At 71.8% G+C, this 57671-nt stretch carries 50 protein-coding genes and 1 riboswitch (2 of these 51 only partly in view); of the genes, 18 read left to right on the top strand and 32 right to left on the bottom strand.

What is annotated here, in order from left to right; translation table 11 throughout:
* Positions 1–450: the 5' portion of a phosphatase PAP2 family protein gene (locus tag BG418_RS25320; RefSeq protein ID WP_188276273.1), read on the bottom strand. The gene continues 66 nt to the left of window position 1, outside the view; the window shows 450 of its 516 coding nt (coding positions 1–450); the start codon lies at positions 448–450; its stop codon lies beyond the left edge, outside the window.
* 198 nt (positions 451–648) lie between these two features.
* On the opposite strand from BG418_RS25320, the gene BG418_RS25325 reads away from it, so the two are divergent.
* Complete coding sequence (locus tag BG418_RS25325) at positions 649–2001, top strand: FAD-binding oxidoreductase (RefSeq protein WP_188276274.1); 1353 nt, start codon at positions 649–651, stop codon at positions 1999–2001.
* Between the two features lie 34 nt (positions 2002–2035).
* Positions 2036–2791: a decaprenylphospho-beta-D-erythro-pentofuranosid-2-ulose 2-reductase gene (locus BG418_RS25330; protein WP_188276275.1), complete on the top strand. Its 756-nt coding sequence runs from the start codon at positions 2036–2038 to the stop codon at positions 2789–2791.
* An 11-nt stretch (positions 2792–2802) separates the two neighbouring features.
* On the opposite strand, the gene BG418_RS25335 is transcribed toward BG418_RS25330, so the two are convergent.
* From BG418_RS25335 to glyA, 3 genes are all read right to left on the bottom strand, one after another.
* Positions 2803–3378: a 2'-5' RNA ligase family protein gene (locus tag BG418_RS25335; RefSeq protein ID WP_188276276.1), complete on the bottom strand. Its 576-nt coding sequence runs from the start codon at positions 3376–3378 to the stop codon at positions 2803–2805.
* Positions 3379–3473: 95 nt separating this feature from the next.
* Complete coding sequence (gene trpS / locus BG418_RS25340) at positions 3474–4487, bottom strand: tryptophan--tRNA ligase (protein WP_188276277.1); 1014 nt, start codon at positions 4485–4487, stop codon at positions 3474–3476.
* 165 nt (positions 4488–4652) lie between these two features.
* Positions 4653–5924: a serine hydroxymethyltransferase gene (gene glyA / locus BG418_RS25345; protein ID WP_188276278.1), complete on the bottom strand. Its 1272-nt coding sequence runs from the start codon at positions 5922–5924 to the stop codon at positions 4653–4655.
* Between the two features lie 26 nt (positions 5925–5950).
* Positions 5951–6040: riboswitch (ZMP/ZTP riboswitch) on the bottom strand.
* Positions 6041–6181: 141 nt separating this feature from the next.
* Between glyA and rocD the strand changes: the two genes are divergently transcribed.
* Positions 6182–7390 (top strand): ornithine--oxo-acid transaminase, encoded by a 1209-nt coding sequence (gene rocD / locus BG418_RS25350; RefSeq protein WP_188276279.1) that lies wholly within the window; start codon positions 6182–6184, stop codon positions 7388–7390.
* 380 nt (positions 7391–7770) lie between these two features.
* Positions 7771–8466, top strand: coding sequence for a polysaccharide deacetylase family protein (locus BG418_RS25355; RefSeq protein ID WP_188276280.1), 696 nt, complete (start codon positions 7771–7773; stop codon positions 8464–8466).
* 8 nt (positions 8467–8474) lie between these two features.
* Here BG418_RS25355 and BG418_RS25360 read toward each other — a convergent pair whose 3' ends face one another.
* Positions 8475–9662: a glutathionylspermidine synthase family protein gene (locus BG418_RS25360; protein ID WP_188276281.1), complete on the bottom strand. Its 1188-nt coding sequence runs from the start codon at positions 9660–9662 to the stop codon at positions 8475–8477.
* A 3-nt stretch (positions 9663–9665) separates the two neighbouring features.
* Positions 9666–9956 (bottom strand): hypothetical protein, encoded by a 291-nt coding sequence (locus BG418_RS25365; protein WP_188276282.1) that lies wholly within the window; start codon positions 9954–9956, stop codon positions 9666–9668.
* A gap of 129 nt (positions 9957–10085) precedes the next feature.
* Between BG418_RS25365 and BG418_RS25370 the strand changes: the two genes are divergently transcribed.
* Positions 10086–10928: a hypothetical protein gene (locus tag BG418_RS25370; RefSeq protein ID WP_188276581.1), complete on the top strand. Its 843-nt coding sequence runs from the start codon at positions 10086–10088 to the stop codon at positions 10926–10928.
* Between the two features lie 221 nt (positions 10929–11149).
* Here the strand turns inward: BG418_RS25370 and BG418_RS25375 are convergent, their stop codons facing one another.
* Positions 11150–12580 (bottom strand): PLP-dependent aminotransferase family protein, encoded by a 1431-nt coding sequence (locus BG418_RS25375; RefSeq protein WP_188276283.1) that lies wholly within the window; start codon positions 12578–12580, stop codon positions 11150–11152.
* 80 nt (positions 12581–12660) lie between these two features.
* Here BG418_RS25375 and BG418_RS25380 point away from each other — a divergent pair, with 80 nt between their 5' ends.
* Genes BG418_RS25380 through BG418_RS25390 form a run of 3 tightly spaced genes read left to right on the top strand, consistent with a single transcriptional unit; the run spans position 12661 to position 14332 of the window.
* Positions 12661–13167 (top strand): carboxymuconolactone decarboxylase family protein, encoded by a 507-nt coding sequence (locus BG418_RS25380; protein WP_317453754.1) that lies wholly within the window; start codon positions 12661–12663, stop codon positions 13165–13167.
* Complete coding sequence (locus BG418_RS25385) at positions 13164–13613, top strand: carboxymuconolactone decarboxylase family protein (RefSeq protein ID WP_188276285.1); 450 nt, start codon at positions 13164–13166, stop codon at positions 13611–13613. The genes BG418_RS25380 and BG418_RS25385 overlap by 4 nt, the downstream gene beginning before the upstream one ends.
* On the top strand, positions 13601–14332 hold the full coding sequence (locus tag BG418_RS25390) for an isocitrate lyase/phosphoenolpyruvate mutase family protein (RefSeq protein WP_188276286.1): 732 nt from the start codon (positions 13601–13603) through the stop codon (positions 14330–14332). The genes BG418_RS25385 and BG418_RS25390 overlap by 13 nt, the downstream gene beginning before the upstream one ends.
* Positions 14333–14350: 18 nt before the next feature.
* On the opposite strand, the gene BG418_RS25395 is transcribed toward BG418_RS25390, so the two are convergent.
* From BG418_RS25395 to BG418_RS25425, 7 genes are all read right to left on the bottom strand, one after another.
* Positions 14351–15364, bottom strand: coding sequence for a hypothetical protein (locus tag BG418_RS25395; protein WP_188276287.1), 1014 nt, complete (start codon positions 15362–15364; stop codon positions 14351–14353).
* A gap of 3 nt (positions 15365–15367) precedes the next feature.
* Complete coding sequence (locus BG418_RS25400; protein ID WP_188276288.1) at positions 15368–15748, bottom strand: hypothetical protein; 381 nt, start codon at positions 15746–15748, stop codon at positions 15368–15370.
* A complete protein-coding gene (locus BG418_RS25405) occupies positions 15735–17432 on the bottom strand; it encodes a hypothetical protein (RefSeq protein WP_223185362.1) in 1698 nt (565 codons plus the stop codon). The genes BG418_RS25400 and BG418_RS25405 overlap by 14 nt, the downstream gene beginning before the upstream one ends.
* Positions 17433–17627: 195 nt before the next feature.
* Positions 17628–18617, bottom strand: a complete 990-nt coding sequence (locus tag BG418_RS25410) for a malate dehydrogenase (RefSeq protein ID WP_188276289.1) — start codon at positions 18615–18617, stop codon at positions 17628–17630.
* Positions 18618–18832: 215 nt separating this feature from the next.
* Positions 18833–19867, bottom strand: coding sequence for an XRE family transcriptional regulator (locus BG418_RS25415; protein WP_188276290.1), 1035 nt, complete (start codon positions 19865–19867; stop codon positions 18833–18835).
* A 341-nt stretch (positions 19868–20208) separates the two neighbouring features.
* Complete coding sequence (locus tag BG418_RS25420) at positions 20209–20919, bottom strand: DUF3017 domain-containing protein (RefSeq protein ID WP_188276291.1); 711 nt, start codon at positions 20917–20919, stop codon at positions 20209–20211.
* 34 nt (positions 20920–20953) lie between these two features.
* A complete protein-coding gene (locus BG418_RS25425; protein ID WP_188276292.1) occupies positions 20954–21814 on the bottom strand; it encodes a bifunctional methylenetetrahydrofolate dehydrogenase/methenyltetrahydrofolate cyclohydrolase in 861 nt (286 codons plus the stop codon).
* Between the two features lie 205 nt (positions 21815–22019).
* Between BG418_RS25425 and BG418_RS25430 the strand changes: the two genes are divergently transcribed.
* Positions 22020–22640, top strand: coding sequence for a hypothetical protein (locus BG418_RS25430; RefSeq protein WP_188276293.1), 621 nt, complete (start codon positions 22020–22022; stop codon positions 22638–22640).
* A 144-nt stretch (positions 22641–22784) separates the two neighbouring features.
* Here the strand turns inward: BG418_RS25430 and purH are convergent, their stop codons facing one another.
* Positions 22785–24341: a bifunctional phosphoribosylaminoimidazolecarboxamide formyltransferase/IMP cyclohydrolase gene (gene purH / locus BG418_RS25435; RefSeq protein ID WP_188276294.1), complete on the bottom strand. Its 1557-nt coding sequence runs from the start codon at positions 24339–24341 to the stop codon at positions 22785–22787.
* Positions 24338–24973 carry a phosphoribosylglycinamide formyltransferase gene (gene purN / locus BG418_RS25440; protein ID WP_188276295.1) on the bottom strand — a complete coding sequence of 212 codons (636 nt, stop codon included), beginning with the start codon at positions 24971–24973 and terminating at the stop codon, positions 24338–24340. Before purN ends, purH begins: the two co-directional genes overlap by 4 nt.
* Positions 24974–25331: 358 nt before the next feature.
* On the opposite strand from purN, the gene BG418_RS25445 reads away from it, so the two are divergent.
* On the top strand, positions 25332–26144 hold the full coding sequence (locus BG418_RS25445) for a hypothetical protein (RefSeq protein ID WP_188276296.1): 813 nt from the start codon (positions 25332–25334) through the stop codon (positions 26142–26144).
* Positions 26145–26256: 112 nt separating this feature from the next.
* Here the strand turns inward: BG418_RS25445 and BG418_RS25450 are convergent, their stop codons facing one another.
* A complete protein-coding gene (locus tag BG418_RS25450) occupies positions 26257–27936 on the bottom strand; it encodes a DUF6350 family protein (RefSeq protein WP_223185363.1) in 1680 nt (559 codons plus the stop codon).
* 149 nt (positions 27937–28085) lie between these two features.
* Here BG418_RS25450 and BG418_RS25455 point away from each other — a divergent pair, with 149 nt between their 5' ends.
* Positions 28086–29018: a DNA-directed RNA polymerase sigma-70 factor gene (locus BG418_RS25455; protein ID WP_188276297.1), complete on the top strand. Its 933-nt coding sequence runs from the start codon at positions 28086–28088 to the stop codon at positions 29016–29018.
* 90 nt (positions 29019–29108) lie between these two features.
* Here BG418_RS25455 and sucD read toward each other — a convergent pair whose 3' ends face one another.
* From sucD to BG418_RS25480, 5 genes are all read right to left on the bottom strand, one after another.
* Positions 29109–29993, bottom strand: coding sequence for a succinate--CoA ligase subunit alpha (gene sucD / locus BG418_RS25460; protein ID WP_188276298.1), 885 nt, complete (start codon positions 29991–29993; stop codon positions 29109–29111).
* A 21-nt stretch (positions 29994–30014) separates the two neighbouring features.
* Positions 30015–31193 carry an ADP-forming succinate--CoA ligase subunit beta gene (gene sucC, locus BG418_RS25465; protein WP_188276299.1) on the bottom strand — a complete coding sequence of 393 codons (1179 nt, stop codon included), beginning with the start codon at positions 31191–31193 and terminating at the stop codon, positions 30015–30017.
* Between the two features lie 205 nt (positions 31194–31398).
* Entirely contained in the window at positions 31399–32511 is a 1113-nt protein-coding gene (locus BG418_RS25470) for a VWA domain-containing protein (RefSeq protein ID WP_188276584.1), read from the bottom strand.
* Between the two features lie 56 nt (positions 32512–32567).
* Positions 32568–34958 carry a DUF5682 family protein gene (locus BG418_RS25475; protein ID WP_188276300.1) on the bottom strand — a complete coding sequence of 797 codons (2391 nt, stop codon included), beginning with the start codon at positions 34956–34958 and terminating at the stop codon, positions 32568–32570.
* Positions 34955–36058 carry an AAA family ATPase gene (locus BG418_RS25480; protein ID WP_188276301.1) on the bottom strand — a complete coding sequence of 368 codons (1104 nt, stop codon included), beginning with the start codon at positions 36056–36058 and terminating at the stop codon, positions 34955–34957. The genes BG418_RS25475 and BG418_RS25480 overlap by 4 nt, the downstream gene beginning before the upstream one ends.
* A gap of 128 nt (positions 36059–36186) precedes the next feature.
* Here BG418_RS25480 and BG418_RS25485 point away from each other — a divergent pair, with 128 nt between their 5' ends.
* Positions 36187–37560: an SWIM zinc finger family protein gene (locus tag BG418_RS25485; RefSeq protein ID WP_188276302.1), complete on the top strand. Its 1374-nt coding sequence runs from the start codon at positions 36187–36189 to the stop codon at positions 37558–37560.
* Positions 37561–37620: 60 nt separating this feature from the next.
* Positions 37621–39264, top strand: a complete 1644-nt coding sequence (locus BG418_RS25490; protein ID WP_399000418.1) for a DUF5691 domain-containing protein — start codon at positions 37621–37623, stop codon at positions 39262–39264.
* Between the two features lie 281 nt (positions 39265–39545).
* Here BG418_RS25490 and BG418_RS25495 read toward each other — a convergent pair whose 3' ends face one another.
* Entirely contained in the window at positions 39546–39959 is a 414-nt protein-coding gene (locus BG418_RS25495; protein WP_188276303.1) for a cobalamin B12-binding domain-containing protein, read from the bottom strand.
* Positions 39960–40309: 350 nt separating this feature from the next.
* Between BG418_RS25495 and BG418_RS25500 the strand changes: the two genes are divergently transcribed.
* Together BG418_RS25500 and BG418_RS25505 are read left to right on the top strand one after the other, a co-directional pair.
* A complete protein-coding gene (locus BG418_RS25500) occupies positions 40310–41131 on the top strand; it encodes an alpha/beta fold hydrolase (protein ID WP_317453755.1) in 822 nt (273 codons plus the stop codon).
* A gap of 264 nt (positions 41132–41395) precedes the next feature.
* Entirely contained in the window at positions 41396–42805 is a 1410-nt protein-coding gene (locus BG418_RS25505; RefSeq protein ID WP_188276304.1) for a M23 family metallopeptidase, read from the top strand.
* Between the two features lie 71 nt (positions 42806–42876).
* Here the strand turns inward: BG418_RS25505 and pcrA are convergent, their stop codons facing one another.
* The gene (gene pcrA, locus BG418_RS25510) at positions 42877–45351 is read right to left on the bottom strand and encodes a DNA helicase PcrA (RefSeq protein WP_188276305.1); all 2475 of its coding nucleotides are present in this window, start codon (positions 45349–45351) and stop codon (positions 42877–42879) included.
* Positions 45352–45552: 201 nt separating this feature from the next.
* On the opposite strand from pcrA, the gene BG418_RS25515 reads away from it, so the two are divergent.
* A complete protein-coding gene (locus BG418_RS25515) occupies positions 45553–46704 on the top strand; it encodes a C40 family peptidase (RefSeq protein ID WP_188276306.1) in 1152 nt (383 codons plus the stop codon).
* Positions 46705–46741: 37 nt separating this feature from the next.
* On the opposite strand, the gene BG418_RS25520 is transcribed toward BG418_RS25515, so the two are convergent.
* Positions 46742–47095 carry a hypothetical protein gene (locus BG418_RS25520; RefSeq protein ID WP_188276307.1) on the bottom strand — a complete coding sequence of 118 codons (354 nt, stop codon included), beginning with the start codon at positions 47093–47095 and terminating at the stop codon, positions 46742–46744.
* A 329-nt stretch (positions 47096–47424) separates the two neighbouring features.
* Here BG418_RS25520 and BG418_RS25525 point away from each other — a divergent pair, with 329 nt between their 5' ends.
* Positions 47425–48507 (top strand): NlpC/P60 family protein, encoded by a 1083-nt coding sequence (locus BG418_RS25525; RefSeq protein ID WP_188276308.1) that lies wholly within the window; start codon positions 47425–47427, stop codon positions 48505–48507.
* Positions 48508–48528: 21 nt separating this feature from the next.
* Here BG418_RS25525 and BG418_RS25530 read toward each other — a convergent pair whose 3' ends face one another.
* From BG418_RS25530 to BG418_RS25560, 7 genes are all read right to left on the bottom strand, one after another.
* Entirely contained in the window at positions 48529–49665 is a 1137-nt protein-coding gene (locus BG418_RS25530; RefSeq protein WP_188276309.1) for an esterase family protein, read from the bottom strand.
* Positions 49666–49712: 47 nt separating this feature from the next.
* Positions 49713–50987: an esterase family protein gene (locus BG418_RS25535; protein WP_188276310.1), complete on the bottom strand. Its 1275-nt coding sequence runs from the start codon at positions 50985–50987 to the stop codon at positions 49713–49715.
* A 102-nt stretch (positions 50988–51089) separates the two neighbouring features.
* A complete protein-coding gene (locus tag BG418_RS25540; protein ID WP_188276311.1) occupies positions 51090–52142 on the bottom strand; it encodes a hypothetical protein in 1053 nt (350 codons plus the stop codon).
* Between the two features lie 26 nt (positions 52143–52168).
* Positions 52169–54430: a hypothetical protein gene (locus BG418_RS25545; RefSeq protein WP_188276312.1), complete on the bottom strand. Its 2262-nt coding sequence runs from the start codon at positions 54428–54430 to the stop codon at positions 52169–52171.
* 9 nt (positions 54431–54439) lie between these two features.
* Positions 54440–54901: a hypothetical protein gene (locus BG418_RS25550; protein ID WP_188276313.1), complete on the bottom strand. Its 462-nt coding sequence runs from the start codon at positions 54899–54901 to the stop codon at positions 54440–54442.
* 120 nt (positions 54902–55021) lie between these two features.
* Positions 55022–55723 carry a response regulator transcription factor gene (locus BG418_RS25555; protein ID WP_188276314.1) on the bottom strand — a complete coding sequence of 234 codons (702 nt, stop codon included), beginning with the start codon at positions 55721–55723 and terminating at the stop codon, positions 55022–55024.
* Entirely contained in the window at positions 55720–57000 is a 1281-nt protein-coding gene (locus tag BG418_RS25560) for a PspC domain-containing protein (protein ID WP_188276315.1), read from the bottom strand. Before BG418_RS25560 ends, BG418_RS25555 begins: the two co-directional genes overlap by 4 nt.
* Before the next feature lie 196 nt (positions 57001–57196).
* Between BG418_RS25560 and BG418_RS25565 the strand changes: the two genes are divergently transcribed.
* Positions 57197–57671, top strand: the start of a protein-coding gene (locus BG418_RS25565; protein ID WP_188276316.1) for a PspC domain-containing protein. The gene runs 863 nt beyond the window's last position; the window shows 475 of its 1338 coding nt (coding positions 1–475); it begins with the start codon at positions 57197–57199; the stop codon falls past the right edge of the window.

Consider the following 57671-nt stretch of genomic DNA (forward strand, 5'->3'; position numbering starts at 1 on the left):
CAGCACGTCCGAGGGGTAGTGGACGCCGACGACCAGGCGGGACACGCACATCGCGGCCGCGAGCGGCGGCGCGAGCCGGGCCCCGGCGGGCCGCAGTCCGCCGTACGCCACCGCCGCCGCGGCCGCCGAGGTGGCGTGCGAGCTGGGGAACGAGTGCCGCCCGGCCGTGCGCACCAGCGGGTCCCGGGCGGGCAGCCTCGGCCGGGGCCGCCGCACCACCCGCTTGACCCCCATGCTGGCCAGATGCGCGGCCGCGACCAGCGCCGTGCCGCGCAGCCAGTCGCCGCGCCGGTCCCGGTCGACGGCGGCGGCCACGGCCCCGGCCACCAGCCACACCGCGCCGTGCTCCCCGGCCAGCGAGAGCACGCGGGCGACGGCGGCCACGCGTGGGTCCGTCCCGCAGTCGCGCAGCGCCGACAGGAGCCGGCGGTCCGCGTCGGTGTACCGCATCTGCCACCCCGCTTCCGTAAGACAGCCCGCCGACCGGCCGTAGGGCACCGCGTCGGCCGTACGCGACTCTCCCGGGCCACGGCGCCGGATCCGCGTCAATGCGGCTTGACACTCACTCAATCACCCATTTCGGTGAGTATCTGAATGAATAGGACATAACACCAAGGAAAACAACCAACCGGCGCTACGGTCGGCCCCATGCCTGCCACCCCCCTGACCCCCGTGACCGGCTGGGGCCGCACCGCGCCGACGGCCGCGCGGCTGCTCGCGCCGCGTACGTACGAGGAAGCGGTGGCGGCGGTCCGCGCCTGCGGGCCGCGCGGGGGCATCGCGCGGGGGCTGGGCCGGGCGTACGGCGACGCGGCGCAGAACGCGGGCGGCGCCGTCCTGGACATGACCGGCCTCGACCGCGTCCGCACCATCGACGCCGAGGCGGGCGTGCTGGTCTGCGAGGCGGGGGTGAGCCTGCACCGCCTGATGGAAGTCCTGCTGCCGCTGGGCTGGTTCGTGCCGGTGACCCCCGGGACCCGGTACGTGACCGTCGGCGGCGCGATCGGCGCGGACATCCACGGCAAGAACCACCACGGCTCGGGCTCCTTCACCCGCCATGTCCGCGCGCTCGACCTGCTGACGGCGGACGGCACGGTACGCACCCTCACGCCCGGCGACGAACTGTTCGACGCGACAGCGGGAGGGATGGGCCTGACGGGCGTGATCCTGTCGGCGACGATCCAACTCCACCGCGTCGAGACCTCGTTGATGTCGGTCGACACCGAGCGGGCTGCGGATCTCGACGACTTGATGGCCCGCCTCACCGCGACGGACCACCGCTACCGCTACTCGGTCGCCTGGATCGACCTGCTCGCGCGCGGCGCCCGCACCGGTCGCGCGGTGCTGACGAGGGGCGACCACGCCCCCCTGGACACCCTGCCCGCCCGCACCCGCCGCACCCCGCTCCACTTCCGCCCCGGCCAACTCCCGCCCGCACCAAGGTATTTCCCCTCCGGGTTGCTGAACCGCGCCTCGGTGACGGCGTTCAACGAGCTCTGGTACCGCCGCGCACCCAAGCACCGCACCGGCGAACTCCAGCGCATCCCCACCTTCTTCCACCCCCTCGACGGCGTCCCGCACTGGAACCGCGTCTACGGCCGGGGCGGCTTCGTCCAGTACCAGTTCGTGGTCGGATACGGGCAGGAGGAGGCGCTGCGCCGGATCGTGCGCCGCATCTCCGGGCGCGGCTGCCCGTCCTTCCTCGCCGTCCTCAAGCGCTTCGGCGAGGCCGACCCCGGCTGGCTCTCCTTCCCGCTCCCCGGCTGGACCCTGGCCCTGGACATCCCGACGGGCCTGCCGGGCCTCGCCGACTTCCTGGACGAGCTGGACGAGGAGGTCGCGGGCGCGGGCGGCCGGGTGTACCTGGCGAAGGACGCGCGGGTGCGACCCCAGACGCTGGCGGCGATGTACCCGCGACTGGCGGAGTTCCGGGAACTGCGGGCGCGACTCGACCCGGACGCGGTCTTCACCTCGGACCTGTCCAGACGCCTGGACCTGTGAGCAACCAAGGCCCCACACAACGGAGTTGGCAGCCATGAAGGACGCTTTCGGCACCCCGCAGTCCCTGCTCGTCCTCGGCGGTACGTCCGAGATCGCCCTGGCCACGGCCCGCCGTCTGGTGGCCCGGCGCACCCGGAAGGTGTGGCTCGCCGGGCGCCCGTCCCCGGCCCTGGACGCGGCGGCGGCCGAGCTGCGGGAGCGGGGCGCGGATGTGCGCACGGTCGCGTTCGACGCTCTGGACGCGGCCTCGCACGAGTCGGCCCTGTCCAAGGTCTTCGCCGAGGGAGACATCGACATGGTGCTGCTGGCGTTCGGGATTCTGGGCGACCAGGTCCGCGACGAGAGCGCGCCGCTGGCGGCCGTGCGGGTCGCCCAGACGAATTACACGGGTGCGGTCTCCTCGGCCCTGATCTGCGCGAAAGCCGTACAGTCCCAGGGGCACGGCTCGCTGGTGATCCTGTCCTCGGTGGCCGGTGAACGCGCCCGCCGGGCCAACTTCATCTACGGCTCCAGCAAGGCGGGCCTCGACGCCTTCGCGCAGGGCCTGGGGGACGCGCTGCACGGCTCGGGGGTGCACGTGATGGTCGTGCGTCCGGGCTTCGTCCGGACGAAGATGACGGCGGGGCTGCCGGAGGCTCCGCTGGCGACGACGCCGGAGGCGGTCGCGCAGGCCATCGAGTCGGGGCTGCGCCGCCGCGCGGAGGTGGTGTGGGTGCCGGGGACGCTACGGGTGGTGATGTCGGCGCTACGACACGTACCGCGCCCGATTTTCCGGCGGCTGCCGGTCTAGACCCTGAAAGCTCAGGCGCGAACCGACGGCTCGTCCCGTGAGGTGCCCTGGGCGGGGACCCCGCTGAGGCCGAACCCGTACTCGTACAGCTTGCGCCACACGCCGTCCGCGCCCTGCTCGTACAGGGCGAAGCCGCCGCAGGTCCACTCCGCCTCGAAGGCGGCCAGCTCCTCGTACGCCCGGTCCATCCCCTCCTCGGGGATGCCGTGCGCCACGGTCACATGCGGGTGGTACGGGAAGTGCAGCTCGCGCACGAGCGGGCCCGCCTCGTCGCGGACCCGCTGCTGAAGGCGGGCGCAGTCCGGCCCGCCCTCGACGACCTGCACGAACACGACCGGCGAGAGCGGCCGGAACGTCCCCGTCCCCGAGAGCCGCATCGGGAAGGCGCGCCCGGCCGCCGCGACCTCGGCGAGATGCGCCCGGATCCCGGGCAGCCGGGCCGCGTCGACCTCGGTGGGCGGGAGGAGGGTGACATGGGTGGGGATCCCGTACGCGGCGGGATCCCCGAAGCCCGCGCGCCGCTCCTGGAGCAGGCTGCCGTACGGCTCCGGGACCGCGATCGAAACGCCGAGCGTTACGGTCCCCACGTCGTTCTCCTCCGTCGTTGTCCGGGTACGTCTGTGTGCGTCAGTGTGCAGTGTGGCGGTCGCGCCGCCGTTCTGCCAGAGCCGTCAGGGCGTCTTCAGTGCTTCGCGGGCAGGAACCCGACCCTGTCGTACGCCGTCGCCAGCGTCTCGGCGGCCACCGCACGCGCCTTCTCGGCGCCCTTGGCCAGGACAGCGTCCAGCGTCTCCGGGTCGTCCAGATATTCCTGCGTACGGGTCTTGAACGGGGTGACGAAGTCCACCATCACCTCGGCGAGGTCCGTCTTCAGCGCCCCGTACATCTTGCCCTCGTACTCCGTCTCCAGCTCGGCGATCGCCTTGCCGGTGAGGGTGGAGTAGATCGTGAGCAGGTTGGAGACGCCCGGCTTGTTCACGGCGTCGTACTTGATCACGGTGTCGGTGTCCGTGACGGCGCTCTTGACCTTCTTGGCGGTCGCCTTCGGCTCGTCGAGCAGGTTGATGAGGCCCTTCGGCGTCGACGCCGACTTGCTCATCTTGATCGACGGGTCCTGGAGGTCGTAGATCTTCGCCGTCTCCTTGAGGATGTACGGCGCCGGGATCTTGAACGTGTCACCGAACCGGCCGTTGAAGCGCTCGGCGAGGTCACGGGTGAGCTCGACGTGCTGGCGCTGGTCCTCGCCGACCGGGACCTCGTTGGCCTGGTAGAGCAGGATGTCCGCGACCTGGAGGATCGGGTAGGTGAAGAGGCCGACGGTGGCGCGGTCGGCGCCCTGCTTCGCCGACTTGTCCTTGAACTGCGTCATCCGGGACGCCTCGCCGAAGCCCGCCAGACAGTTCATGACCCAGGCGAGCTGGGCGTGCTCGGGCACATGGCTCTGCACGAAGAGCGTGCACCGGTCCGGGTCGAGCCCGGCGGCGAGCAGCTGGGCGGCGGCGAGCCGGGTGTTGGCGCGCAGCTCCTTCGGGTCCTGCGGAACCGTGATCGCGTGCAGGTCCACGACCATGTAGAAGGCGTCGTGGGACTCCTGGAGAGCCACCCACTGACGGACCGCACCGAGGTAGTTGCCGAGGTGGAACGAGCCTGCGGTGGGCTGGATTCCGGAGAGCACACGAGGACGATCAATGGCCATGTTCATCATTCTCTCAGGTGGCGCCGACAGCTCGGAAACCGTTGCCGGTACGAACCCCGGCGCGCGGGCCGGTAGGAATCCACGACCAGCCCGGACGCGCCCGATGAGATGAGGAACACAGTGGTGAGGTGCCGTCGCGGACGACGGCACCTCGGGGTGGTCCGGCTAGTCCGTGGGCAGGCCCGGCGCCGGGAACTCGGCCATCAGCCCGGCGACCTCCGCGCGGATCGCGGCGAGCGCGTCCTCGTCGCCGGCGCGGGCCGCGGTGACGCCCCGGTCGATCCACTCGGCCACGGCCGCCATGTGCTCGGTGCCCAGGCCACGGGAGGTCAGCGAGGGGGTGCCGATGCGGATGCCCGAGGGGTCGAACGGCTTCCTCGGGTCGTACGGGACGGTGTTGTAGTTGACCACGATCCCGGCCCGGTCCAGGGCCTTCGCGGCCACCTTGCCCGGGACGTCCTTGGGGGTGAGGTCCATCAGGATCAGGTGGTTGTCGGTGCCGCCGGAGACCAGGTCGAAGCCGCGCGCGAGCAGCTGCTCGGCGAGCTCCCTGGCGTTGGCGACGACGGCCGCCGCGTAGTCGCGGAACGAGGGCTGGGCCGCCTCGTGCAGGGCGACGGCGATCGCGGCGGTGGTCTGGTTGTGCGGACCGCCCTGGAGGCCCGGGAAGACCGCCTTGTCGATGGCCTTGGCGTGCTGCTCGCGGGACATCAGCATGGCGCCGCGCGGGCCGCGCAGGGTCTTGTGGGTGGTCGTGGAGATCACGTCGGCGTGCGGCACCGGGGACGGGTGCGCGCCGCCCGCGATCAGGCCCGCGATGTGCGCGACATCGGCGACCAGGACGGCGCCGGACTCGCGGGCGATCTCGGCGAAGGCCGCGAAGTCGATGGTGCGCGGCAGGGCGGTGCCACCACAGAAGATGATCTTCGGGCGCTCCTTGAGGGCGAGCTCGCGCACCTCGTCGAAGTCGATGAGCCCGCTGTCGTGCCGTACGCCGTACTGGACGCCCCGGAACCACTTGCCGGTGGCCGAGACGCCCCAGCCGTGGGTGAGGTGGCCGCCCATCGGCAGGGCCATGCCCATCACGGTGTCGCCGGGCTCGGCGAAGGCGAGGTAGACGGCGAGGTTGGCCGGGGAGCCGGAGTACGGCTGCACGTTGGCGTGCTCGACCCCGAACAGCGCCTTGGCCCGCTCCACGGCCAGCGTCTCGACCAGGTCGATGTTCTGCTGGCCCTCGTAGTAACGGCGGCCCGAGTAGCCCTCGCTGTACTTGTTCTGCAGCACCGTGCCCGAGGCTTCGAGCACCGCCTGCGAGACGTAGTTCTCGCTGGGGATCAGCCGCAGCGTGTCCGACTGCAACCGCTCCTCGGCGCCGACGAGCGCGGCGAGTTCGGGGTCGGTGGCCGAAAGGGCCGGGTGGGAAAGGGGCAGGCTCATGGCGTCCTCCGGGGTCCGTACGTGGTCCCGGGTGCCCAGGCGGGCGGCACCTCGTGCGCTGGCGACGCACGGCTCCCCCGGGGTTGAATCCCCGCTCGCCAGTCGCCGTACGCACCTTCCACCCTAGCGTCCACGTCACGATTGGAGGTTTCTTCGTCCAGCATCCGAGCGACGATAGAAAACGACGATAGAAAAGGGGACCACCTCAGAAAAGGTGCCCACCCCTGTCCCACGCCGCACGATGAAACGGAGACCCCGTGTCTACTACATCGGACGCCATCCGCTCTGCCGAGGCTCACAGTGCGCACAACTACCATCCGTTGCCTGTCGTCGTCGCCTCGGCCGAAGGGGCGTGGATGACCGATGTCGAGGGCCGGCGGTTTCTCGACATGCTCGCCGGGTACTCGGCGCTGAACTTCGGCCACGGCAACCGGCGTCTCATCGACGCCGCCAAGGCCCAGCTCGACAGAGTCACGCTGACCTCGCGGGCGTTCCACCACGACCGGTTCGCCGAGTTCTGCGCGGAGCTCGCCGCGCTGTGCGGCAAGGACATGGTGCTGCCCATGAACACGGGCGCCGAGGCCGTGGAGACGGCCGTCAAGACCGCCCGCAAGTGGGGCTACCGCGTCAAGGGCGTACCCGACGGGATGGCGAAGATCGTGGTCGCCGCCAACAACTTCCACGGCCGTACGACGACGATCGTCAGCTTCTCGACGGACCCCGAGGCGCGCGCGGACTACGGCCCGTACACCCCCGGCTTCGAGATCGTTCCGTACGGCGACCTGACCGCGCTGTCGGCGGCGGTCACCGAGAACACGGTGGCGGTGCTCCTCGAACCGATCCAGGGCGAGGCGGGCGTGCTGGTGCCGCCGCCCGGATACCTGCCGGGCGTACGGGAGTTGACCCGCGAGCGGAACGTCCTGTTCATCGCGGACGAGATCCAGTCGGGCCTCGGCCGGACCGGGAAGACGTTCGCGTGCGAGCACGAGGACGTGGTGCCCGACCTGTACGTCCTGGGCAAGGCACTCGGCGGCGGGGTCGTGCCTGTGTCGGCCGTGGTGGGCTCCTCGGACGTGCTCGGGGTGTTCCACCCCGGCGAGCACGGGTCCACGTTCGGGGGGAACCCGCTGGCGTGCGCGGTGGCCCTGGAGGTCATCGCGATGTTGCGTACGGGCGAGTACCAGCAGCGGGCGACCGAACTCGGCGAGCATCTGCACCACGAACTCGGCCTGTTGGCGCACACCGGTGCGGTGGAGGCGGTGCGGGGGCGTGGACTGTGGGCCGGTGTGGACATCAACCCCGCGTACGGGACCGGGCGGCAGATCTCTGAGCGGCTCATGGACCGGGGTGTCCTGGTCAAGGACACCCACGGGTCCACGATCCGGATCGCGCCGCCGTTGGTGATCTCGAAGGAGGACCTGGACTGGGGGTTGGACCAGTTGCGGGGGGTGCTGGCGGAAGCCTAGGCGGGGTTGGCCCCACCCCGCCCCTTCCCGAAAGCCCTGGGCGGGCGGCCGGTTCCTTTGGCTGCGGCCCGGTGGGGGCTGAGCGCGCAGTTCCCCGCGCCCCTAAATACCTAGGGGCGCGGGGAACTGCGCGAGCAACCCAGCACGGTCCGCACACAAACGGGGTGCAGGGGCCGCAGGCCCCGCCGGGGGTCAGGGGCGGAGCCCCCGAGGGGTGCAGGGGCGCAGCCCCGCTCGGGGTCCGGGGGCGTAGCCCCCCGGGAAACCCTCCCCCACCCACCCCCGGAGGGTTTAGGGAAGGGGCGGGGTGGGGTGACCCCCAACGGACTTCTTCCGCGCGGGCGTTGACAATCAACATGGTCCAGACCAATGATGCCGCCATGCCGAGACCCCGCACCGCGCGCCCCGCCCCGTCGCCCCGCGCAGCGTTCGCCCTGCTCGTATCCCTCCTAGCCATCATCGGGATCGGCGGGCCCGCCCAGGCCACGGACTGGCCCGAGCCCGTGCCCGTCGTGTCGCACGTCGACACCGCCGACCCGGTCGTCTTCATCACGATCGACGACGGCTGGACCCACGACCCCGCCGCCCAGAAGCTCCTGCTCGACCGGCAGGTACCCGCCTCGCTGTTCATCCTGCCGGGGGCGTACGCGTACGATCCCGGCTACTTCCGCACCCTGCTCGACCACACGCCCGCGCGGATGGAGAACCACACCGTCGACCACCCCGATCTGACCACGCTCGACGCGGCGGGCCAGCGCGCGCAGCTGTGCGGGGCCCGGGACCGGACGCTGACGCAGTTCGGGGCCGAGCCGAGGCTGGCGCGGCCGCCGTACGGCACGTACAACGACACCACCCGGACGACGGCCCGCGCCTGCGGCGCGAAGGCGCTGGTGACCTGGACGTACGACTTCACGACCTGGGGTCAATGGACGCCGCCCACACCGAAGTTGAAGGCGGGTGACATCGTGCTGCTGCACTTCAACGACACCGTCGACGCCGACCTGACGCGGGCGCTCGCCGCCGCCGACGCGGCCGGGCTGCGGCCCGCGCAACTGCGGGACTACATCCCGGAGTAGGCCCCCGGCTACCGGATCACGTGCGGGAGGAAGCGCGCGTATCCGTCCGTGACCAGCCCCGACGACTCGCGGATGCCCAGCCCCGCCGCCTCACCGTCGACGACCCACGCGCCCAGCACCACCCGGTTCCCCGCGAAGTCCGGGAGCGGGGACAGGGCCTGGTAGCAGTGGGGTTCCTCCGGCGGCGGGGCGGCGGGCGGGGTGCCGGGGGCGTGGACGGTCACCCCGGCGCCCTCCCGGCCGAGAAGCGGCTTGGCGACGTATCCGGAGGTGTGCGCCAGTTCGCGCGGGCCGTCGAGGTACGCAGGGAGCAGGTTCGGGTGGCCCGGGAACAGCTCCCACAGCACCGCGAGCAGCGCCTTGTTGGAGAGCAGCATCTTCCAAGCGGGCTCGATCCAGCAGGTGGTGCCGGTGCCGCCGCCGTTGTCGAGGGTGGCGAGGACGTGCGGGCCGAACCGGTCCGCGGCCAGCCACTCCCACGGGTAGAGCTTGAAGCAGCTGCGGATGAACCGGAGGCGGTCGTCCACGAACCGGCCGGTCAGGCCGTCCCAGCCGATCCGCTCCACCGAGAGCGCCGCCGTCTCGATGCCCGCCTGCTCGGCCGTCTCGCGCAGATACGCGACGGTCATCAGGTCCTCGCCGAGCTCGTCGTCGTCCGAGTGGGCGAAGTGGAGCGGGCCGGGCGGGAGCAGCGGGGCCTGCCGCTTCCAGGCGGCGACGAGGCGTTCGTGGAGCGAGTTCCACTGGTCGGCGCCGGGGAAGCGGTCCTCCATCCAGAACCACTGCGGGCTCGCCGCCTCGACCAGCGAGGTGGGGGTGTCGGCGTTGTACTCCAGCATCTTGGCCGGGCCCGTACCGTCGTAGCGCAGGTCGAACCGGCCGTATATGGAGGGGATTTCGGCCCGGCGATGCCAGGATTCGGTCACCCGTGCCACCAGCACCGGGTCGGTGATCCCGAGATCGGCGAAGCGGTCCTTCTCCACCATGTGCGCGGCCGCCGCCAGACACATCCCGTGCAGCTCCTCGACGACCTCCTCCAGCGCCTCGACCTCGGGGAGCGTGAAGGAGTAGTACGCGCTCTCGTCCCAGTACGGGCGCAGCGAGTCGTCCGGGTAGCGGGTCAGGGGGTAGATCAGGCCCTGCGCCTCGACGATCTGCTGCCAGCCGGGGCGCGGGTCTATGCGGTGCCGCTGCATCGGTCAGCCGCCGCCGGAGCCGGAGTGGCCGCCGATGCCGCCGCGCTCGACACCGCCGGAGCCGGCCTTGGAGCCCGACTTGCCGAACGAGCCGCCGCTGAACACACCGTTGCGGCTGGAACCGCCGTAGTAGTACGAGCCGTGGCCGCCGCTCCTGCACTCGTACGACGGGAGTTCCTTGTGCGTGACGGGGTCGACGCACCGGCGGTCGGGCTCCGAGGAGCAGGCGGCGAGGGTGGCGGCGAGCATGCCCATACCGCCGAGCACCACGGTGGTGGACGCGAATCTACGCATAGGTCTCTCCCCGTCGATTTACGTACGCACACGCTTCCTGGACGTGATCCGGCCACACCTTAGTTGCTGGTTCCCGGCCACGGACGGGCGGTATCCGGCGTCCACTACAGTCCGTCCGTGCTCCTTGGGATGATCTGCGCGCTCGGTTCGGCGGTCTGCTACGGCACCGCGACGGTTCTTCAGGCGGTGGCGGCGCGGTCCGCGTCCGCGCCCGGGGCGGACTCCGGGGGGTCCGGGGTCGACGCCGCGTTGCTGCTGCGGGCGGTGCGCCAGTGGCGCTACATCGTCGGGCTCGGGCTCGACGGGCTCGGCTTCGTCCTCCAGATCGTCGCCCTGCGGTCAGTGCCGATCTACGCGGTCGGGGCGGCGCTCGCCTCCTCGCTCGCGGTGACGGCGGTGGTCGCGGCGCGGGTCCTCGCGGTACGGCTGTCCGGTACGGAGTGGGCGGCCGTCGCCGTCGTCTGCGCGGGCCTCGGCATGCTCGGCCTCGCGTCCGGCTCCGAGGGCCACCAGGACGGGCCCGCCGCGCTCCCGTGGGCGCTGCTCGCGGTCGCCGCGGCGATCCTGGTGGCGGGGGCGGTCGGGGGCCGACTGCCCGATCGGGCACGGGCGTTGGTGCTCGGCCTGGGCGCGGGGTGCGGATTCGGAGTGGTGGAGGTGGCGGTCCGCCTGATCGACTCCCTCGACTTCACCAACCCGGCGTTGTACGCGCTGCTGTTGGGCGGGGGTGCGGCGTTCTTGTTGCTGACGTCGGCGCTCCAGCGCGGCTCGGTCACCACGGCGACGGCCGGGATGGTCCTGGGCGAGACGATCGGTCCTGCGCTGGTGGGGGTGGTGTGGCTGGGCGACCACACCCGGTCCGGCCTGGGCTGGCTGGCGGTGACGGGGTTCGCGGTGGCGGTCGCGGGGGCGCTGGCCCTGGCCCGCTTCGGCGAGGCCCCGGAGTCGACCCCCACCCCGCCCCTTCCCTAGACCCTCCGGGGGTGGGAGGACCCCGATTCGTCTGCGGATCGTGCTGGGTTGCTCGCGCAGTTCCCCGCGCCCCTTGATGGGCCCTTCGGGCCCTCCTGGGGGCGCGGGCGGCACGGTCCTTGATGGGCCCGAAGGGCCCTTTTAGGGGCGCGGGGAACTGCGCGACAAGCCCCCACCGGCCCGCAGGCAAAGCTCGACGCGCTCCGAAATCGCGACCCGCGCTAAGGCAACACCCGACACAACGCATCCAGCGTCCCCGTCCAAGAGCTGTCCGTCGGTGCCGCGTACCCCACCACCAACGCGTCGCGGCCCGGTGGGAGTTCGGGGTGGCGGAAGTGGGAGAGGCCCTGGAGGGCCAGGCCCTGCCAGGCCGCGGCCTGGATCACCGCTCGCTCCGTGCCGGGTGGGAGTTCCAGGACCGCGTGCAGGCCCGCCGCGATCCCGCTCACCCGTACCTCCGGCGCACGCGCCGCCAACGCCGAGACCAGTTGGTCACGACGGCGGCGGTACCGCAGGCGCATCCCACGTACATGCCGGTCGTACGCCCCCGACGCGATGAACTCCGCCAGCGTCAGCTGGTCCAGCGCGCCGCACGACCAGTCGACCTGGCCCTTCGCCTCGGCCACCTCGCCCGCGAGCCGTTCCGGCAGCACCATCCACGCGAGGCGCAGCCCGGGGGCGAGGGACTTGCTGGCGGTGCCGAGGTAGACGACGTGCTCGGGGTCCAGGCCCTGGAGCGCCCCGACGGGCTGGCGGTCGTAGCGGAACTCGCCGTCGTAGTCGTCCTCCAGGATCAGCCCGCCCGTCGACCGCGCCCAGTCGACCGCCGCCGAACGCCGGTCGGGTGGCAGCGCGACCCCGGCCGGGAACTGGTGCGCGGGGGTCAGCAGCACCGCCCCCAGACCTTTGTACGCCGCCGCCGACGCCAACTCCTCCGTCCGCGTGCCCACGTCGTCGAAGCCCAGCGCCGGCGTGCGCAGCCCCGCCCCGGACACCAGGTCGCGGTGCACGTCCAGGCCGTACGCCTCGACCCCGACCTCCCGTACCCGGCGCGTCCGCAGCACCCGGCCGAGCAGCATCAGGCCGTGCACGAAACCCGCGCACACCACGATCCGCTCGGGGGCCGCGTACACCCCGCGCGCCCGCGCCAGATAGTCGGCCAGGACCGTGCGCAGCTCGATGCGGCCGCGCGGGTCGCCGTAGCCGAAGGCCTCGTGCGGCGCGGCCGTCAGCGCCCGCCGGGACGCCTTCAGCCACTCCGCGCGCGGGAAGGACGACAGGTCGGGGGTGCCCGCGACCAGGCTGTATGTGGGTTTGCGGCGGGTGGCGGAGCGGGGCCCGGCCGGTTTGGGGGACCGGGGCGCGGCCCGCTGGGCGACCCGGGTCCCGGAGCCCTGGCGGGCGGTGAGCCAGCCCTCGGCGACGAGCTCCGCGTACGCGTCGGCCACCGTGTTGCGGGCGACGCCCAGGTCGGCGGCGAGCGAGCGCGAGGACGGCAGGCGGGTGCCGGGCGTGAGCCGTCCGGTGCGTACGGCCTCGCGCAGCGCGTCCATCAGACCGGCGCGCAGCCGGCCGCCGCCGACCTCCACATGCAGATCGACACCGAAGACTTCGGCCAGTGTTCCGGAAGAAGTGGCCCAGGATTCCACCATGAAAATGGACCATACCCGTGTGACATGTGGCGCGTAGCGTCGGCTCCGTACGGGATGGGACGACGGAAATGGGACATACCGTGAGCGACGCGAACGACAGCGGGTCCGGCTCCTACGCGGCCGAGCACAGCCCCCGGCTGCACTGGGCCAAGGCCGCCCCCGAGGTCTACAAGGCCATGGTCAAGCTGGACGCGGCGGCCGGGCGCGGGGTCGACCCGGTGATCCACGAGCTGGTCAAGATCCGCGCATCCCAGCTCAACCACTGCGCCTTCTGCCTGGACATGCACACCAAGGACGCGCTGGCGGCGGGCGAGTCGGTCGAGCGGATCGTGCAGCTCAACGCGTGGGAGGAGTCGCAGCACTTCTACACCGCCAAGGAGCTCGCGGCGATCGAGCTGACCGAGGCGATCACCGTACTCACCGACGGCTTCGTCCCCGACGACGTGTACGCGCGCGCCGCCCGCCACTTCGACGAGACCGAGCTCGGCCACCTCATCGCCGCGATCACCGTGATCAACGCCTGGAACCGCTTCGGCGTCACCACGCGTATGGTCCCGGGCCACTACACCCCGGGGATGTACAAGTGACCGCGCGCGGCTGGCAGGTTCCGCAGGAGGTCTATGTGGCACTCGCGGGAGTCAGCGCGGCCGCCAAGAAGGAGCTGGACCCCACGCTCGCGGAGCTGGTCATGGTCCGCGCCTCCCAGCTCAACCACTGCGCCTTCTGCCTGGACATGCACCTCGACCTCGCCCGCAGGCACGGCGAGACCGAGGGACGGCTCGATCTCGTCGCGGCCTGGCAGGAGGCCGGGGACCGCTTCAGCGAGCGTGAGCGCGCGGCCCTCGCCCTCACCGAGGGCATAACGATCCTGACCGAGGGATACGTTCCCGACGATCTGTACCAGCAGGCCGCCAAGTACTTCGACGCGTCCGAACTCGCCCATCTCATCGCCGCGATCATCGCCATCAACAGCTGGAACCGGCTGATGGTGGCCCGCCGCACCGCACCCGGAGAGACCGAATGGCACAGCTGACCCCCGTCGCCGCCTTCCGCGCCCTGCACCACGGGCGCGCCCCGGGCGATCCGCTGATCCTGCCCGGGCCGTGGGACGCCGCCAGCGCCCGCGTCTTCGAGGAGGCGGGCTTCCCCGCACTCGCCACGCCGAGCGCGGGCGTTGCCGCCTCGCTCGGGTACGCGGACGGCGAGACGCCCGGCGACGAGATGTTCGCGGCGGTCACCCGGATCGTGCGGGCCGTGTCCGTACCGGTCTCGGCGGACGTCGAGCGCGGCTACGGCCTGTCCCCCAAGGAGCTCGTGGCCCGGATCCTGGAGACCGGCGCGGTGGGCTGCAACCTGGAGGACTCCGAGTTCGGCGCGCTGGTCGACCCGGCGCGCCACGCCGACTGGCTGGCGGAGGTGCGCGCGGAGGCCGGGGACCGGCTCTTCATCAACGCGCGCGTGGACACGTACATCATGGGCGTCCAGGACCTCGACGCGACCATCGCGCGGGCGCGCGCGTATGTGACGGCGGGCGCGGACGGCGTCTACCCGTACGGGGCGCCCGCCGAGCATCTGCCGAAGATCGCGGCCGCCGTGCCGGCCCCGGTCAACCAGGTCGCCAAGACCGACGGCCCGACCCCGCGCCGCCTGGGCGAACTGGGCGCGGCCCGCGTCACGTTCGGCCCCGGACTCCAGGGCCGGGCGATGAACGCGGTACGGGACATCGCCCAGCAGCTGCGCACCGGCGGCTGACCACACCCGGCCCGGCGCTCAGCGCGGTGTGAACGCGTCGAGCGCCGCGTTCAGGACCGCCGTCAGCGCGGACCCGTCGGCGGTGGGCCCGGAGACCAGGACCGTGTACGGGACCCCGTTCGCGGCGACGAAGGCACGGGCGACGCCCTGGACGCGTACGCCCGTACTGGTCCGGTCGTACGCGTAGACCAGCTCGGCCTCGTCCGCTCTGGTCACCTCGGTCATCCGGCGCAGGCTGATCTGCTGGTACCCGGGGTTCGCGGCAAGGTCGCCCGAGGTGATGCTGAGCGCGTTGTACGGGGTGATGCCCGGTTCCGTCAGGCGGTAGATCTGGAGCAGATCCGCCTGGTCGGGCGAGCGGTACAGCGCGCTGCCGCGCTCCTGCATGCGGGTCCAGCCGTCGTGTACGGCGACGCTCCAGCCGAGGGTGTCGTTCACCAGGTGGTAGCCGCCCGGCACGGGGACGGTGGCCGGGGAGGCGGACGGGCTCTGGGTCGGTTCGCTGGTGGAGCCGTAGGTGCCGGTGTCGGTGGGTTCGGCCGTCGAGCCGTACGTGGGGCCGACCGTGGGCGTATCGCTCGGGGTGCCCGTCGGCGTGTCCGTCGTACCGTCCTGCGGCGCGGACTGCGACGCCGAGGCCGACGAGACCGCGCCGGATCCCGAACCGCCGTCCCTGCCCCACAACATCCAGCCGCCGACCGCGCCGCCCGCGAGCACCACGGCCGCCACGGCCGCGACCACCAGCCGCTGCCGCTGCCTTTGCCGCTGCCGCCAGGCCGGGTCGGCGGGGGCGTAGGGCGAGTACACCGGCTCCCTCGGCAGCTCGTACCCGGCCTGCGTCTCGCCCTCGTACGCATACGAAGGCGACTCGTACGACGGTGTCTCGTGCGGCGGGACCGGCGGGCCGAACGCAGGTGGTGCCGGGGGCGGCGGGGGTACCGGCGCGCCATAGCGGCGGGGCGGGGGTTCGCCCTGCTCCCAGCTCTGTGTCTCGTCGTTCCAGTGGGCGCCGCCACCACCTCGTGCGCTCATGGCTCAGCCGCCCAGGAGCTCGGCGAGCGCGCGGCCGACCGTCGCCGCCGAGGTGAGCAGGCCCGTCAGGCCCTCCGCCTCGGTGAGCGCGCGGCGCAGCCGGGCCAGTCTGCCCGGGCCCGCCGCGCCCGTCGACGCGATCTCCTCCTCGGTGTCGGCCGCCGCCGCGTCCAGCTCCCGGGTGCGGTCGGTGGCGACCGCGCGGGCGAGGTCGGCTCTCAACTCCCGCACCGCGTCCAGCAGTTCGGCCTGTGCCGGATCGGCGGCCGGTACGCCGTGGTGGCTGGTCACCGTGTTGTGGTCGCCGATGGCCATCGCGCCCACCACGCTGCCGATGCTGATGCCCTGCTTGCCGTCCCGCTTGTGCCCGTCATCCCTCGCCACGGCCGCCGCCTCCCGTTCCCGTTCTGGACGTTCTGTTGACCACGGTGTTGCGGTCGCCGATGGCGATGGCGCCCTTCGCGGTCTCAATGAACGTGGCCCCCTCGGCGACGTTCACGATCTTCTGCACGAACTCGTCCGTCTCCCAGCCCGCCTCCTGGAGCGCGAGCCGTACGCCGTTGGCCACCCGGTCCTGAATGGACTTCAGATAGCGGCTGACGTCCATCTCCTGGAAGAGGGAGGCGTCGTTGTCGGAGCCCAGCTCGCGCACCGACCTGACGGGCCCTTCCGGCAGCGCCCGGCCGTAGCCGCCGGTGGCCAGGCGCCACAGCGAGACCGCGCTCCGCCACAGCGCGAGCACCGCGTGCCCGGCGGCGGCCGGGGTGTTCCCCACCGCCCAGGCGGCCTTGCCGAAGCTGTTGTTGTGCCGGTGGCGGTGGGCGGCGAGGTCGGCGTCCTGGAAGAGCCGCTTCACCGGGCGCAGCACATGCGGGGCGACCTCCAGCATCAGCATCCCGCCCTGGGTGTGGACCCGTACGAAGACCGTCGTGACGATCTCCTCGCCCCAGCCGCCGACCCGGATCCGCAGGAAGTGCCGCCGGGTCTCGCCGCCCTCCTCGATGGCGCGCGAGCGGTGCTCCTCGAACTGCCGTGTGGTGTACGGCGCGTCGGCGCGCGACGGCAGGCCGGTCACCGGCAGGAAGACGATCTCGTCGAGCTCCAGGTCGCGCAGCCGGTCGCGGACGGCTGCCGCCAGCTCCGGCGAGCCGTGCGGGGACGGGACGCGCAGCGCCTCCAGGAGCGGGACGACGCGGCGCAGGATCGCGCTGTTGTCGAGCGGTTCGGGCTCGCGGTCGCGGTTCGGGCGCAGTTCGACGGAGAGGGACCACGGCTCGTACGGCTGTCCGGCGCCGCAGAACGGCTGGGTCACGTGGTAGAGCACCAGCGGCGCGTGCTGCTCGGCCCGGATGCGCGCGGCCAGGCGCTGGAAGCGGTGACCGTCCGCCGCCTCGGCCGGGTCGGCCGCGACCTCGGGGAAGCGGGGTCTGGAGAGCTCCTCGGTGAGCGATCTGGCGAACTGGCCACGCTGCATGGCGACGGCCCAGGCGAGCAGGAGCGGCAGCACCAGCGCACACCACGACTGGAGGCGGTCGTCGCCCCCCGGTCCGCTGCCGAACGAGCCGGCCACTCCGGAGAGGTCCACCGAACCGCCTGTCAGCGCGGGCCGGAGCAGCGAGAACAGCGCCCACAGGTAGAGCACCCACCCGATCAGGCGCACGTACCAGCCAGCGATCCTGCGGTACCAGACGGGCCGCTCCTGCGGACCCCGGATCCAGCCCGCCACGGTGAACAGCGCGAACGCCGGCAGATAGAGCAGGATCAGCCACTGGGTGAGCGGCACCGCCACGATCCACAGCAGCACGATCGCGGCCGACCAGCCGAGCTCGATACGCCGGGCGCGCAGCGCGTGGGCGAGCACGCGCGCCGCGTCGATGCCGAGCGAGGGGGCGGCGATGCGCTCCTCGTGGACGTACAGCTCGTCGATGACCGCGTCCCGGAACACCGCGTCCTGATAGGCACCCGCGCACAGCAGCCGGGTGGCCTCGCTGGACCCCGGCGCCTTCGGGTCGATGTCCCCGCGACGGCCGGACGGACCGGGCTGCCGGGGAATGTAGGTCTGCGTCAACGGTCCCCCCGATGAGCGAACTGACCGCGCCCGCAGGCGAGTTGCCTGTGACGAAGGCCACAGCGTAGAGGAGGGTTGACCTCCGTGTCGTACGCCAAAAAGACCACCCCCGGCGGCCTGGTGAGGCTGCCGGGGGTGGTGTTACCGCTGGGGGTGCGGGACTCAAATAAAGCCAAGCTGACGGACCGCGTCGACTCAGATGAGGCCGAGCTCGCGCACCGCGTCGCGCTCTTCCTTGAGCTCCTGCACGGACGCGTCGATGCGGGCGCGCGAGAAGTCGTTGATCTCAAGGCCCTGGACGATCTCGTACTGGCCGTCCTTGACGGTGACCGGGAAGGACGAGATGAGGCCCTCGGGGACGCCGTAGGAGCCGTCCGACGGGATGCCCATCGAGGTCCAGTTGCCCTCGGCGGTGCCGTTGACCCACGTGTGGACGTGGTCGATGGCCGCGTTGGCGGCGGAGGCGGCCGAGGACGCGCCACGGGCCTCGATGATCGCGGCGCCGCGCTTGGCGACGGTCGGGATGAAGTCGTCGGCGAGCCACTGCTCGTCGTTGACCAGCTCGGCCGCGTTCTTGCCGCCGACCGTGGCGTGGAAGATGTCCGGGTACTGGGTGGCCGAGTGGTTGCCCCAGATCGTCAGACGCTGGATGTCCGAGACGGCGGCGCCCGTCTTCTTCGCCAGCTGCGAGATCGCGCGGTTGTGGTCCAGACGGGTCATCGCGGTGAACCGCTCGGCCGGTACGTCCGGGGCCGCGGCCTGCGCGATGAGCGCGTTGGTGTTGGCCGGGTTGCCGACGACGAGGACCTTGATGTCGTCCGCGGCGTTGTCGTTGATCGCCTTGCCCTGCGGCTTGAAGATGCCGCCGTTGGCGGAGAGCAGGTCGCCGCGCTCCATGCCCTTGGTGCGCGGGCGGGCGCCCACGAGGAGGGCCACGTTGGCGCCGTCGAACGCGACGTTCGGGTCGTCGGTGATGTCGATGCCGCGCAGCAGCGGGAAGGCGCAGTCGTCGAGCTCCATGGCGGTGCCCTCGGCGGCCTTCAGGCCCTGCGGGATCTCCAGGAGACGGAGCTTGACCGGCACGTCCGCGCCGAGCAGGTGACCGGAGGCGATACGGAAGAGCAGCGCGTAGCCGATCTGTCCGGCCGCGCCGGTGACGGTGACATTCACGGGAGTGCGGGTCATGGCGATCTCCGTTGAGAACAGCAGGTGGTGGGGGTTGTGCCCCTGGTTCCGGCTATCTCTTCACGTCAAGGTCCCGCTCGGGCCCCGACATGATCCCGAACTGAATCTTGACGTGAAGAGATATCCAGCGGTCAGGCTATCCGACACCGGCCGCCGCCAACCCCCACCCCCCTGTGGGACGCCTCACCCCGTGTTGCGCACGTGTCCCGTACGGCTCACTGGTGAACCGTGCAGCCCTTCTTGCCGGAGACGAGCGTGGCGCACGCCTTGGCCGCCGTCGGGCCGTCGACCGCGAGCATCTTGGTGTACGCCTCCTTGTCGGCGCCCACCGTCCCGCTGCCGCCCGCCGTGGTGGCCGTGCTGATCTGCACCTTGTCGCCGGGCGCGCCCTGCTGGATACGGGCCCAGGCGGCCCCGCAGGTCTGGCTGTAGCGGACCTGGACGAGGGTGGCGCCGACCTTCGCGGACGACACCGTCTTGGCGAACGCACCGCCGCAGCCCATCAGTTCGGGATCCTGGCCGGTGCAGCTGCCCTGGGTGCACTTCACGCCCGCCGGGAGCGACGGCGTGACGGAGGCGCTGGGCGTCGCCGTGGGGGTCGCCGCCGCCTTGTCGTCGCCGGAGCCACCCAGATCGGTGAGCAGGAAGGCCGCCGCGATGACGAGCAGGGCGCCGACGACGCCCGCCGCGAACATGAGCAGCCTGCGCCGCCCGCCCGTGCCGCCGGATCCGCCGGGCCCCTGGTCGGGGCGGCGCAGCGGTATGCCCTTGCCGCGGATCTTGCCCGGGTCGATCAGGGGCGGCGCTCCGAGACCGGCCGACGGGGACGCCGTCGGCAGCGACTCGGCGGGGCGCCGGTCGGGAGCCGCCGGGGCGACCGGGGACGTCTGCGGACCGCCGGGAACCGGGCCGAACTCGCCGAGCGCCGCGCGCGCCTGGGAGATCCGGATCTGCTCCATCGTCATGTCGTGCCGCATCTCGGAGCGGCTCCAGGCGCGCTCCGCGAGCTCCCACATGGTGGTCAGATGGAGGGGGTTGGTGCCGGTCACCTCGGCGAGCGCGACGATCGCCCCCTTGGGCGCGAGCAGCCGCCCGCCCAGATACCGCTCCCACGAGGTCTTGCTGTAGCCGGTGCGGTCGGCGACCGCGGCGAGGCTGAGACCGCTGCGGTCCACGAGTCTGCGCAGCTGACTCGCGAACTCCCGCACCTGCGGGTCCAGTTCCTCCGGCAACGCCTTCCAACGCGGCATGTGCTCCCCCTGTCCCCCCATACGTACCCGATGTACCGCCGAGGCCCGATGCCGCCCCCGCCGCGCCCTTGGCCCCTGTTCCGCCCCCATCCTCCCATCGGCGGGAGATGCCGTCACCTACGCCCTTGTCGCACGTGGGACGGCTGTTGCGGGACGTACACACAGTTGCGGAACGGTCACCTCCGCGCCACAGCCCACCGGCTTCCCTTGTAGTGGGTTGGCGCGTGCATGACGCTTACACCACGGGGACGGACGGCGCCCGTCCTCCCACGGGGGAGAGGACGGGCGCCGTTCTGTTTCACGTCTTTACGCGGGGCACGTACGGGATGTTCAGCGGCGCGTCAGCGCACGGTGAAGCGGACCGCGTCCTCCAGGAACGGGATGTCCAGCCAGGGCCTCGGCTGCGCCACCAGGGCGAGCAGCACGATCAGCGTGCCCAGCACTCCGTATGTGGTGATGTCGGTGAACCGGGACCGGACCGCGAGCATGCCCACCGACGGCAGGATCCAGCGCAGCACCCCGCCCGCGAGCAGCGCAAGGCCGATGATGATCAGGCCGACGCGGAACAGGTCCACCGAGACGAGCAGCAGCCCGAGCCCGACCGACCCGAGCACGGCGAGCAGCGGCCACTGCCGCGCGGGCGCGGGCGAGTCCCCGGACGCCGCCCGCCCACCCCCCTCGGGCCGCGCGGTGTCCCGGGTGATGGAAGGGAACCGCCGGGACGCCTTACGGGGCGGGGGCGCGGCGACGGCGGTGCCGTTCGGCGACGGCTTGGCGCCGTTGAGGGACGGCGTGGTGCCGTTCACCGAGGTCTTGGCGCCGTTGACGGACGGCTTGGCACCGTTCGCGGACGGCGCGGCCCCGTTCGCCGACGCCTTGACCCCGTTCACGGACGGCTCCGTCCCGTTCACCGACGGCTCGGCGCCGTTCGGCGACGGCTCGGGGCCGCTCGTGGTGCTGCTCTTCGGGGGCGGCTGGGCGCCGTTCACCGGCGGGTGGGCGCGGTCGTCCGCGCCGGCGCCGCCGTCCCCCGTACTCGTCTCGGCGTCCATGCCTCGTGCTTCCTTCCGTCCGGCTCGCGGCGGCTCAGCTCGCGGCGGCGTTGCGCTCCGCCGCCTCGACGACGTTGACCAGCAGCTGGGCGCGGGTCATCGGGCCGACGCCCCCCGGGTTCGGGGAGATCCAGCCGGCCACCTCGGTCACGCCGGGGTGCACATCGCCGAGGATCTTGCCGTTCTCGTCGCGGCTGACGCCGACGTCGAGCACGGCCGCACCGGGCTTGACGTCCTCGGGCTTCACGAGGTGCGGCACACCGGCGGCGGCCACGATGATGTCGGCCCGGCGCAGGTGCCACGCCAGGTCGCGGGTACCGGTGTGGCACTGCGTCACCGTCGCGTTCTCCGAGCGGCGGGTCAGCAGCAGCGGCATCGGGCGCCCGATGGTGACGCCACGGCCGATCACCACGACCTCGGCCCCGTTGATCTCCACACCGTGCTTGCGCAGCAGCTGGATGATCCCGTACGGGGTGCACGGCAGCGGGCCCGGCTCGTTGAGCACCAGACGGCCGAGGTTGGTCGGGTGCAGCCCGTCCGCGTCCTTGGCCGGGTCCATCAGCGTCAGGATCCGGTTCTCGTCGATGCCCTTGGGCAGCGGGAGTTGGACGATGTAGCCGGTGCACTCCGGGTCCTCGTTGAGCTCCCGTACGACCGCCTCGATCTCCTCCTGCGTGGCGGTGGCGGGCAGTTCGCGCTGGATGGAGGCGATGCCGACCTCGGCGCAGTCGCGGTGCTTGCCCGCCACGTACTTCTGGCTGGCGGCGTCCTCACCGACCAGCACGGTGCCGAGACCGGGGTGGAACCCCCGCTCCTTGAGGGCCGCCACGCGGACGGCCAGATCGGACTTGATCGCTGCGGCGGTGGCCTTGCCATCGAGAATCTGGGCGGTCATGTTTCCCATTCTTCCAGGGCGACTGATGATCGCCCAAGTTGCACTCGCACAACACATCCAGCATCCGGCTGGACAAACTTATGTCTTGTTTAGAACGATGATCCGAGCAGTACCGCGGGCAGTGCCGGGGGGCGAACCGCTCACGGACCAGCTTTCCTCCGCTCGGGCCGCGACGTCCCCGCACCATCAACGGAGGAACTCCGCCATGAGCTTCGGCGACCCGAACAACCCGTACGGCCAGGCGCCGCCGCCCCCGCAGGCGCCCCCGGCCGGCTACGGCTACCCGGCGGCCCCGCCGCAGCAGCCGTACGGCTACCCGCCGCAGCCCGCGTACCCGGGTTACCCGGGCGGCGCCATGATGCCGCAGCCGCAGATGCCGGGCCTGATGCAGACCGCGCGGGTGTTCCTGTTCATCGTGGCGGCCGTCCAGGCGCTCGCCGGCATCGGCATCCTGTTCGTCGCGGCCGCGGCCAACGACGTGTCCAACAAGTCGGACAGCACCTTCGGCAGCACGCCCTTCGGGGACATAGGGCACGCCGCCGCCGGCATCCTCTTCGTGTTCGCCATCTTCTTCCTCGGCCTGACCGCCCTGTCGATCACGCTCGGCGTACGGCTCTCCAAGGGCGCCCAGGGCGTCCGTATCACGACGATGATCTACGGCATCCTGGGCGCCGTCGTCGGCCTGCTCGCCCTGATCGGCGCCGCGAACAGCCACTCCTCGGGTGCCCTGGTCTGGGCGATCCTGTGGATCACCTTCGGCGGCATCATGGCGGCCGCGATGATGACCCGGGACGGCGCGGCCTGGTTCAACCGCCCGCGTTACTGACCCACTTCGCCCCGGCGAACGAAGGCCGCACCCCGCACAGGGGGTGCGGCCTTCGTTCTGCCCGATGGGTGGTGCCTTTTAGGGGCGCGGGGAACTGCGCGACAAGCCACGCACGGTCCGCACCGGAAAGACGCCACACCCCACTCAGTGGAAGAAGTGCCGCGTACCCGTGAAGTACATCGTCACGCCCGCCTTGGCCGCAGCCTCGACGACCAGCTCGTCCCGCACGGACCCACCCGGCTGAACAACGGCCCGAACGCCCGCGGCGGTCAGAATCTCCAGCCCGTCAGGGAACGGGAAGAACGCGTCCGAGGCAGCGTACGAGCCTCGCGCCCGCTCCTCACCAGCCCGCTCCACCGCAAGCTTCGCGGAGTCGACCCGGTTGACCTGCCCCATCCCGACACCGACGGACGCACCACCCTTCGCGAGCAGAATCGCGTTGGACTTCACAGCCCGGCACGCCTTCCAGGCAAACGCGAGCTCGGCCAACTCCGAAGCGGACAGCGCCGATCCCGTGGCCAGCGTCCAGTTCGAAGGGTCGTCACCGTCGGCCTGGAACATGTCCGTCTGCTGGAGCACGGCGCCGCCGGAGACCGGCTTGAGGTCGCCGGGCTGGTGCGGGGTGCCGTCGACCTTCAGTACGCGGATGTTCTTCTTGCGCGCCAGGACCTCGACCGCGCCGTCCTCGTACGAAGGCGCCGCGATCACCTCGGTGAAGATCTCCGCGACCTGCTCGGCCAGCTCGACCGTCACCGGGCGGTTGACGGCGATGACGCCGCCGAACGCGGAGAGCGGGTCGCAGGCGTGCGCCTTGCGGTGCGCCTCGGCGAGGTCCGTGCCGATCGCGATGCCGCACGGGTTGGCGTGCTTGATGATCGCGACACAGGGCTCGTCGTGGTCGTAGGCGGCGCGACGGGCGGCCTCGGTGTCCACGTAGTTGTTGAAGGACATCTCCTTGCCGTGCAGCTGCTCGGCGTTGGCGATGCCGCCGGGCTGACCGTCGGTGTAGAGGGCCGCAGCCTGGTGCGGGTTCTCGCCGTAGCGCAGGGTCGACTTGCGCTCCCAGGTCCCGCCGAGGAACTGCGGCAGTACGGCGCCGTCCTCGGGCGCGTACACATTGGTCATCCAGGAGGCGACGGCCACGTCGTACGCGGCCGTGTGCTGAAACGCTTCGGCGGCCAGGTGCTTACGGGCGTCGAGGTCGAACCCGCCGTTCTTGACCGCCGCGAGCACGTCCGCGTACCGCTCGGGGCTGGTGACGACGGCCACCGACGGGTGGTTCTTGGCGGCGGCGCGGACCATCGAGGGCCCGCCGATGTCGATCTGCTCGACGCACTCGTCCGGGGAGGCGCCCGAGGCGACGGTCTCCTTGAACGGGTACAGGTTGACCACGACGAGCTGGAACGGCTCGACGCCGAGCTCCGCCAGCTGCTCGCGGTGCGAGTCCAGGCGCAGATCGGCGAGGATCCCGGCGTGCACGCGCGGGTGCAGCGTCTTGACCCGGCCGTCCAGGCACTCGGGGAAGCCGGTCAGCTCCTCGACCTTGGTGACGGGCACCCCGGCGGCCGCGATGCGCCCGGCCGTCGACCCGGTGGAGACGAGCTCGACACCGGCCTCGTGCAGCCCGCGTGCCAGGTCCTCCAGCCCGCTCTTGTCGTAGACGCTGATCAGCGCGCGACGGATCTCCCGCTTGCTACTCACGGCAACAGAACCTTTCGTCCCTCAATGCGATAGCCGTCGCGGGCCAGCCGCCCCACGACGTCGACGAGCAGCGTTCGCTCGACTTCCTTGATGCGCTCGTGGAGCGCGTCCTCCGTGTCGTCCGGCCGGACCTCGACCACGCCCTGGGCGATGATCGGGCCGGTGTCGACGCCGTCGTCGACGAAGTGGACGGTGCATCCGGTCACCTTGGCGCCGTACGCGAGCGCGTCACGGACGCCGTGGGCGCCGGGAAAACTGGGCAGCAGGGCGGGGTGCGTGTTGACCACCCGCCCGCCGAACCGGGCGAGGAACTCCTTGCCCACGATCTTCATGAACCCCGCCGAGACGACGAGGTCGGGCTCGTACGCGGCGGTGGCCTCGGTGAGCGCGCGGTCCCAGGCGTAGCGGGTGGGATGGTCCTTCACCCGGCAGACGAAGGTGGCGAGCCCGGCGCGCTCGGCCCGCTCCAGACCGGCGATGTTGTCGCGGTCGGCGCCCACGGCCACGATCCGCGCGCCGTAGCCGTCCGGATCGGCCTCGATGGCGTCGAGGAGGGCCTGCAGATTCGTACCGGACCCGGAGACCAGCACGACAAGGCGGGCCGGAGCGGCGGAAGGGGGCGGGGAGGCCACGGCTGGGCCCTTTCTCGCGGTGCGGGGTGCAGCGTGCTGATGCGTGGGTGGAGCTCGGTGGTGCGGGGTGGGGTGGGCGGTGCGGGTGCGCGGCCCACCTTTGTATGGTCGTACGAACGAGTCGCACCCCTCGATACGGGGAACCCTACGAATGCGCCGACCGTCAGCAACGATACCGGCACACCGAACCGCCCCCACGGGACGGGGGCAGGCCCGGCAGGTAGCGTCTGGGGAGGCGCCGTCCCAGGACGGCACCGCGACGACGACAAGAGCAGTACGTGACGAGCAGAACGTGCTCGGCGAATGCTCGACGAATGCGACCCCCTGGCCCGGGGTCCGAGGGGAAGACGTTCACCAGATGCCGGACCGACGCGACCAGCCGTTCGCAGAACGCCAGTCCCCCGCGACGACGGATTCGACGGACCCGAGCCAGTCGGGAGACGAGAAGCCGCGCGGCGGGACATCCGGGGACGCGCCCGCCGACGACAATCCGTTCGCGCCGCCGCCGGAGGGGCGCCCGGACCAGCCCTGGCGCCCGCGCCACCCGTCGGGATCGTCGCCGCAGGGCGACTCGCCGTGGGGGCCCGGGACGCCGCCGCAGGGCTCCTCGCAGTGGGGCAGCCAGTGGAGCAGCCGTCAGCCGGGCCCCGGCAAGGGCGGCTTCGGCAACCGTCCCGACGACCCGGAGCGCGGCCCCGGCCAGAAGCCCCCGCAGGGGCAGGTCCCGCGCTGGGACCCGACCGACGTGTACCAGCGGCGGGCGCGTTACGCGCTGCTCGCGGGCATGTGGGCGTTCTTCTTCGCCCTGTTCGACATGATGGAGATCTCGCTGCTGCTCGGCTCGCTGGCGCTGTACTGGGCGATCAGCTCGCTGCGGGCGAAGCCCAAGGCGCCGGAGAACGCGGCGACGGCTGCCCGGGCGGGGTCGGCCGCGACCCCGCCGCCCCCGGCGCCCCCTGGGCCGCCTGCCAAGCCGCAGACGACTGCCGCCGTGACGGGGCTGGTGACTGCGGTTCTGTCGCTGTCCATCGTGGCGGCGACGTTCACGATGCAGATCGTGTACCGGGACTACTACACGTGCGTGGACGACGCCCTGACCAAGACCGGGTCGCTGTCCTGCAATGACCTGCTGCCCAAGCCGTTGCGGCCGGTGTTCGGGGTGAAGGAGTAGCCCCGAGCCGGGTGGGGTGTGGTGTTTTCGGCTGCGGACCGTGGGGGCTGGTCGCGCAGTTCCCCGCGCCCCTAAACGTGCGGGGGAACGTAGCTCACTGCCACTAAGCCGCTTAGCCGGAGGCCGGGGGTTCGCCCTCGGCCTCCGGCTCTGTTTCAGCCTCGGGCTCTGTTTCGGGCTCCGGCTCTGTTTCGGGCTCCGGCTCGATCTCAGGCTCGGCCTCTGACGCCACCTCCACCTCAGCCTCGGGCTCGGGCTCAGCCTCGGGCTCAGAAACCGGTTCCGGCACCACCGGCGCCGCCGCGATCTCCGGCATCAAGCCCCCCGAGGCCTCCCTCAGTGCCGCCCAGCGGGCCTCCCGCGCGCCCGTGTCGTGCCACGTGCCCACCGGTAGGAAGTCGTACGGCACTACGTCCTCGTCGACCACAGCCTCCGCCTCCGGCTTGCGGCGACGCCAGGTGAGGCGCGAACGCCAATCCCGTACCGGCGACGCGTCCGGCACCACCCCCCGCAGCCACCACCACCGCAGCATCAGCGCCAACGGCACGCCCACCGCCGTCCCCCACAGCAGTGCCGCCCCGCCCGTGCGCCACCACACCGGGCCCAGGGCCGCCAGGCGCTGGGTGCCCAGGGGGCCGCCCGACAGCGCGGCCAGTACCGCCATCGCGGCCCCGCACACCGCCGCCCCGTACACCGTCACCAGCGCCGTCCGCCGCTTTCCCCACGCCTCCTCGCCCGTCGCCGCCCGGGCCGTCCACCAGCCGACCACCGCCCCGGCCAGCACGGGAAGCGCCAGCACCGACCAGGTCAGCCAGTTCCCCCGGGCCTCCTGGGGCACCGCGCTCAGCAGCGGGAAGTGCGGCACCGCCGGTGTCCCGGCGATCCCGAGCGGCGTCGCCACCGCGCCCGTGCCGAGCAGGAACCCGGGCCCGAGCCCGTACGCCGCCCCCCACACCGCCGCGTTCGGCAGCAGCGCCAGCGCGACGAGCAGCACCGCGAGCCGCCCCGACCAGTCCCCCGCCAGCCGTACGAACGTGTCCTGGGCCGCGCCCACATGCCACGCGAGCGCCGTCCCGGCGAGCAGCGCCCCGCCCGCGAGCAGCACCCCGGCCCCCGCGCCCCCGGCCCGTACGGCCGTACTCGTACGACGGTCCGCGGCCACCTCGCGTACGACATCGGGCACCCACGTGGGCAGCGGGCCGCGCGGGCGGCCGCACGCCGTCCAGAATCCGGCGGCCGCCGCGCCCGTGGCCACGAGCAGGAGGTGCAGTACGGCGCTGAGGGGCGCGGCGGGCAGCGGGCCGCCGGACGCGTATACGGCCGCAGCCCCGCCCACCAGCAGATATCCGCAGGTCACCGCCGCGAACGCACCCCACGCGTGGGCCGCGCCCGGTCGGTGGTCGACGGCCTCGTCGTCGTCCTCGTACGCGAACTCCTCCTCGTACGACAGCGCGTCCCGCGCCGCCCGGTGCACCAGGCACACCGGAAGCCACATCAGCAGCAGCGGCACCACGCCTACCGGAGCGGGCACGCCGCTGAGGGTGTCGGGGCGGACCAGGAGGGTTCCATGGGCGAGCAGCCACAGCCCGGCGGCCGCGCGCAGCGCGCCACCCGGGCCGCTGTCGGGGTACGGCGAGCTGATCCACACCACCGTCACCAGCACGGCGAGCGCGCCGAGTCCGAGCCCGGCCGCCATCGCCCCGCGTACGAGGCAGGTGGCGAACACGGACGAGCGGCCCCGGGCCGCCGGCAACGTCAGGCCGCGATCGGTCACTTGTGTCACGGCCGCCATGCTCCCAACGACACGCGCTTTCTTCGCGTAACGGGAAAATGCCGCCGTGTCGCTCAATATACGTTTATGCGCTTTTCTGCCCGGGCAAGGCTGCGGGCGATACGTACGGCCGCCCCGGCGGCCTTCGCGGGGAGTCCTGGGAGCCCTTCATGACAGAGGAACAGTCCGCCGAGGCGAAGCCTGTCGAGGCGCAGGCCGTTGAGGCTCAGGCTGTCGACGTCCAGGCCGTCGAGGTGCCGCCTGCCGAGGCGCCGCGCGTCACTCCCGTCGAAGCCTTCGACGCCCTGTACGCCGCCGCCGCGACCCCTCTCGTCCAGCAGGCGTATCTGCTCACCGGGCGGACGCGGCTGGCGCGCGCGTCGGTGGAGCACGCCTTCCGCCTCGCCTGGCAGCGCTGGCCCGAGGTCGCCACCGACGCCGACCCGGTGGGGTGGGTGCGCGCGGCGGCGCACGAGCACGCGATCTCCCCCTGGCACCGGTTCCGCCGCGCGTACAAGCACCCCGACCATCCTCCGGCCGACCCCGAGCAGCGCGTGCTGCTCACCGCGCTGCTCGCCCTGCCGCCCTCGTACCGCCGGACGATCCTGCTCTACGACGGCCTGGGCCTGGATCTGCCGGAGACCGCCGCCGAGACCGAGGCGAGCACCCCGGCCGCCGCGAGCCGGGTGATCAACGCCCGGGAGGCGGTCGCGTTTCGGGTGCCGGAGCTGGCCGCGGCCATGAGCGAGGAGGCGCGATCGGCGCTGCTGCGCGAGCGCATCGGCGAGCTCGCCCTCACCGGGCCGCGCGCGGCGCCCCGGCTGCCCGGCCCCGGACGCCTGCGCACCAAGGGCGAGCGCGGCAACCGCCTGCGCACCCGCGCCGCCTTCACCCTCACCGCCGTCGTGGTCGGCGCGACCGCCTTCACCCTGAGCACCGCGCCGACCCGCTACATCGCGCCGGTCTCCCCGAGCCAGCGCGTCGGCGGCGTACCGCTCTACAGCGGTCCGCAGCGGCTCAGCGCGGAGAACACCGAGCTCCACCACAAGCTCCTCGACGAGCCCGCCCACGGCCCGGAACGCCTCGTTCCGGACTTCCGCTGAGGCGTTCCCGGCGTACAGCAAAGCGCGTGGGCCCGCGCCCCCTGTTCAGGGGCGCGGGCCCACGCGCTTACAGCTCTACGTACCCGAAGGTCAGCCCGCGAGGATCTCGCGCGCCAGCTTGGCCGTCTCGGTCGGCGTCTTGCCGACCTTGACGCCCGCGGCCTCCAGGGCCTCCTTCTTGGCCTGGGCCGTGCCGGAGGAGCCGGAGACGATGGCGCCGGCGTGGCCCATGGTCTTGCCCTCGGGCGCGGTGAAGCCCGCCACGTAGCCGACGACCGGCTTCGTCACGTTGGCCTTGATGAAGTCGGCCGCGCGCTCCTCGGCGTCGCCGCCGATCTCACCGATCATGACGATCAGGTCGGTGTCGGGGTCGGCCTCGAACGCGGCGAGCGCGTCGATGTGCGTGGTGCCGATGACCGGGTCGCCACCGATGCCGACGGCGGACGAGAAGCCGATGTCACGGAGCTCGTACATCATCTGGTACGTCAGCGTGCCGGACTTCGAGACCAAGCCGATACGGCCCGGCTTGGTGATGTCGCCCGGGATGATGCCGGCGTTGGACTGGCCCGGCGTGATCAGACCGGGGCAGTTCGGGCCGATGATGCGGGTCTTGTTGCCCTTGGCCTTCGCGTACGCCCAGAAGGCGGCGGAGTCGTGCACCGCGATGCCCTCGGTGATGACGACGGCGAGCGGGATCTCGGCGTCGATCGCCTCGACCACGGCGGCCTTGGCGAACGCCGGCGGCACGAAGAGGACGGACACGTTGGCGCCGGTCTTCTCCATCGCCTCGGCGACCGAGCCGAAGACCGGGATCTCGTGACCGTCGATGTCGACGGACGTGCCGGCCTTGCGCGGGTTGACACCGCCGACGATGTTGCTGCCGTCGGCGAGCATGAGCTTGGTGTGCTTCATGCCCGTGGCACCGGTCATGCCCTGGACGATGACCTTGCTGTCCTTGTTGAGGAAGATAGCCATGGCTCTGGTTTCCCTCGTCCCTTACTTCGCAGCCGCGAGCTCGGCGGCCTTGTCGGCCGCGCCGTCCATGGTGTCCACGCGCTGGACCAGCGGGTGGTTCGCGTCCGACAGGATCTTGCGACCCAGCTCCGCGTTGTTGCCGTCGAGACGCACGACCAGCGGCTTGGTGACCTCTTCGCCCTTGTCGGCGAGGAGCTGCAGCGCCTGGACGATGCCGTTGGCGACCTCGTCGCAGGCGGTGATGCCACCGAAGACGTTGACGAACACGGACTTGACGTCCGCGTCGCCGAGGATGATCTCCAGGCCGTTCGCCATCACCTGGGCGGACGCGCCGCCACCGATGTCGAGGAAGTTGGCCGGCTTCACGCCGCCGTGGTTCTCACCGGCGTACGCGACGACGTCCAGGGTGCTCATGACGAGACCCGCGCCGTTGCCGATGATGCCGACCTCGCCGTCGAGCTTGACGTAGTTGAGGCCCTTGGCCTTGGCGGCGGCCTCAAGGGGGTTGGCCGCGGCCTTGTCCTCGAGCGCCTCGTGCTCCGGCTGACGGAACTCGGCGTTCTCGTCGAGCGAGACCTTGCCGTCCAGGGCCAGGATGCGGCCGTCCTTGGTCTTCACCAGCGGGTTGACCTCGACGAGGAGCGCGTCCTCGGCGACGAAGGTCTTCCACAGCGTGACCATCGCCTCGGCGACGCCCTCGGCCACCTCGGCCGGGAACTTCGCCTGGGCCACGATCTCGCGGGCCTTCTCGATGTTCACGCCTTCGACGGCGTTGACCGGGACCTTCGCGAGGGCCTCGGGGGTCTTCTCCGCGACCTCCTCGATGTCCATGCCGCCCTGCACCGAGGCCATGGCCAGGAAGGTGCGGTTGGTGCGGTCGAGGAGGTACGAGACGTAGTACTCCGCCTCGATCTCCGGGGACAGCTCGGCGATCATCACCTTGTGGACCGTGTGGCCCTTGATGTCCATGCCGAGGATGTCCGTCGCACGGGCGACGGCCTCGTCGGGGTTCGCCGCCAGCTTCACGCCGCCGGCCTTGCCTCGGCCACCGACCTTCACCTGTGCCTTGACGACCGACTTGCCGCCCAGTCGCTCGGTGGCCTCGCGCGCCGCCTCAGGCGTGTCGATGACTTCACCGGCCAGCACCGGTACACCGTGCTTGGCGAAGAGGTCCCTCGCCTGGTACTCGAACAGGTCCACGCGCGTCCGTCCCTTTTCAGTGGTCTCGCGGTTCGTTTTCTGCGTGGGCGTGCCGCGAAGGGCAACGTGACGGCGCTGTCACTGAGGGAGGCGTACACGGTGACCGGGTACGCGGCATGTCCGTCTCGCAGGTTATCCCCGCAGGACCGACCTCCCTAAATCGCAGATCACACCTGAGCGGTGATACCTGTCACAGATCACCTGCTCACAGCGTGTCAGGTATCGGCAGCGGGCGCTTCTCGACAGCCGCCGCCATGATCGTCGGGAACAAGTCGGGGGTGCAGGCGAAGGCGGGGGCGCCGAGCGCCGACAGGGCCGCCGCGTGCTCGTGGTCGTACGCCGGAGTTCCCTCGTCGGACAGGGCGAGCAGCGCCACGAACTGCACTCCGGACGCCTTCATCGCCGCCACCCGCTTCAGCATCTCGTCCCGGATCCCGCCCTCGTAAAGATCACTGATCAGTACGACGACGGTGTCGGCAGGACGGGTGATCTGCGACTGGCAGTAGGCGAGGGCGCGGTTGATGTCGGTGCCGCCGCCGAGCTGGGTGCCGAACAGGACGTCCACCGGGTCGTCGAGCTGGTCGGTGAGGTCGACGACGGCCGTGTCGAAGACGACGAGCCGGGTGGCGATCGAGCGCATGGAGGCGAGGACCGCGCCGAAGACCGAGGCGTAGACGACCGAGGCGGCCATCGAGCCGGACTGGTCGATGCAGAGCACCACGTCCTTCTTCACTGACTGCGCGGCCCGCCCGTAGCCGATGAGCCGGTCGGGGACGACCGTGTCGTACTCCGGGAGGTAGTTCTTGAGGTTCGCCCGGATCGTGCGGTCCCAGTCGATGTCCCGGTGGCGGGGCCGGCTGATCCTCGCCGAACGGTCCAGCGCCCCCGTGAGCGTCGCCTTCGTGCGGGTCGCGAGGCGCTTCTCCAGGTCCTCGACGACCTTGCGGACGACCGCGCGGGCGGTCTCCTTGGTGGTCTCCGGCATCGCCTTGTTGAGCGAGAGCAGCGTCCCGACGAGGTGCACGTCCGCCTCGACGGCCTCCAGCATCTCCGGCTCCAGGAGCAGCGCGGACAGCCCGAGCCGGTCGATGGCGTCGCGCTGCATGACCTGGACGACCGAGGTGGGGAAGTACGTACGGATGTCGCCGAGCCAGCGGGCGACGCTCGGCGCGGAGGCGCCCAGGCCCGCGCCCCGGTCCCGCGCCTTGTTCCCCGGCGCGCTGCCGTAGAGCGCGGAGAGGGCGCCGTCCATGGCGGCGTCGCGTCCGGCGAGCGCGCAGCCGGTGCCGTCGGCGCCCTGCTCGCCGCCGAGGACCATCCGCCAGCGGCGGAGCCGTTCGTCGGGCTGTGCTGCGGCATCTGTCGCGTTCGCGTTCAATTCCCCACCCCCGCAAGGTTGTTGCCGTCCTGCCGGTCGAGCAGCAGTCGCAGCAGTGGCTCCATCGCGTCGGCCCGCTCCTCGTCGAGCGCGGCGCCGAAGCCGGGCGCGCCGCTTCCGGACGGAGCCGGACCGCCGGTGCCCGGACCGCGCCGGACGAGCTCGCCCAGCGTGCGGCGCACACCCGGTTCGTACGCCGAGAACGTGCGCCGCAGCAGCGGCAGTACGTCGGTGAACGCGTCGGCCGGGACCCCCGTCAGCCAGGTGTCGACCAGGGCGAGCAGCCGCTCGTCGTGGACCAGGAGCATGCCGCCGCCGGACGCGCCGCCGACGAACCCCTCTATCCAGGCCGCCGCGTCGCCGGGCGGTGTGCCCACCGACAGGGCGAGGCCCATGTATCGCTCGGCCTCACTCGCGTCGAGCCGCCCGTCGTCGAGGAGCAGCCGGACGGCCCGGCCCCGGATCTCGCCAGGGACGGAGTCCCGCCCGGCGAGCTTGGCGAGGACCCCGGCCCAGCGGTCGCGCAGGGTCGTGGAGCCCTCGGGCGCGTCCGGGAGCAGGGACATCGCCGCGTGGACGCCGTCGACACGGCGGCGCATCGCGGTGGCCCCGTCGGCGTCCAGGCCCGTGCACGCGGGCGGCAGGCCGACGCAGATCCGCTCGGCGAGCCCGGTCGCGACCTCCGCGAGCGCCGCCGTCCGCGTCCCCCGCACATCCCCGTACCGCAGGGTGCGGGCCAGGGCGGGCAGGGCCTCGGCGAGATGGGCGACGTCCGTGTCGAGCGCGGCCCGGTCGGCGAGCGCGCGCATCAACACCGGGAGCGCGTCGGAGAGTTCGGCCAGCAGGCACCGCTCGGCGAGCGCGGTGATCTCACCGAGGACGGTCGCCTCGGCGGCGTCCGCCTCGGCCCGTGCGGTGGCGGCGGCCTCGACGGTCGTGCCCCACACCCCCGCCTCGGCGACCCGTACCGAGAGCTCCGGCTCCCAGCGCAGCCGCCAGCCCTCGCGGAAGGTGCCGGTGCTGCCCCGGCCGTCGGCCCGCTCGCCCCAGTCGACGCCGAGCAGCCGCAGCCGGTGCAGCAGACGGCTGCGCGCAGCGTCCGTCTCCTTGCGCAGATCGAGGTCCAACTCCCGTTCCAGCGCCTCCGGTTTGAGCCGCAGGGTGCGCTGGGCGCGGGTGAGGTCGCGCTGGAGCGGCACGGCCGGGGCCGCGTCCGGGACCTCGCCGAGCACATCGCCGACGACGAGCCGGTCCTGGATCAGGGCGAGCGGGACGTCGGAGCCCTCGCACATCACCGCCCGCACCGCGTCGGTCGTCTCGGCGAGACCCGGCAGCGGGCGCCCGCGCATCGCGGCGAGCGTCCCGGCGAGCCGGACCGCCTCGATGACGTGCGCGGACGACACCTGCCGGTCCTCCTCGCGGAGCAGCCCGGCGACCTTGGTCATCCACCGCTCGACGGGCCGGTCCCGGGCCGCGAACAGATGCCCGTACCAACCGGGCGAGTCGATGCCCGCGCCGTAACCGCTGCGCCGGGCGAGACGCCGGTGCGTCCAGGGCACCCAGGTCAGCTCGGTCTTCGCCTTCGGGAGCCCCTTGAGCAGGGCCCGGTCGGCGCCGACCGCGACCTTGGCGGCGAGTGCGGGCACATGCCAGGCACCGCAGACCACGGCGACCTCGTCCCCGAACTCCCGCCGGGCAGCGCGCAGTTGCTGCCGCATGTACGCCTCGCGGACCAGGTCGCGCGCGTGCCCGCCGTCGCCGTACGCCTCGCGCAGCGCGGTCATCGCCTCACCGAGGACGACGAAGGGGCTGTACGGGTCGTACGAGTCGGATGTGCCAGGCAGGTCGGGTGAGTTGTGCGGGTCGGGGGTGTGCTGCCGGGTGCCGTCGGGGTGGCGGTGCTCGACGACGTCCTCCCACCAGCGCTCCGGGTCGTCGTATCCGGCGGTCTCGGCGAGCAGGCCGATGGGGTCGATCCGCAGCCCGTCCCCTTCCTTGTCTCCGTCCGGCCGCTCCCCCTCCGACTCCGGCTCCGGTTCCGCCGCCAGCGAATGGGCCGCCGGAAGGTCGATGAAGCGGACCTCGGCGCCCGCGTCCAGGGCCCAGCGCAGCGCCACCCACTCCGGCGAGAACTCGGCCATCGGCCAGAACGACGCCCGGCGCGGGTCGTCCACCACATGGGCGAGCAGCGCGACCGGGGGCCGCATGTCCGGGTCGGCGGCGAGCGCAAGCAGGGCGTCGGCCTCGGGCGGACCCTCGATCAGTACGGCCCGGGGCCGCGCGGTGTCCAGCACGGCCCGCACCGCCCGCGCCGACCCGGGACCGTGGTGCCGCACCCCGAGCAGCCAAGGCCCTGCGGGCGCATCCGGCCCGGTGGAGGTCGTCACGCCGACACCTCGCGGCAGGCCCGGTAGAAGTCCTTCCAGCCGTCGCGCTCGCGGACCACCGTCTCCAGGTACTCCTGCCAGATGACGCGGTCCGCCGCCGGGTCGCGGACGACCGCGCCCAGGATGCCCGCCGCCACGTCGCCGGAGCGCAGCACGCCGTCGCCGAAGTGCGCGGCAAGGGCCAGGCCGCCCGTCACCACCGAGATCGCCTCGGCTGTGGAGAGCGTCCCCGAAGGGGACTTGACCTTGGTGCGGCCGTCTCCGGTGACCCCGTCCCGCAGCTCCCGGAAGACCGTGACGACCCGGCGGATCTCGTCCATGCCCTCGGGCGCGGCGGGCAGGTCGAGGGAGCGGCCGAGCTGGTCGACGCGACGCGAGACGATGTCGACCTCCTCGTCGGTGGTCGCGGGCAGCGGCAGCACCACCGTGTTGAACCGCCGCCGCAGCGCGCTGGACAGCTCGTTCACCCCCCGGTCGCGGTCGTTGGCGGTCGCGATGAGGTTGAAGCCGCGTACGGCCTGGGTCTCCTCGCCCAACTCCGGGATGGGCAGGGTCTTTTCCGACAGGATCGTGATCAGCGTGTCCTGTACGTCGGCGGGGATACGGGTCAGCTCCTCGACCCGGGCCGTCATCCCCTCGGCCATGGCCCGCATGACCGGGCTGGGCACCAGCGCGTCGCGGCTCGGGCCGTGCGCGAGCAGTTGCGCGTAGTTCCAGCCGTACCGGATCGCCTCCTCCGGCGTGCCGGCCGTGCCCTGCACCAGCAGCGTGGAGTCACCGCTGACGGCGGCGGCCAGATGCTCGGACACCCACGTCTTGGCCGTGCCGGGGACGCCGAGCAGCAGCAGCGCCCGGTCGGTGGCGAGCGTGGTCACGGCCACCTCGACGATGCGGCGCGGGCCCACGTACTTCGGCGTGATCACCGTGCCGTCGGGCAGCGTGCCGCCGAGCAGATACGTCGCGACCGCCCACGGCGAGAGCCGCCAGCGGGCGGGCCTGGGCCGGTCGTCGGCGGCGGCCAGCGCGGTGAGTTCATGTGCGAAGGCGTGCTCGGCGTGCGGCCGCAGGGCCTGCGCGGCAGCGGTTGTGGACGTGGTCATGGATCCCCCTCCAGATCAGTCGACCCGATGTGGTTTCCACGGTGCACCACGCCACTGACAATCGACCTGGCGGCAGGGGAAAGTGCAGGTCAGGGCGATTGTCAGTGGGGGCATCTACCTTCGAGAACATGAATCAGCAGGGGGTGCGCTGGACGGCGGAACAGGTGCTGGCTCTGGCTCCTGACGATCCGTCACGAAAGGCGGGAAGCAGACTCGGCACGGCCGGACCGTGGTCGCAGAGCGGCTGTGCCAACTCAAGCGTGTGGGGCCTGTGCAAGGGCAGCGGCAGCAGGCCCTACCAGACGGTGATCGACACGGGCGGCCCCGGCACGGGCGGCCTCGGATACAAGTGCAGCTGCCCGAGCCGGAAGTTCCCGTGCAAGCACGCGCTGGGGCTGCTGCTGCTCTGGGCGGCGGACGAGTCGGCGGTGCCGGACGGCGGGACGCCGCCCGACTGGGCCGCGCAGTGGCTGGACGACCGGCGCGCGCGGGCGGAGAAGAAGGGGAGCGAGGCGGCGGGACCTGCGGCCGAGCGGACCGCCGACCCGGAGGCGGCCCGGCGCCGCGCCGAGCGACGGGCCGAGCGGGTCACGGCCGGGGCGACGGAGCTGGAGCAGCGCCTTGAGGACCTGCTGCGCGGAGGTATCGCGGCGGCGGAACGGCCGGGGTACGGGCTGTGGGAGGAGACGGCGGCCCGCATGGTCGACGCCCAGGCGCCCGGACTGGCAGGCAGGGTAAGGGAGTTGGGCGCGATACCGGGCTCGGGGCCCGGCTGGCCGGTGCGGCTCCTGGAGGAGTGCGCGCTGCTGCATCTGCTCGACCGGGCCTGGCTCGCCCGGGAGCGGCTGCCGGAGCCCCTGGCCGCGACGGTCCGCGCGCGGGTCGGGGTACCCACGCCGCCGGAGGGGCCGCCGGTGCGGGACACCTGGCAGGTCCTCGCCCAGTACGACACGGCCGACACCAAGCTGACCACGCGTCGGATATGGCTGTACGGGCGGGATTCGGGCCGCTCGGCGCTTCTGCTCGACTTCGGCGCGGCGGGCCGGGCGCCCGAGCTCGCCCTGCCGGTCGGCCTCGCGATCGACGCCGAGCTCACGCCGTACCCGGGCGGCGGGCAGCTGCGGGCCGCCCTCGGCGAGCGGTACGGGGCGCCGCTCCCGGCCCCGGGCCCGCCGCCCGGCGGCTCGACGACCGAGGCACTTGAGCGGTACGGGCGGACGCTGCGGGACGACCCGTGGTTGGACGCCTGTCCGGTGACGCTGAGCGGGGTCATACCGGTGCCGCCCGGGGAGACCGGCGGCGATGGCTGGCAACTGGCCGACACCGACGGTGAGTTGGCGCTGCCCATGGCCCCGGGCGCGGCCACCCGTACGGGCCTGTGGCGGCTCGTCGCGCTCTCCGGCGGCGGCCCGGTGACGGTCTTCGGCGAGTGCGGCCACCGGGGGTTCGCCCCGCTGGCGGCGTGGCAGCCGGGGTCGCCGGAAACGGTGTCGCTGCTCTGACAGGGAGCGCCGAAGTTCGTAACCGCGTACGTGAGGAAGGAAGGGGGAGGTCGCGTGCCTGTGTCCGCATCCGTGAAGGAGGTCGCGTCCGTGGAGGGAAGCGAGACCACCGGGGGCGGCTCCTGGGAGGAGTTGGTCACCGCCGCGCTGCTCGGGACCGAGCGGCGGCCCGCCGCCGGGGAGCCCGCCGCGCTGCTCGACGACGCCGCGCGGCGGACCGTCCGGCGCAGAGCGGGCCTGGTGCCCGCGCCCGCCGCCGTACGGCCCGAGAAGGCGCCGGACGATGAGCGACCGCACCTGCCGCAGGCCGCGCGGCGTCGGCTCGGGCAGTTGCTGGCGGACCGTTCGGCGGCGGCCCACTCGTCGGGGCGGCGGGGGGCCGCGCCCGATCTCGCGGAGCTGCTGCCGCAGTGGCTGAGCGCGGCGGGCGAGCGGGGGTTCCGGACGCCGCCCGAGCTGCTGCCCGCGTTGCTCGACGCGGCCCGGGCGCGTACGGATCTGCGGCCGCAGGCGCTGGCGTTCGCCGGGTCGCGGGGGCTGTGGCTGGCCCGGCTGAACCCGGAGTGGCGGTTCGCGCTGCGCGGCGGTACGGGCACGGCGGCCCTGCCCGACGTCTCGGATCCGGAGGCGGTGCGGCGGCTGTGGGACGAGGGGCTGTTCGCCGAGCGGGTGGCGCTGCTCACGGCGGTACGGGCGTACGAGCCCGGGGCCGCACGGCAGTTGCTCGCCACGACGTGGGTGGCCGAACGCGCCGAGGACCGGCTGATGTTCGTCGACTCACTGCGCACGGGGCTGTCGGACGCGGACGAGCCGTTCCTGGAACAGGCGCTGTCCGACCGCAGCCGTAACGTCCGGGCCACCGCCGCCGAGCTGCTGTCGGCGCTGCCCGCGTCCGCGCTGGCCGGGCGGATGGCGGCGCGGGCGGCGTCCTGCGTCGGGCTCGACCGCTCGGGGGACAGGGACGGGGCGCGCATCGTGGTGGAGGCACCGCACGAGTGCGACGCGGCGATGCAGCGCGACGGGGTGGTGCCGAAGCCGCCGGCCGGGCGGGGTGAACGGTCATGGTGGCTGGGCCAGTTGGTGGAGGCGGCACCCCTGGGCGGCTGGTCCGGCCGGCTCGGCGGGCGCACCGCGCGCGAGATCGTGGCGCTGCCCGTCGCCGACGACTGGGGGGACGAGCTGCACGCGGCGTGGTGCCGGGCGACGGTGCGGCAGCGGAACGCCGAGTGGTCGCGGGCCCTGCTCGGCGCGCCGTCCGCGCCGCCGGGCGGGGACGGTGGGACGGTGTCGCTGGCCGAGCGGGCCAAGCTGCTGTCGACGCTGCCGGAGTCGGAACGGGCCTCGTGGGTGGCCGTGTTCATAGCCGCGCACGGCTTGTCGGAGGCGTTCCAGCTGCTGGGGGTGTGTCTGGTGCCGTGGTCCACCGCGCTCGGGCGTGCGGTGGTGGACGCGCTGGAGATCGCGCGGGACGCGGGGAGCTATCCGTGGAGCTTCAGCGGGGTGATGGGGCTCGCGGAGCGGTGCCTGGATCCGGGCGAGGCGGTGCGTCTCGACGCGCTCACCGCGATACCTCCGGAGGAGGAGGGGGCGTCTCCCGGGGCGGGCGGGTACTGGGCGGAGGCGTTTCAGCGGCTGGTGGGGACGTTGCGGTTGCGCGCGGCGATGCTGGCGGAGTTGGTTCCCCCACCCCGCCCGTTCCCTTAACCCTCCGGGGGTGGATGGGGGTGGAGGTGGGTTTCCCGGGGGCTACGCCCCCGGACCCCGCTGGGGGTGGGGGGGTAAGCGGGGCTTCGCCCCTGCACCCCGCTTCGGCTGCGGATCGTGCTGGGTTGCTCGCGCAGTTCCCCGCGCCCCTAGGAGGGCCCGAAGGGCCCAATAAGGGGCGCGGGGAACTGCGCGACAAGCCCCCACCGGTGGTCAGTCAAAGAACCCGGCCGCCCGCCCAGGGCCTTCGGGAAGGGGCGGGGTGGGGGCGAAACCGCCGCCTACGACGTCGTCGCCTCGCGGACGTTCGCGTTGACCCAGTCCACGATCGACGTCGTCGTCGCGCCGGGGGTGAAGATCTCGGCGACGCCGAGGGACTTCAGGGGGGCGATGTCGGCCTCCGGGATGATGCCGCCGCCGAAGACCTTGATGTCCTCCGCGTCGCGCTCCTTGAGGAGCTCGATGACCTTGGCGAACAGGGTGTTGTGGGCGCCGGAGAGGATGGAGAGACCGATCGCGTCGGCGTCCTCCTGGATGGCCGTGTCGACGATCTGCTCGGGCGTCTGGTGCAGCCCGGTGTAGATGACCTCCATGCCGGCGTCGCGCAGCGCCCGGGCGATGACCTTGGCGCCCCGGTCGTGCCCGTCGAGCCCCGGCTTGGCCACCACCACGCGGATCGGACCGGTCACACCCATCACTGCCTCCACACGACCACACGAGGTGAACAAACTGAAGTGAACGAACGTTATCTACAGCATCCCGCAAGCCGCCGTTTCACGGTGGACAGCGAGGGGGAAATCACACGGTGGGACATGTTCGTTTTGCGTCGCCTACCCGATTGTCCGCCGCCCGTCGGCCGGATCGACCGGGACGGCTGCAAGGGGAGCCGCTCTGAAGGAAGGTGCCGGACCACCGTGCCGTCAGCCGCACCGCACGGTGGTCCGGCCCCGGCGTTCTGGCGAGCGCGGTGTCGACGAGGGGCGCCCCATGAGGGCACACGGGGGACAGAGTCGTCCTCCCGGCGTGCCGTTCGGGAGGTCGGTCCGTGCAGTTCCTTCTCTTTCTTCCGCTGTATCTGCGCCGCGCGTGGGTATCCGCCGCGCTGCTGCGGGCCACGGCGCTGGAGCTCGCCGTCCTCGCCGGCCATCTCGTCCTCTATCCCTCGGGCATGGCCCCCGAGCGCAGAGACCCCGTGGCCGACGACTCCCCGCAGCTGCCGACGGCCGGGCGCGCGCATCCGCCGGTCGTCCTGCTGCACGGCTTCATCGACAACCGCTCGGTCTTCGTCCTGCTGCGCCGCGCCCTGAGCCGGAACGGCTGGCGCCATCTGGAATCGCTCAACTACTCGCCGCTGACCTGCGACATCCGCACCGCCGCCGAGCTCCTGGGCCGCCATATCGAGGAGATCTGCGCGCGCACGGGACACGCAGAGGTGGACATCGTCGGCCACAGCCTCGGCGGCCTGATCGCCCGCTACTACGTACAGCGCCTGGGCGGCGAGGCCCGCGTCCGTACGCTGGTCACGCTCGGCACCCCGCACGCGGGGACCCGCTCGGCCCACCTGATCAGCGCGCACCCGATCGTCCGCCAGATGTGCCCCGGCTCCGACGTCGTCGAGGAGCTGCGCCGCCCCGCCCCCGGCTGCCGGACCCGGTTCATCAGCTTCTGGAGCGATCTGGACACGCTGATGGTCCCGATGGAGACGGCCCGTATCGACCACCCGGATCTGATCGTTCAGAACGTACGGGTGTCGGGCATCGGGCACCTGGCCCTGCCGGTCCACCCGGCCATCGCGACCGGCATACGGCAGGCGCTGACCGAACAGGAGGAGAGGGCCGACGGGCGCGAGGCGTTCTCGGTCGCGTGAGCCGCCACCCACTTCACCCCGAGCCTCACTCCGAACCCGGCTTCACGACCGTAAATCTCGAACAGTCGTCGAACGCAGAACCAAGGCTCTGTCCACAGTCCGCCGAAAGACGCTGATTGCCCGTTTCCGGGGCCAAGAAAACCTCCGGAAGATTGTCGCTGTCGCGTACCGCCGGGTACAGTCACGCCACTGCTTCCCCCACTGGGAGCCCCTTCCCCAGGGCTTCCAGACCCAGGTCCTGTTGCCGAGGCGAGAGAGAAGTTGGTGACTGACCAGCACGCCCACGCCGGGTACGCCGGATACCACGGCTATTCCACGGCGGACGCCCCCGTCGACTTCTCCGCCGATTCGGCCGCCGACCCGCTCTTCGGTGCCCTGCCCGGCAGTTACGACAGTTACGAGACGGGCCAGTGGGACGTCTACGGCGCGCAGCAGTACCAGCAGCACGCGTACGACACCACCGGGCAGTGGACGATCCCCGCCCAGTCCGCCGGTCCCGATGTCACCGGCCAGTGGGACGCGAACGCCTGGAACCAGGCGCAGCAGACAGGGCAGTTCGAGACCACCGCGTTCGCGTACGACGCCGCCTATGACACGACTGGCCAGTGGGCCGTGCCCGGCGCGGCCTACGGGACCGGTGCGTACGGCGAGACCGGTACGTACGACACCACCGCCTGGAACGTGGGCGTGGAGGCGCAGGTCAGCGCGCCCGAGCACAGCGAGCACGCTGAGCACGTCAAGAACGCAGTGCAGAGCACCGCGCAGTTCTCCGTGATCGACCTCGACGCGGTCGAGGACCAGGAGTTCGCCGCGCCGGACACCGAGACCTCCCAACACCCGTTCCCCGAGGCCGAGTTCGCGCCCGAGCCCGCCCCGGTCACGGCCGACCCGGTCGAGCCCACTCCTCTTTCATCCCGCCGCGCCTCGGGCAGCAACCGCGGTCGCAGGCGCACCCCCGCCAAGCGGTCCGCGCTGCTCACGGTCGCGGTGCCGTCCATCTGCGTGATGGGCGTCGCCGGAGTCGCCGCCGCGTCGGTGAGCGGGCTCGGCGGCGAGAGCAAGGGCGACGACACGGCCGTCACCGCGTCCGACCCGTCGTCGGTCAAGCCGGTCGCCGCCAACAGCAAGCTGGACACCCAGCTCGCCAACCTCAGCGCGGAGGCGGGCAGCTTCGCCGACCGCGCCAGCCGTACGCAGGAACGCCTAGACCTCAAGGCGCGCCAGCAGGCGGACAAGCAGCGCAAGGCGGAGGCGGCGGCGAAGAAGGAGGCCGCGCGCCCCAAGTACCTGCTGCCGGTGACGCAGAAGGGCCTGAGCGCGTACTTCGGGCAGGCGGGCGTCAACTGGATGTCGGTGCACACCGGCATCGACTTCCCGGTGCAGTACGGCACTCCGGTGATGTCGGCGATCGACGGCACGGTCCGTACGCAGTGGAACAGCGCCTACGGGAACATGGCCATAGTGACCGGGGCCGACGGCACCGAGACCTGGTACTGCCATCTCTCCAGCACCAAGATCCGCTCCGGCCCGGTCAAGGCCGGTGACGTCATCGCGTACTCCGGGAACTCCGGCAACTCCACCGGCCCGCACCTGCACTTCGAGGTGCGCCCCGGCGGCGCCTCGCCGATAGACCCCCTGCCGTGGCTGCGCAGCCACGGGCTCGACCCGACGTAGACCGGGCCCGTCCGCTCACCCGCAGAAACGATGTGGAGCTCCAAGCCCAGAAGGGCTTGGAGCTCCGGTGCTCACAGCTTCTCGACCGGTGCGTACCGCAGCAGCAACTTCTTCGGGCGCTCGTCGCCGAAGTCGATCGTCGCCTGCGCGTCCGACCCCGAACCCGTCACCGACATCACCGTGCCCAGACCGAACTGGTCATGGGTGACGCGGTCGCCCACCGACAGCGCGATCACCGGCTTGTCGCCGGTGCGCCGGGTGGCGAAGCCGGAGGGGCCCGAGCGCGAGCGCGAAGACGACAGCGCGCCCGCGATGCCACCGCCGAGCCCCTTGCCCGAGACCGGTCCGGCCGGGGCCGCCATCGGGCCCGTCCGCTTCCACTCCAGGTGCTGGACCGGGATCTCCTCCAGGAACCGGGACGGCGGGTTGTACGCGGGCTGGCCCCAGGCGCTGCGCATCGACGAGCGCGTCAGATACAGCCGCTCACGCGCACGCGTGATGCCCACGTACGCGAGGCGGCGCTCCTCCTCCAGCTCCTTGACCTGGCCGAGCGCGCGCATGTGCGGGAAGACGCCGTCCTCCATTCCGGTCAGGAACACCACGGGGAATTCGAGGCCCTTGGCGGTGTGCAGCGTCATCAGCGTGATGACACCGCTCCCCTCCTCGTCCTCGTCCGGGATCTGGTCCGAGTCGGCGACCAGGGCGACCTGCTCCAGGAACTCCGCGAGGGTCGGGGTGCCCGCGGCCTCGGTCTCGCCCTCCGCCTCGCCCCGGGCCTGCTCGAACTCCAGGGCCACGGCGGCGAGTTCCTGGAGGTTCTCGATCCGGGTCTCGTCCTGCGGGTCGGTGGAGGCCTGCAACTCGGCCAGGTAGCCGGTCTGTTCGAGGACCGCCTCCAGGACCACGGCGGGGCCCGCGCCCGAGTCGACGACGGTGCGGAGGTCGTCCATCAGCTGGTTGAAGCGCTTCACCGCGTTCGCCGAGCGCGCCGCCATTCCGTACGCCTCCTCCACGCGGCGCAGCGCCTGCGGGAAGGTGATCTTCTCGCGGAGCGAGAGCGCGTCGATCATCGCCTCGGCGCGGTCGCCGATGCCGCGCTTGGGCACGTTGAGGATGCGGCGCAGTGGCACCGCGTCCTCCGGGTTGGCGAGAACGCGCAGGTAGGCGAGGACGTCGCGGACTTCCTTGCGCTCGTAGAAGCGGACGCCGCCGACGACCTTGTAGGGCAGACCGACCCGGATGAAGATCTCTTCGAAGACTCGGGACTGGGCGTTGGTCCGGTAGAAGATCGCGACGTCGCCCGCCTTGGCGTCGCCCGCGTCGGTGAGCCGGTCGATCTCGTCGGCGACGAACTGCGCCTCGTCGTGCTCGGTGTCGGCGACATAGCCGGTGATGCGCGCGCCCGCGCCCGCGTCCGTCCACAGGTTCTTGGGGCGGCGGCTCTCGTTGCGCTCGATGACCGCGTTGGCGGCGGACAGGATCGTCTGCGTGGAGCGGTAGTTCTGCTCCAGCATGATCGTCGTCGCGTCCGCGTAGTCCTCCTCGAACTGGAGGATGTTGCGGATCGTCGCGCCCCGGAAGGCGTAGATCGACTGGTCGGCGTCACCGACCACGCACAGCTCGGCCGGGGCCTCGCCCTCGCCGGCCGGGCCGACCAGCTCGCGCACCAGCGTGTACTGCGCATGGTTGGTGTCCTGGTACTCGTCGACCATGACGTGGCGGAAGCGGCGGCGGTAGTGCTCGGCGACGTCCGGGAACGCCTGGAGCAGATGGACCGTCGTCATGATGATGTCGTCGAAGTCCAGCGCGTTGGCCTCGCGCAGCCGCGCCTGGTACATCGCGTACGCCTGCGCCAGCGTCTTCTCGAAGCCGTCGACGGCCTGACCGGCGAAGGTCTCCTCGTCGATCAGCTCGTTCTTCAGGTTCGAGATCTTGGCGCTGAAGGACTTCGGCGGGAACTTCTTGGGGTCGAGGTCGAGGTCGCGGCAGACCAGCGCCATCAGACGCTTGGAGTCGGCCGCGTCGTAGATCGAGAACGACGAAGTGAAACCGAGCTTCTTGGACTCGCGGCGCAGGATGCGCACGCACGCGCTGTGGAAGGTCATCACCCACATCGCGTGGGCGCGCGGGCCGACCAGCTGCTCGACGCGCTCCTTCATCTCGCCCGCGGCCTTGTTGGTGAAGGTGATCGCGAGGATCTGGCCGGGGTGGACGCCCCTGGTGGCCAGCAGGTGGGCGATGCGGTGGGTGAGCACCCGGGTCTTGCCGGAGCCCGCGCCGGCCACGATGAGCAGCGGGGAGCCCGCGTGGACCACGGCCGCGCGCTGGTTCTCGTTCAGCCCTTCAAGCAGGGTCGCCGGGTCGACCACCGGGCGGTGGGCGCCGTCCCGGTAGTACGCGTCGTGGCTCGGCGGCGCGTCGAACCGGCCCTGGAACAGGTCGTCCGGCACCTGCTCCGGCGCCGGGCCGTCCTCGGGCGGCGGCGGGTGCTCCTCCTCGGAGGGCTGGAGGTCCGCCAGGAAGCTGTCGTCAAAGAGGCTGCTCATCGTCTCCCGAGTCTAGGACCCCGCTCTGACACTCCGCCGCCGCCTTCGCAGAGACGGTCGACGACTACGCACGGTGAAGGTCACGGGAATGTATCGGGCCTGTCGGACATCAACCTTCCCAGCGGGCACACCAGTTGGCTAGCGTGCCGCCTCAGCCGGGGAACGCCCCCGTCCGGAACGATCCGGAAGGAGGTGTCGGCCTTGCCTTCGCATCGCAAGCCGCGCACCCGAATACGTACGGCCACGCCCGCCGTCGGCATCACCACGGCCGCGCTCGCCTCGGTGGGCCTGCTGGCCCAGAGCGCGAGCGCCGCTCCCGGCGGGCCGACGCCCACGGTCGAGGAGGTCCAGCGCAAGGTCGACGACCTCTACCGGCAGGCGGGCACGGCCACCGAGAAGTACAACCGGGCCAAGGAGAGCGCCGACCAGCAGCGCGAGAAGACCGACGCGCTGCTCGACCAGGTCGCCCGGGGCACCGCCCGGCTGAACGACACCCGCCGGGTGCTGGGGAGCTACGCCGCCGAGCAGTACCGCACCGGCGGCATGACCTCCACGATGACGCTGATGCTCGCGGACGACCCGCAGACGTTCTTCGACCAGAACCAGCTGATGAAGCAGCTGACCGGCCGCGAGGAACAGGCGCTGCGCACCTTCGAGACCGAGCGCGCGGCCAACGCGAAGCAGCGCGCCGAGGCGAGCCGGAGCCTGGCGCAGCTGACCGCCTCGCAGGAGGCCCTGCGGACCGGCAAGCGGGACGTCCAGGCGAAGCTGGCCGCCGCGCGCACCCTGCTGAGCACGCTCACCGCGCAGGAGAAGGCCCGGCTCGCGGCCCTGGAGAAGGCCAAGGAGGACGAGGCGCGGCGCAAGGCCGAGGAGCTGGCGGCGCGGCAGGCGGCGGCGAAGAAGGCGGCGGATGCCGCGGCCGCGGCCCGTAAGCCGTCGTCGGGCTCGACCGGTACGGGAGGCGGTACGGGCTCCACGTCACCCTCGGCGCCCTCGTCGTCCACCAAGGCCGACAAGGCGCTCGCGTTCGCCCGCGCCCAGATGGGCAAGCCGTATGTGTGGGGCGCGGTCGGGCCGTCCTCGTACGACTGCTCGGGGCTCACCCAGGCCGCCTGGAAGGCCGCCGGGGTGGATCTGCCGCGTACCACCTGGGACCAGGTCAACGTCGGCACCCGGGTCGCCACGGCCGATCTGCGCCCCGGTGACCTGGTGTTCTTCTACGACGACATCAGCCACGTCGGGATGTACATCGGCAACGGGATGATGATCCACGCGCCGCACCCGGGTGCGTACGTACGCGAGGAGTCGATCTACTACATGCCGATCTACGGGAGCGTGCGCCCCGCGTAGCGGTCAGCGGAAACGATCAACCGGCCGACGCCGCGGGTCACGTCCAGAGCGTCGCGATGAAGATGTTCGCCATCGTCAGGCCGCCCACCGCGCCGAACAGGGCCTTCTCGACCTTCTCGTCGTCCCGCTTCACATAGACCGCGCCCAGGATGACCACCAGGATCGCCAGCTTGAGGCCGATCTTGGCGGTGTTCAGGGTGTTGTCGTCGGCCTGGTTGAGGCCGACCAGGGCCACGCCCGTGACCAGCATGGTCAGCGCGCCGTGCAGCATCGCGGGCACGAAGCGCGCGGTCCCGGCACCCATCGCCTTCATCTGCGTCAGAAAGCCGCCGAGCAGCGAGGCGATGCCGATGATGTGCAGGGCGACGAAGACATTGATGAGTACGTCCATGGAATCGGAGCCTAACGACCCCGGGTCACGGCTCGGCAGCCAGGTGGGGGTCTCATCCGGCGCTTCGGTCACAGCCGCACCGTAAAAGGGGGCCGAGCCAGCGACACTCCGGTCACATACGGTCATTCAGGCACCGGAAGAGAACACTTCCCTTCATTGGCTCACTCGCCCGTGTCACCGAGGTTTAGCGTCCTCCACCAGGTGACCGGACTCCCCACCGCCGCCCCCTACCGGGCGGCCATCGGTCACCACGCCGAGAGATCCGGCGGCGGGCCGTCCCCCCTGTGCGGTCCGTCGCCGGATGCGAACGGAAGGACGTGAAGGCCCTAGTGGCTGCACACCGAAAGCCCAGGCAGCACCCGCTCACCGGCCCCGCCGCCCGCACCGCGGCGACGCTGGCCCTGGCCGGGGCCGCCACCGCCACCGCCTTCGAGGGCACCGGCCACGCCGAGCCCCGCCTCACCCCCGCTCAGGTGAAGGCCAAGGTGGACAGGCTGTACCAGGACGCGGAGGTCGCCACCGAGGCGTACGACGGCACCAAGGAGAAGGCCGACGAGACGCAGAAGTCCGTCGACGACCTCCAGGACGAGGCCGCCCGCAAGACCGACCGGCTCAACATCGCACGCAACGCGCTGGGCTCGATCGCCACCGCCCAGTACCGCACCGGCGGCATCGCCCCCGCGCTCCAGCTGATGCTCTCCTCGGACCCGCAGCAGTACCTCGACGACGCGGCGTTCGAGGAGCGGGCCGGGGACCGTACGGCGAACGCCGTGGCCGGGGTCCGCAAGCAGCTCGCCGAGCTGAAGCGGCTGCACACCAACGCGGACGGCCGCCTCGCCGAGCTGCGCGGCCAGCAGGCGCAGCTCAAGCGGCAGAAGGAGAGCATCAAGTCGAAGCTCGACTCGGCCCAGGCGCTGCTGTCCCAGCTGACCGCCGAGGAGCGGACCGCGTACGAGGGCCAGGACGGCGCCCGTACCGAAGGCTCCGCAGCCTCACGCGCCAGCCGCTCCTCCTCCGGAGATGCCTCGCCCGCCGTTCCCGACGGCCTGCTCCCGGCCCCCAGCGGGCGCGCGGCGGCCGCCGTCGCCTACGCCTACGCGGCGCTCGGCAAGCCGTACGTGTGGGGTGCGACCGGGCCGTCCTCGTACGACTGCTCCGGGCTCACCCAGGCCGCCTGGGGCGCGGCGGGCGTCTCGCTGCCGCGGACCACGTACACCCAGATCAACTCCGGGACCCGGGTCTCCCGTTCCGCCCTGGCCCCGGGGGACCTGATCTTCTTCTACTCGGGCGTCAGCCATGTCGGGCTGTACATCGGCGGCGGCCAGATGATCCACGCGCCGCACCCGGGGGCGCCGGTGCGGATCGCGCCGATCGACCAGATGCCGTTCGCGGGGGCGACCCGGCCGGCGTGACGGCCTATTACTCCGGGCGGGTCAGACGCCGTTGGCCGCCGCGACCTTGCCCGCCCCGCCCATCTCCTTCGTCAGCCAGCGGAAGACGTCCGGCACCTGGTGCTCCCAGACGCTGCTGCGGTGGCCGCCGCCGTTGAGGCGTACGACGTGGACGACGGTCGGGGCCTTGGCCGCCTTCTTGAGCGCCATGCCGTCGTTGTAGCCGTCACCCATCTCGCCGGAGACGAAGAGCGAGGTCAGCGGCGGGGTCTTGGCGTTCTTGAGGATCCACAGCGGGTTGGACTCCTGGCGCAGCTTCGGGTCGTGCGCGGTGATCGAGGCGCCCTCGGCGGCCGGGTCGTTGTAGCCGGAGAGGTCGACGCCGGCCCGGTAGCGGTCGGGGTGCTCGATGGCGAGCTTGCCCGCGCAGTGGCCGCCCGCCGAGTACCCGGCGACGGCCCAGCCGTCGGCCCCGGTGTCGGCGCGGAAGTTGTCGGTGATCATCTTGCGTACGTCGACGCTGATCCAGGTGTCGGCGTTGACGACGCCCGGCACATTGGCGCAGCCGGTGTCCTTGCCGTCGAGCAGCGTGGTGCGCGGCGAGACCAGGATGAAGGGGGCGACCTCGCCGCGCTGCATCATCGGGGTCAGCTGCTTCTGGGTGTGCAGCGTGCCGAACCAGGCGCCGATGGACCCGGGGTAGCCGGGCAGCAGCTCGACCACGGGGAAGGTCTTGTCCTTGTACGCGGGGTCGTTGTACTGCGGCGGCAGCCAGACCGCCACATCGCCCTCGACGCCGGAGATCGCGCCCTTGAGCGTGGTCTTCATGACGCCGTCGCCGACCTTGCCCTTGTACTCCTTGAAGTTCTGCTTCACCTTCGGCGCCGAGGCGGCCTTCTTGCCGCCGGTGCCGTCGGGGCCCAGGTCCGGAGCGGCGTTCACGTGGTTGCCGGTGCCGAGCAGGTCGTCCCAGTTGTCGTAGAGCCCGTTGGCGTTGTTGACCATCACGAAGACCACGAGGACGGCGGTGAACTGGGCGAACAGCAGCATGCCCAGCCGCGAGGCCCCGCGCACCACGGCCGGGCCGCCGATCCTGCTCCACAGGAACAGGGGCAGCAGCAGGGCCACCGCCGCCACGACGACGGCGGTCAGCAGGAACGGGGTACCGGTCAGGCTCATCACACGGGAGAAGAGCCGGTTGTACGAACAGGAGTTGCCCCGCTTGACTAGGGCTTTACCTTTTCGGTACTTGCGTCGGCGGTGACGGGGCGGGGCGACGGGGTCGCGAGGGGGCGGCCCGGCCCGTGCGGTGCGGGCCGTCCGCCGGGCAGGTGGGCGCTCGCCGGGGCTCCGCTCGGCCGGGGGCCGCCCGGGGGCGGGCTCGGGACGGGGCCGTCGAGCACGCCGCTGAGCCAGCGGAAGGCCTGCGGCACCAGCGGCTTCCAGCTGGTGACCCGGTGCCCGCCGGTGGTCCGCACGGCGGTGACGGAGGTCGGCGCCTTGGCGGCCCGCTGAAGCGCGAGGCCGTCGTTGTAGCCGTCGGCGGGCTCGCCGGTGAGATAGAGCGAGGTGAGCGGCGGGGTCTTGGCGTGCGCGATTATCCACAGCGGGTTGGTCTCCCGCCGCAGCCGCGTGTCATGGGCGGCGACCGAGGAGGGCTCGGCGCCGGGGTCGTTGTAGCCGGAGAACCCGATGCCCGCGCGGAAGCGGTCCGGGTGCTCCAGGGCGAGCTTGGCCGCGCAGTGCGCCCCGGCCGAGAACCCGGCGACGGCCCACCCGGCGGAGCTCTTCTGCGCCCTGAAGTTGTCGGTGACCATCTTGCGCACGTCGACGCTCAGCCAGGTGTCGGCGTTGACGACGCCCGGAACGTTGACGCAGCCGGTGTCCTGGCCGGGCAGCAGCGTGGTGCGCGGCGAGACCAGGATGAACGGTGTGGCCTCGCCGTTCTCCGTCATCGGCCTGAGCTGCGTCTGTACGTCGAGGTTGCCCCACCAGTCCCGCGCGGACCCGGGGTAGCCCGCGAGCAGTTCGACGACGGGGAAGTCCTTGTTCTTGTACGCCGGGTCGTCGTACTGCGGCGGCAGCCACACGTACACCTCGCCTTCCGCACCCGACAGCTCCCCCTTGAGGTGCGTGCGCCGCAGGTCCGGCCCGATGTCGGGGTCGTCGGTGACGGGCGTGAAGGTCTGCCGCACCCGGGGCGAGTCGGCGATGTTCCGCCCGCCGGTGCCGTCGGCGCCGAGGTCGGGGGCGGCGGTGACATGGCTCTCGGTGCCGAGCAGATCCCCCCAGTTGTCGTACAGCCCGTACTGGTCGTTCACGGCCACGAACACCGCGACGATCGCACTGGTCTGCGCCACCATCACCATCACGAGCCGCACGGCCCCCCGCACCACCACGGGCCCCCCGACCCGCCCCCACACGAACAGCGGCACGAGCACGGCGAGCACGGCCACGATGAACGCGGCGGCGAGAAACGGAGTACCGGTCAGGCTTGTCACGTGGAGATAGAGGGTGAGCTACCTGTCCGGGTTGACTGGTTTGCCTGGTTTTTACGTGAGAGGTGTTACGCAGGGGGTATGCGTGTCGGCTTACGTACGGGCCTACTTGCGGAGGCTCTTGGGCGGGGAGCCGACGTTCGTCAGGGCCTCGTCCAGCCAGTCCTTCCCGACCCGGGCCGAGGACGCGACCTGGCTCAGCGGCTTCGCCACCGACTCGGCCGAACGGCCGCTCGCCTTCACCAGGATGCCCACCATGGATTCGGTCTGCTTGCCCAGGGCCGGGAAGCCGCCGCTGCCGGCGCCCCGCTCCCAGGTGCGGGTGATGTAGTGCGCCGGGTCGGCGGAGTACGCCGGAACCGGACTCGTGTCCGCGTCCGAAAGACCCTTCACCGCATCCGCCTTCCACTGCGTCGCCTCGCTCGTCGAGCGGGCGGCGAGCACGTCGTCGGCGATGCCGTCGAGCAGGCCCATCGCGGTGGCGGTGCCGTTGACCGGCACGGAGACATCGGCCCCGGACGACGTCTTGGTGATCCGCGCCAGATCGTCCGCCGAGCGCGCGGTCTCCGCCTTGCGGAGCGTCGCGTACGCGGCGGGGTCGTCGGACACCGCCCGCATGACCAGGATGAGCGGCTGGTTGGCCACGGGCATGCGGACAACGCCCTTGTCGTCGCGCCACGGTCCGCCGTCCGGTCCGGCGTGCTTGAGATATTCGGCCGACTCGACGTAGTGCACCAGCATGGTGTGCACGTCGGTCGAGTAGTCGGCCAGCAGATCCGCGACCGTCTGGCGCAGGGGCGCCGCGATGTCCGCCCTGCTGCGGTCCCGGAAGTCGTCGTCGAGCGTGTTGATGAGGTCGCGCATCACCCCGGCCTGCTGGAGCGTGTGCCGCCCGGAGCCGTCCGAGGCCGCCGCCTTCTTCAACGCGGCGGCCAGATCAGGGCAGTTCATCCCCTTCGTGTCGGCGGGAGCCAGATCCTTCTGGATACGGGCGTTCTTGCCGACGGTGGCGCAGGACGGCTGCGCCCCGCCGCCGTCGGAGCGCAGCACGAGCCACGTACCCACCGCTCCGGCGAGAACGACGACGGCCCCGGTGAGGGCGAGCACCTTCACCGGCACCCGGCGGGCCTTCGGCTCCTGCGGAGCGACCGTCGCCACCTCTGTCTCCATTTACCTGCCCCGACTCAGTTGGTGGTGTCGGTGAGGTAGCCGCGCGCCATGGTCAGGCCGTCCGTGTGGCCGTGCATGATGTCGGTGATGAACCCGTTCACCTGCGTCTGCCCCTCCGGCGTGTTGGTGTTGTAACGCTCGCTCCCCCAGGCGCCCACGATCGTCTTCATCTGCGTGTCCGCCTGCATGAAGGAGTCGGAGATGCCCGCGTTGGCCTTCGAGTCGGCCTGGGCGCGCATCGCGTTGTCCCACTGGTAGGTGAGGGTGTCGACACCGCGCTGCAGGGAGTCGCCGAACGCGATGGTCGTCTCGCCCGCGGTGAGATAGAGCGGCGTGAGCGCGCCACCGATGACGTGGTACGCGACCTTCGCCTTCCAGTCGGCCTTCGAGTACTCGGCCGAGCGGGTGTCGTTGAGCACGTCCTCGCGTATCGCGGTGTACGTGCCGAGCACGGACCCCGCGTGGGAGAGCGGCACACTGCGGTCGTACCCCGTCGCCCCCGGCGGCATCTGGTGCAACTGCTGGTCGATGTAGCGCAGTTCGGTCTTGTTGAGGTCGGCGTACGCGTTCGGGTCGTCCGACAGGCCGCGCATGACCTGCACCAGCTTCTCCGGCGATGTCGCCAGATGCGCCTTGCCGTTCGCGTCCGTCCAGGATCCGTCGGCCAGGTGGTCGACGTATCCGCCGCCGGATCCGCCCAGGATCTCGTGGGTGTCCGGGGTGTACTCGGCGAGCGCCTTGGCCACCGGGTCGCGCAGGTCGGCCGGGACCGTGGTGCTGGTGCCCTGGTCCAGGTTCTTGATGATCGCGTCCATCACCCGTGCCTCGGCCGGGGTGTGCCCGGGCACCGGATACGGGTCCTGGTTCAGACCGAGCGGCGGGTGGCCCGTCGCCGCGGCCTCCAGCGCCGAGCCGAGCCCGGCGCGGGGGTTGGGGATGGGGACGTTCTGGGGGCCGCTGACCCCGGTGGCGATGGAGTGCGTGGGCCATTCCCGGCTGCCGTGTCCCTGGCCCACCAGGTACTGGAGGTGGTCGGCGCCGTCCTTGTTGGCCGGGTCGAAGAAGTACGTCGAGGCGTCCGGGTTCTTGCTCATGACGCCCATGAGCGCGTCGATCGGGTCCGGAGTGATGCCCTTGTACTCGGCGCCCCACGTGTCGAAGAGGCCGTGCTTCTGCGCCTTCTCGGCGGCGATCATGTGGTCGCCCAGGTCGTTCAGATACTGGTCGTCGTACGGGGTGCTGGCCTTCTGCATCAGCGTCGTGAGGATCTGGTACCCCTCCAGCGGCTGCTGCTTGCTCCCGTAGTTGTGGACGCCGGCGTCGTCCATCCCGGCCGTCCAGTCCTTGTAGAACTTCCCGTCGGCGCTGTCCAGCCACGCCTTGTACTTCTCGGAGCCCGGCGGCATGTCGGCGATCTTGCCGGGGACGGTGGTCGCCGTGGCGAGGGAGTCGGCGAAGCCCTGCTCGATGGTCGCGTAGTCGCCCTTGTGGTCCTTGTCCGAGAGCGCCCAGTCGTCGATGTGCCGGGTGAACTTGATCGCGCCGTCGGGGCCCAGACCCTGGAGCAGGGTCTGGGTGAAGACCTTGTCGTGGGCGTTGTCGCGGAACAGGGTCTCGGCCTCGGCCAGTTCCTGCGGGGTCAGCTTCTTGCCGTCCTTGACCTTGTCGGCGAGTTGGAGAGCCGCTTCGGCCTCGTAGTACTCCACGTCGCCGACGGCCTTGCCGTTGAAGCCGTTCGGGGTGCCGGAGAACGGGCCGGGGTCCGCCCCTACGGCCTCCAGGGCGATCTTCACGCCCTGGTCGGCGTCGTCCATGGCGGACACGGCCTGGGCGATGTGCTTGCTCCAGGAGTCCTCGACGTCGTGGAAATCCGGGTCGTGGCGCATCGCGTTGGCCGCCGCGGTGCTGACCTTGCTGAAGTCGAAGGTCGCGGAGCCCGTGTCGGAGACCTTCATCCCCGCCTTGATGGCGTCCTCCTTGGCGGACACCACCTTGGCCTTCAGGTCCACGAACTGCGTGTACGCGTCGCGCAGCAGCGACGCGACGGCCTTGGCCTCCGTCTGCGCGGCGACGTACTGGTTGTGCGTGGTCGCGAAGTTGGGCCGGGAGTAGAGCGAGGCCTGACCGGTCCAGGTGCCGTCCAGGCTCACGTTCTGGACCTGGTTCTTGTAGCGGTCCTCCAGCTTCTTGAACTCCCCCGCCATCGCGTCCCACTTGTCGGCGGCGGTGGTGAGCTGGGAGAGATCGGTCTTCATGATCTCTTCGTACGTCAACAAGACAGCCTCCTACGGGTGCGCCGGCGGCGAGAGCAGGTTCAGCCCGGACGGCTTGTTCAACGGCCCGAAGTCGTTGCCGACACCGAGGTCGTTGCTGAAGAACAACTGGTTGGTGCCACGCAGCGCGGACTTCTCACCGGAGAGCCGGGCGAGCAGCGCCGTGACCGACTTCCCCCAGTTTTCCTCGGCCTTCTTCAGACCCGCCGCGGTCGACCAGCCCTCGAACGCCTTGACCGCCGTGGCGGTCGCCTCGTCCGCCCACGCGCCCGCCTTCTTGCTGTTGGGCTCGAAGTCCGTCTCGATGTCGTTGGCGGCGGTCTTCTTGCGCCCCGCGTTGGAGGCCAGGTCGTTGTCGTTGCCCGGCCCCGCCGGCGCGGGCGGCCCGTCGTCCGGCACCCGGTTGAGCCGCATGCTCACCGGCTGCCCGGAGGCCTTCGCCTTGCTCGACGCCCACTCTTCCTCGAAGCTCATGGACCACTCCCCCGTGTCCCGGTGGATCACCAACGGCGCGCAGCGTAACTACTGTGCCGCGTGGGCACAGTGGGTTTGACGCAGTCTTGACAATCCCGGTTCCCGCCCCGGACGGGGCCTCTAGACCAGACGCCGCGCCGTAGCCCAGCGCGTCAGCTCATGGCGGTTGGAAAGCTGCAACTTGCGCAGCACCGCCGAGACATGCGACTCGACCGTCTTCACGGAGATGAACAGCTGCTTGGCGATCTCCTTGTACGCGTAGCCGCGCGCGATCAGCCGCAGCACCTCCCGCTCCCGCTGGGTCAGGCGGTCCATGTCCTCGTCGACCGGCGGCGCGTCCGTGGACGCGAAGGCGTCCAGGACGAAGCCCGCCAGGCGCGGCGAGAAGACCGCGTCGCCGTCCTGGACCCGGAAGATGGAGTCGACCAGGTCCGTACCCGTGATCGTCTTGGTGACATAGCCGCGGGCGCCGCCCCGGATCACCCCGATCACGTCCTCCGCCGCGTCCGACACCGACAGCGCGAGGAAGCGCACCGGGCGCTCCGCGTCCGCCATCAACGGGGCCGAGCGGCGCAGGACTTCCACGCCGCCGCCGCCCGGCAGGTGCACGTCGAGGAGCACGACCTCCGGCCGGGTCGCCGTGATCACCGTGATCGCCTGGTCCACGTCGGCCGCCTCGCCGACCACCTCGACGCCCGTCTCCTCGGTGCGCCCGATCTCCGCCTGGACACCGGTGCGGAACATGCGGTGGTCGTCGACCAGGACGACCCGCACCCGCCGCTCGGATCCGCCCTGGGCTCCCTGGGTCTGCTCCGTCGTCATCCGTCCGCCCTCTCCATCTCCAGCTCGACCTCCGTGCCCCCACCGGGCACCGAACGCAGCCGCGCCGTTCCGCCGTTGCGCTGCATCCGGCCGATGATCGATTCTCGTACGCCCATCCGGTCGCCGGGCACCGCGTCCGGGTCGAAGCCCGGGCCCCGGTCCCGTACGGACACGAAGACCGTACGGCCCTCGACCTCCGCGTAGACCTGGACCGCTCCGCCCTCGCCACCGTACTTCGCGGCGTTCACCATCGCCTCGCGCGCGGCCTGCATCTGCGCGGTCAGCTTCTCGTCGAGCGGGCAGTCGCCGACCACCACGACCTCCAGCGGGACGCCGTGCTTGTCCTCGACCTCGGCGGCGGCCTTCTTCACCGCCTCCGCGAGCGTCGTCGGCTCCTGCGCCTCGTCCTTGCCCGTACCCTCCGGCTTGTAGAGCCACGCCCGCAGCTCCCGCTCCTGGGCGCGGGCGAGGCGGCGCACCTCGCCCACGTTCTCCGCGTTGCGCTGGATCAGCGTGAGGGTGTGCAGCACCGAGTCGTGCACATGGGCGGCGACTTCGGCACGTTCCTGGGCGCGGATGCGCATCAGCCGCTCCTCGGAGAGGTCCTGCGTCATCCGCACCAGATACGGGCCGGCCAGCAGGGCTATGCCCGCGATCACCGCGAGCGCGGCCGTCATCACGTTGCCGAGCTGCGCGGCCGAGCCCCGCACCACCACGAACGCGGTGAAGCCGGTGCCGACCAGGGCCACGCCCGCCAGGCCCCGGGCGAGCGGCAGCAGTCGGCTGCGCTTGGCGCCCTCGGTCCAGCGCGCGCGGCGGGCGTTGTCCGCCTGGCGCCACACCAGGATCACACCGGCTCCGACCAGCAGCGTCGGCCAGATGTAGGGGCTGGCCCAGCCGTCGACGTTCACGTTCCCCGCGAAGATCGCAGCTCCGAAGCAGAGCGCTATCAGCGCGACGACCTGGCCCTTGTCGGGCTTGCGGAGCCTGCGGCGGCCGTCCGGGCTGACCTCGAACGCGGAGCGCGGCTCGACGGCCGTACCGCCCAGGCCCAGCGGCACCACGAACCAGAACACCGCGTACAGCAGCGCCCCCAGGCCCTCGATCGTGAACAGGCCGAGGAAGACGATCCGCACCCAGACCACCGGCAGCCCGAGGTGGCCGGCGAGCCCGCGCGCCACGCCACCGAGCATCCGCCCTTCGGCGGACCGGTAGAGCTTGCGCACGGGTGGTTCGTCGGCCTCGATGGGCGCGATACGGGAAGCGGCGACTGACATGCACCGATCGTCACACGCCGGACCGGGCACGGACATCAGGGAATGCCCCCACACCACCCCTGATCCGCGATCCCCGCACGGGGGAGGACGGATCCCCCGTCAGGGGGAGGCCCGAGCTCCCCATCAGGGCAATCTCAGGGACAGGCCAGGGTCGGACCGGGTGCCGCACGCCCGCACCGCCCGTCACCATGGACGTATGACTCAGCCGACCGAGACTCCCGTCGCGCCGCCGGACCCGGCGCCCGCCGCGCCGCAGCTGCGCCGCAGCAGCCGCAACAAAGTGATCGGCGGCGTCTGCGGCGGGCTCGGCCGGTGGTGCGACGTCGACCCGGTGATCTTCCGGGTCGCGCTCGGCGTGCTGACCGTCACCGGCGGCCTCGGCCTGGTCTTCTACGGCTTCGCGTGGCTGCTCGTCCCGCTCGACGGCGAGGACGAGAACGAGGCGCGAAGGCTGCTGTCGGGCCGGGTCGAAGGGGCCTCCCTCGCCGCCGTGCTGATGGCGCTCGCCGGGTGCGGGATCTTCCTGTCCATGATCGGCAACGATTCGGTGCTCGCCTTCGCGGGTCTGCTCACGCTGACGGTCACCGGCACCGCCGTCTGGTCGCAGCGCCGCTCCACCGCTCCCCCGGACGCCCCGCCGGTCACCGCCGCCGCCCAGACGGCGACCGGCG

Origin of the sequence: Streptomyces sp. CBMA152 (genome assembly GCF_014596475.1) — a bacterium.
Taxonomy (GTDB): Bacteria; Actinomycetota; Actinomycetes; order Streptomycetales; family Streptomycetaceae; genus Streptomyces.

Excerpts from the sequence above, each read along its gene's own strand:
- BG418_RS25325 (WP_188276274.1), top strand. The coding sequence starts at position 649 with ATGCCTGCCACCCCCCTGACCCCCGTGACCGGCTGGGGCCGCACCGCG.
- BG418_RS25330 (WP_188276275.1), top strand. The coding sequence starts at position 2,036 with ATGAAGGACGCTTTCGGCACCCCGCAGTCCCTGCTCGTCCTCGGCGGT.
- trpS (WP_188276277.1), bottom strand. The coding sequence starts at position 4,487 with ATGGCCATTGATCGTCCTCGTGTGCTCTCCGGAATCCAGCCCACCGCA.
- glyA (WP_188276278.1), bottom strand. The coding sequence starts at position 5,924 with ATGAGCCTGCCCCTTTCCCACCCGGCCCTTTCGGCCACCGACCCCGAA.
- BG418_RS25355 (WP_188276280.1), top strand. The coding sequence starts at position 7,771 with ATGCCGAGACCCCGCACCGCGCGCCCCGCCCCGTCGCCCCGCGCAGCG.
- BG418_RS25360 (WP_188276281.1), bottom strand. The coding sequence starts at position 9,662 with ATGCAGCGGCACCGCATAGACCCGCGCCCCGGCTGGCAGCAGATCGTC.
- BG418_RS25365 (WP_188276282.1), bottom strand. The coding sequence starts at position 9,956 with ATGCGTAGATTCGCGTCCACCACCGTGGTGCTCGGCGGTATGGGCATG.
- BG418_RS25370 (WP_188276581.1), top strand. The coding sequence starts at position 10,086 with ATGATCTGCGCGCTCGGTTCGGCGGTCTGCTACGGCACCGCGACGGTT.
- BG418_RS25375 (WP_188276283.1), bottom strand. The coding sequence starts at position 12,580 with ATGGTGGAATCCTGGGCCACTTCTTCCGGAACACTGGCCGAAGTCTTC.
- BG418_RS25390 (WP_188276286.1), top strand. The coding sequence starts at position 13,601 with ATGGCACAGCTGACCCCCGTCGCCGCCTTCCGCGCCCTGCACCACGGG.
- BG418_RS25395 (WP_188276287.1), bottom strand. The coding sequence starts at position 15,364 with ATGAGCGCACGAGGTGGTGGCGGCGCCCACTGGAACGACGAGACACAG.
- BG418_RS25410 (WP_188276289.1), bottom strand. The coding sequence starts at position 18,617 with ATGACCCGCACTCCCGTGAATGTCACCGTCACCGGCGCGGCCGGACAG.
- BG418_RS25415 (WP_188276290.1), bottom strand. The coding sequence starts at position 19,867 with ATGCCGCGTTGGAAGGCGTTGCCGGAGGAACTGGACCCGCAGGTGCGG.
- BG418_RS25420 (WP_188276291.1), bottom strand. The coding sequence starts at position 20,919 with ATGGACGCCGAGACGAGTACGGGGGACGGCGGCGCCGGCGCGGACGAC.
- BG418_RS25425 (WP_188276292.1), bottom strand. The coding sequence starts at position 21,814 with ATGACCGCCCAGATTCTCGATGGCAAGGCCACCGCCGCAGCGATCAAG.
- BG418_RS25430 (WP_188276293.1), top strand. The coding sequence starts at position 22,020 with ATGAGCTTCGGCGACCCGAACAACCCGTACGGCCAGGCGCCGCCGCCC.
- BG418_RS25445 (WP_188276296.1), top strand. The coding sequence starts at position 25,332 with ATGCCGGACCGACGCGACCAGCCGTTCGCAGAACGCCAGTCCCCCGCG.
- BG418_RS25450 (WP_223185363.1), bottom strand. The coding sequence starts at position 27,936 with ATGGCGGCCGTGACACAAGTGACCGATCGCGGCCTGACGTTGCCGGCG.
- BG418_RS25455 (WP_188276297.1), top strand. The coding sequence starts at position 28,086 with ATGACAGAGGAACAGTCCGCCGAGGCGAAGCCTGTCGAGGCGCAGGCC.
- sucD (WP_188276298.1), bottom strand. The coding sequence starts at position 29,993 with ATGGCTATCTTCCTCAACAAGGACAGCAAGGTCATCGTCCAGGGCATG.
- BG418_RS25470 (WP_188276584.1), bottom strand. The coding sequence starts at position 32,511 with ATGGTCCTCGGCGGCGAGCAGGGCGCCGACGGCACCGGCTGCGCGCTC.
- BG418_RS25480 (WP_188276301.1), bottom strand. The coding sequence starts at position 36,058 with ATGACCACGTCCACAACCGCTGCCGCGCAGGCCCTGCGGCCGCACGCC.
- BG418_RS25485 (WP_188276302.1), top strand. The coding sequence starts at position 36,187 with ATGAATCAGCAGGGGGTGCGCTGGACGGCGGAACAGGTGCTGGCTCTG.
- BG418_RS25495 (WP_188276303.1), bottom strand. The coding sequence starts at position 39,959 with ATGGGTGTGACCGGTCCGATCCGCGTGGTGGTGGCCAAGCCGGGGCTC.
- pcrA (WP_188276305.1), bottom strand. The coding sequence starts at position 45,351 with ATGAGCAGCCTCTTTGACGACAGCTTCCTGGCGGACCTCCAGCCCTCC.
- BG418_RS25520 (WP_188276307.1), bottom strand. The coding sequence starts at position 47,095 with ATGGACGTACTCATCAATGTCTTCGTCGCCCTGCACATCATCGGCATC.
- BG418_RS25530 (WP_188276309.1), bottom strand. The coding sequence starts at position 49,665 with ATGAGCCTGACCGGTACCCCGTTCCTGCTGACCGCCGTCGTCGTGGCG.
- BG418_RS25550 (WP_188276313.1), bottom strand. The coding sequence starts at position 54,901 with ATGAGCTTCGAGGAAGAGTGGGCGTCGAGCAAGGCGAAGGCCTCCGGG.
- BG418_RS25555 (WP_188276314.1), bottom strand. The coding sequence starts at position 55,723 with ATGACGACGGAGCAGACCCAGGGAGCCCAGGGCGGATCCGAGCGGCGG.
- BG418_RS25560 (WP_188276315.1), bottom strand. The coding sequence starts at position 57,000 with ATGTCAGTCGCCGCTTCCCGTATCGCGCCCATCGAGGCCGACGAACCA.